Origin of the sequence: Streptomyces sp. NPDC091412 (genome assembly GCF_044756885.1) — a bacterium.
Classification (GTDB): Bacteria; Actinomycetota; Actinomycetes; order Streptomycetales; family Streptomycetaceae; genus Streptomyces.
On sequence record NZ_JBIVTV010000005.1, the window covers coordinates 224246 to 281440 of the forward strand.

46 protein-coding genes and 1 tRNA gene (1 of these 47 running past the window's edge) are annotated in these 57195 nt (G+C 72.5%); 24 read left to right on the plus strand and 23 right to left on the minus strand.

What is annotated here, in order from left to right; translation table 11 throughout:
• Window positions 1-204 precede the first annotated feature (204 nt).
• The 4 genes from ACIQMV_RS15770 to ACIQMV_RS15785 are packed head-to-tail and all read left to right on the plus strand — an operon-like array spanning window position 205 to window position 4251.
• The gene (locus ACIQMV_RS15770) at window positions 205-1017 is read left to right on the plus strand and encodes an SAM-dependent methyltransferase (RefSeq protein WP_402593179.1); all 813 of its coding nucleotides are present in this window, start codon (window positions 205-207) and stop codon (window positions 1015-1017) included.
• Window positions 1018-1071: 54 nt separating this feature from the next.
• Window positions 1072-2475, plus strand: a complete 1404-nt coding sequence (locus tag ACIQMV_RS15775; RefSeq protein WP_402593180.1) for a glutamine synthetase — start codon at window positions 1072-1074, stop codon at window positions 2473-2475.
• Complete coding sequence (locus ACIQMV_RS15780) at window positions 2475-3689, plus strand: amidohydrolase family protein (protein ID WP_401779271.1); 1215 nt, start codon at window positions 2475-2477, stop codon at window positions 3687-3689. The genes ACIQMV_RS15775 and ACIQMV_RS15780 overlap by 1 nt, the downstream gene beginning before the upstream one ends.
• Before the next feature lie 34 nt (window positions 3690-3723).
• Window positions 3724-4251: an NUDIX hydrolase family protein gene (locus ACIQMV_RS15785; RefSeq protein ID WP_172633172.1), complete on the plus strand. Its 528-nt coding sequence runs from the start codon at window positions 3724-3726 to the stop codon at window positions 4249-4251.
• A gap of 58 nt (window positions 4252-4309) precedes the next feature.
• On the opposite strand, the gene ACIQMV_RS15790 is transcribed toward ACIQMV_RS15785, so the two are convergent.
• From ACIQMV_RS15790 to ACIQMV_RS15810, 5 genes are all read right to left on the minus strand, one after another.
• Window positions 4310-5776 (minus strand): sialate:H+ symport family MFS transporter, encoded by a 1467-nt coding sequence (locus ACIQMV_RS15790; RefSeq protein WP_402593518.1) that lies wholly within the window; start codon window positions 5774-5776, stop codon window positions 4310-4312.
• A gap of 60 nt (window positions 5777-5836) precedes the next feature.
• A complete protein-coding gene (locus ACIQMV_RS15795) occupies window positions 5837-6520 on the minus strand; it encodes an N-acetylmannosamine-6-phosphate 2-epimerase (RefSeq protein ID WP_141356157.1) in 684 nt (227 codons plus the stop codon).
• A complete protein-coding gene (locus ACIQMV_RS15800; RefSeq protein ID WP_141356159.1) occupies window positions 6517-7461 on the minus strand; it encodes an ROK family protein in 945 nt (314 codons plus the stop codon). The genes ACIQMV_RS15795 and ACIQMV_RS15800 overlap by 4 nt, the downstream gene beginning before the upstream one ends.
• On the minus strand, window positions 7458-8417 hold the full coding sequence (locus ACIQMV_RS15805; protein ID WP_141356161.1) for a dihydrodipicolinate synthase family protein: 960 nt from the start codon (window positions 8415-8417) through the stop codon (window positions 7458-7460). Before ACIQMV_RS15805 ends, ACIQMV_RS15800 begins: the two co-directional genes overlap by 4 nt.
• A gap of 219 nt (window positions 8418-8636) precedes the next feature.
• Window positions 8637-9410, minus strand: a complete 774-nt coding sequence (locus ACIQMV_RS15810) for a FadR/GntR family transcriptional regulator (protein WP_402593181.1) — start codon at window positions 9408-9410, stop codon at window positions 8637-8639.
• Window positions 9411-9562: 152 nt separating this feature from the next.
• Here ACIQMV_RS15810 and ACIQMV_RS15815 point away from each other — a divergent pair, with 152 nt between their 5' ends.
• The 4 genes from ACIQMV_RS15815 (at window position 9563) to ACIQMV_RS15830 (ending at window position 15433) form a co-directional block, all read left to right on the plus strand.
• Window positions 9563-11137, plus strand: coding sequence for an ABC transporter substrate-binding protein (locus ACIQMV_RS15815; protein WP_402593520.1), 1575 nt, complete (start codon window positions 9563-9565; stop codon window positions 11135-11137).
• 276 nt (window positions 11138-11413) lie between these two features.
• Window positions 11414-12364, plus strand: coding sequence for an ABC transporter permease (locus ACIQMV_RS15820; protein WP_384176452.1), 951 nt, complete (start codon window positions 11414-11416; stop codon window positions 12362-12364).
• A gap of 1 nt (window position 12365) precedes the next feature.
• Complete coding sequence (locus ACIQMV_RS15825; protein WP_402593183.1) at window positions 12366-14465, plus strand: dipeptide/oligopeptide/nickel ABC transporter permease/ATP-binding protein; 2100 nt, start codon at window positions 12366-12368, stop codon at window positions 14463-14465.
• Entirely contained in the window at window positions 14462-15433 is a 972-nt protein-coding gene (locus ACIQMV_RS15830; protein WP_402593185.1) for an oligopeptide/dipeptide ABC transporter ATP-binding protein, read from the plus strand. The genes ACIQMV_RS15825 and ACIQMV_RS15830 overlap by 4 nt, the downstream gene beginning before the upstream one ends.
• 296 nt (window positions 15434-15729) lie before the next feature.
• Here ACIQMV_RS15830 and ACIQMV_RS15835 read toward each other — a convergent pair whose 3' ends face one another.
• The 4 genes from ACIQMV_RS15835 to ACIQMV_RS15850 all read right to left on the minus strand — a co-directional run bounded on the left by ACIQMV_RS15835 (window position 15730) and on the right by ACIQMV_RS15850 (window position 18508).
• Window positions 15730-16095, minus strand: a complete 366-nt coding sequence (locus ACIQMV_RS15835; RefSeq protein ID WP_402593187.1) for a DUF4440 domain-containing protein — start codon at window positions 16093-16095, stop codon at window positions 15730-15732.
• Between the two features lie 130 nt (window positions 16096-16225).
• Window positions 16226-17155 carry a hypothetical protein gene (locus tag ACIQMV_RS15840; RefSeq protein WP_402593188.1) on the minus strand — a complete coding sequence of 310 codons (930 nt, stop codon included), beginning with the start codon at window positions 17153-17155 and terminating at the stop codon, window positions 16226-16228.
• A 146-nt stretch (window positions 17156-17301) separates the two neighbouring features.
• Window positions 17302-17853 carry a hypothetical protein gene (locus ACIQMV_RS15845; protein ID WP_402593190.1) on the minus strand — a complete coding sequence of 184 codons (552 nt, stop codon included), beginning with the start codon at window positions 17851-17853 and terminating at the stop codon, window positions 17302-17304.
• A 581-nt stretch (window positions 17854-18434) separates the two neighbouring features.
• Window positions 18435-18508, minus strand: a tRNA-Pro gene (locus ACIQMV_RS15850).
• A gap of 150 nt (window positions 18509-18658) precedes the next feature.
• Here ACIQMV_RS15850 and ACIQMV_RS15855 point away from each other — a divergent pair.
• A complete protein-coding gene (locus tag ACIQMV_RS15855) occupies window positions 18659-19366 on the plus strand; it encodes a transketolase (RefSeq protein ID WP_402593191.1) in 708 nt (235 codons plus the stop codon).
• Window positions 19367-19470: 104 nt separating this feature from the next.
• Window positions 19471-20424 (plus strand): transketolase family protein, encoded by a 954-nt coding sequence (locus ACIQMV_RS15860; RefSeq protein WP_402593193.1) that lies wholly within the window; start codon window positions 19471-19473, stop codon window positions 20422-20424.
• 73 nt (window positions 20425-20497) lie between these two features.
• On the opposite strand, the gene ACIQMV_RS15865 is transcribed toward ACIQMV_RS15860, so the two are convergent.
• From ACIQMV_RS15865 to ACIQMV_RS15930, 14 genes are all read right to left on the minus strand, one after another.
• Complete coding sequence (locus ACIQMV_RS15865; RefSeq protein WP_402593195.1) at window positions 20498-21919, minus strand: MFS transporter; 1422 nt, start codon at window positions 21917-21919, stop codon at window positions 20498-20500.
• Window positions 21920-22041: 122 nt separating this feature from the next.
• Window positions 22042-22401 (minus strand): MmcQ/YjbR family DNA-binding protein, encoded by a 360-nt coding sequence (locus ACIQMV_RS15870; RefSeq protein ID WP_402593196.1) that lies wholly within the window; start codon window positions 22399-22401, stop codon window positions 22042-22044.
• 62 nt (window positions 22402-22463) lie between these two features.
• Window positions 22464-23366, minus strand: a complete 903-nt coding sequence (locus ACIQMV_RS15875) for a LysR family transcriptional regulator (RefSeq protein ID WP_402593197.1) — start codon at window positions 23364-23366, stop codon at window positions 22464-22466.
• 42 nt (window positions 23367-23408) lie between these two features.
• A complete protein-coding gene (locus ACIQMV_RS15880; RefSeq protein WP_402593199.1) occupies window positions 23409-24608 on the minus strand; it encodes a glycine C-acetyltransferase in 1200 nt (399 codons plus the stop codon).
• A 55-nt stretch (window positions 24609-24663) separates the two neighbouring features.
• Window positions 24664-25692 carry an L-threonine 3-dehydrogenase gene (gene tdh / locus ACIQMV_RS15885; RefSeq protein ID WP_141356185.1) on the minus strand — a complete coding sequence of 343 codons (1029 nt, stop codon included), beginning with the start codon at window positions 25690-25692 and terminating at the stop codon, window positions 24664-24666.
• 198 nt (window positions 25693-25890) lie between these two features.
• Window positions 25891-26484 (minus strand): GAF domain-containing protein, encoded by a 594-nt coding sequence (locus ACIQMV_RS15890; protein ID WP_141356187.1) that lies wholly within the window; start codon window positions 26482-26484, stop codon window positions 25891-25893.
• Between the two features lie 74 nt (window positions 26485-26558).
• On the minus strand, window positions 26559-27179 hold the full coding sequence (locus tag ACIQMV_RS15895; RefSeq protein WP_402593201.1) for a GTP-binding protein: 621 nt from the start codon (window positions 27177-27179) through the stop codon (window positions 26559-26561).
• Window positions 27157-27534: a DUF742 domain-containing protein gene (locus ACIQMV_RS15900; RefSeq protein ID WP_402593202.1), complete on the minus strand. Its 378-nt coding sequence runs from the start codon at window positions 27532-27534 to the stop codon at window positions 27157-27159. Before ACIQMV_RS15900 ends, ACIQMV_RS15895 begins: the two co-directional genes overlap by 23 nt.
• The gene (locus ACIQMV_RS15905) at window positions 27531-27965 is read right to left on the minus strand and encodes a roadblock/LC7 domain-containing protein (protein ID WP_402593204.1); all 435 of its coding nucleotides are present in this window, start codon (window positions 27963-27965) and stop codon (window positions 27531-27533) included. The genes ACIQMV_RS15900 and ACIQMV_RS15905 overlap by 4 nt, the downstream gene beginning before the upstream one ends.
• 77 nt (window positions 27966-28042) lie before the next feature.
• Complete coding sequence (locus ACIQMV_RS15910; protein ID WP_402593205.1) at window positions 28043-30490, minus strand: ATP-binding protein; 2448 nt, start codon at window positions 30488-30490, stop codon at window positions 28043-28045.
• 440 nt (window positions 30491-30930) lie between these two features.
• The gene (locus tag ACIQMV_RS15915) at window positions 30931-31743 is read right to left on the minus strand and encodes a LuxR family transcriptional regulator (protein ID WP_402593207.1); all 813 of its coding nucleotides are present in this window, start codon (window positions 31741-31743) and stop codon (window positions 30931-30933) included.
• A gap of 414 nt (window positions 31744-32157) precedes the next feature.
• Window positions 32158-32352: a ferredoxin gene (locus tag ACIQMV_RS15920; RefSeq protein WP_141356197.1), complete on the minus strand. Its 195-nt coding sequence runs from the start codon at window positions 32350-32352 to the stop codon at window positions 32158-32160.
• A 187-nt stretch (window positions 32353-32539) separates the two neighbouring features.
• On the minus strand, window positions 32540-32764 hold the full coding sequence (locus tag ACIQMV_RS15925) for an MbtH family protein (protein WP_402593209.1): 225 nt from the start codon (window positions 32762-32764) through the stop codon (window positions 32540-32542).
• Window positions 32765-32900: 136 nt separating this feature from the next.
• Window positions 32901-34118 carry a cytochrome P450 gene (locus ACIQMV_RS15930; RefSeq protein ID WP_401779222.1) on the minus strand — a complete coding sequence of 406 codons (1218 nt, stop codon included), beginning with the start codon at window positions 34116-34118 and terminating at the stop codon, window positions 32901-32903.
• A gap of 345 nt (window positions 34119-34463) precedes the next feature.
• On the opposite strand from ACIQMV_RS15930, the gene ACIQMV_RS15935 reads away from it, so the two are divergent.
• The 14 genes from ACIQMV_RS15935 to ACIQMV_RS16000 all read left to right on the plus strand — a co-directional run.
• Window positions 34464-34715: an acyl carrier protein gene (locus ACIQMV_RS15935; RefSeq protein WP_402593211.1), complete on the plus strand. Its 252-nt coding sequence runs from the start codon at window positions 34464-34466 to the stop codon at window positions 34713-34715.
• A 55-nt stretch (window positions 34716-34770) separates the two neighbouring features.
• On the plus strand, window positions 34771-36027 hold the full coding sequence (locus ACIQMV_RS15940; RefSeq protein WP_402593213.1) for a beta-ketoacyl-[acyl-carrier-protein] synthase family protein: 1257 nt from the start codon (window positions 34771-34773) through the stop codon (window positions 36025-36027).
• Window positions 36024-37157, plus strand: a complete 1134-nt coding sequence (locus ACIQMV_RS15945; RefSeq protein ID WP_141356207.1) for a beta-ketoacyl synthase — start codon at window positions 36024-36026, stop codon at window positions 37155-37157. Before ACIQMV_RS15940 ends, ACIQMV_RS15945 begins: the two co-directional genes overlap by 4 nt.
• Window positions 37154-38116: a beta-ketoacyl synthase N-terminal-like domain-containing protein gene (locus tag ACIQMV_RS15950; RefSeq protein WP_402593215.1), complete on the plus strand. Its 963-nt coding sequence runs from the start codon at window positions 37154-37156 to the stop codon at window positions 38114-38116. The genes ACIQMV_RS15945 and ACIQMV_RS15950 overlap by 4 nt, the downstream gene beginning before the upstream one ends.
• Window positions 38113-38961: an alpha/beta fold hydrolase gene (locus ACIQMV_RS15955; RefSeq protein WP_402593217.1), complete on the plus strand. Its 849-nt coding sequence runs from the start codon at window positions 38113-38115 to the stop codon at window positions 38959-38961. The genes ACIQMV_RS15950 and ACIQMV_RS15955 overlap by 4 nt, the downstream gene beginning before the upstream one ends.
• A 21-nt stretch (window positions 38962-38982) precedes the next feature.
• Window positions 38983-40023 carry a thioesterase family protein gene (locus tag ACIQMV_RS15960; RefSeq protein ID WP_401779212.1) on the plus strand — a complete coding sequence of 347 codons (1041 nt, stop codon included), beginning with the start codon at window positions 38983-38985 and terminating at the stop codon, window positions 40021-40023.
• Between the two features lie 27 nt (window positions 40024-40050).
• Window positions 40051-41154 (plus strand): beta-ketoacyl synthase N-terminal-like domain-containing protein, encoded by a 1104-nt coding sequence (locus ACIQMV_RS15965; protein WP_402593220.1) that lies wholly within the window; start codon window positions 40051-40053, stop codon window positions 41152-41154.
• A 69-nt stretch (window positions 41155-41223) separates the two neighbouring features.
• A complete protein-coding gene (locus ACIQMV_RS15970; protein WP_141356218.1) occupies window positions 41224-41487 on the plus strand; it encodes an acyl carrier protein in 264 nt (87 codons plus the stop codon).
• Complete coding sequence (locus ACIQMV_RS15975; protein ID WP_402593221.1) at window positions 41484-41954, plus strand: 3-hydroxyacyl-ACP dehydratase FabZ family protein; 471 nt, start codon at window positions 41484-41486, stop codon at window positions 41952-41954. Before ACIQMV_RS15970 ends, ACIQMV_RS15975 begins: the two co-directional genes overlap by 4 nt.
• Window positions 41951-42436 (plus strand): 3-hydroxyacyl-ACP dehydratase FabZ family protein, encoded by a 486-nt coding sequence (locus tag ACIQMV_RS15980; RefSeq protein ID WP_401779205.1) that lies wholly within the window; start codon window positions 41951-41953, stop codon window positions 42434-42436. Before ACIQMV_RS15975 ends, ACIQMV_RS15980 begins: the two co-directional genes overlap by 4 nt.
• 32 nt (window positions 42437-42468) lie before the next feature.
• A complete protein-coding gene (fabG, locus tag ACIQMV_RS15985; protein ID WP_225079826.1) occupies window positions 42469-43215 on the plus strand; it encodes a 3-oxoacyl-[acyl-carrier-protein] reductase in 747 nt (248 codons plus the stop codon).
• 34 nt (window positions 43216-43249) lie between these two features.
• Window positions 43250-43960: a 2-hydroxychromene-2-carboxylate isomerase gene (locus tag ACIQMV_RS15990; protein ID WP_402593224.1), complete on the plus strand. Its 711-nt coding sequence runs from the start codon at window positions 43250-43252 to the stop codon at window positions 43958-43960.
• 34 nt (window positions 43961-43994) lie between these two features.
• Window positions 43995-45671, plus strand: a complete 1677-nt coding sequence (locus tag ACIQMV_RS15995; RefSeq protein WP_402593226.1) for a phytoene desaturase family protein — start codon at window positions 43995-43997, stop codon at window positions 45669-45671.
• Between the two features lie 223 nt (window positions 45672-45894).
• A protein-coding gene (locus tag ACIQMV_RS16000) for an amino acid adenylation domain-containing protein (RefSeq protein WP_402593228.1) crosses the window boundary here: on the plus strand, window positions 45895-57195 show its 5' portion. 2955 nt of this gene lie beyond the right edge of the window; the window shows 11301 of its 14256 coding nt (coding positions 1-11301); it begins with the start codon at window positions 45895-45897; the stop codon falls past the right edge of the window.

Consider the following 57195-nt stretch of genomic DNA (forward strand, 5'->3'; position numbering starts at 1 on the left):
CGGGGCCGCCCGGCAGGGGTTTTTCCCGACCAGGTCCGGGGCCGCCCGGGGCCCGGGTCCGGCGGTCCTCCCGGCCGGGCAGGTTCGGCCGATTCCCGGACACGGTGATCACCGGGCGGCACAATGGCGGCGTCGGCCGCGGGCAGGGCGCGACCACGGCCACGGCAGTCACGAGACGGCACGCGACGAACCAGGAGTGCAGACGTGAGCGAGAGCCACACCCCGCCGGACGGGTCGCCGAGGCTGAACACCACGGTGGCGCACAACGCGCGCGTGTGGAACCACTGGGTCGGCGGCAAGGACAACTACGAGGTCGACCGGCAGGTCGGCGAGCACGTCGCCGGGATGTTCCCGGTGATCCGGGACGTGGCCCGCGCCGACCGCGAGTTCCTCGGACGGGCGGTCCGCCACCTGACCGCCGAGCGCGGGGTGCGCCAGTTCCTCGACGTCGGCACCGGGCTGCCGACGGTCGACAACACCCACGACATGGCCCAGCGGATCGCCCCGGACGCGCGGATCGTCTACGTCGACAACGACCCGGTCGTCCTCGCGCACGCCCGCACGCTGCTGACCAGCACCCCCGAGGGCGCCACCGCCTACATCGAGGCCGATGTGCACGCCCCGGAGGCCATCGTCGAGCGTGCCTCCGCGACGCTCGACTTCGGCCGGCCCGTCGCGGTGATGATGCTGGGCATCCTGAACTTCGTCCTGGACACCGACGAGGCGCGCGACATCGTCCGCCGCGTCATGGCCGCGGTCCCCTCGGGCAGTTTCCTGGTGCTGACGCACCCCACCTACGACGCCGACCTCGGCGGCGAGGGCAACGTCCCGGCGATGGAGTTCTGGAACGCCAACGCCACACCGCCGATCACCGCCCGCTCCCGTGCCGAGGTGGCCGCCTTCCTCGACGGCCTGGACCTGGTCGAGCCGGGCCTGGTGCCGTGCTCGCGGTGGCGCCCGGACGGCGACTCCCCCGCCGCGGTACCGCAGTTCGGCGCGGTCGCCGTGAAACCCTGACGCGGGCGGTACCCGGCCGCCGGTTCGCCCGAGTCGAGCCCGTCGAGGAGGACTATGACCACCCTTGCCGACCCCGTCCCCGGCGGGCGTCCCGGTGACGTCGAGCGGGCCACCGCGCTCAGCGGCGAACTCGCCGGGCGGGGCGTGCACGGAGTCGTGCTGGCCTACGTCGACACCGCGGGGATCGCCCGGGTCAAGACGGTGCCGACGGCCAAGCTCCCCTCGGCGGCGGCCTGGGGAGCGGGCATGTCCCCGGTGTTCGACACCTTCCTGGCGCACGACTCGATCGTCACCACCGACGTCCTCGGCTCCCCCGACGGCGATCTGCGGCTCTACCCCGACCTCGACCACCTGGTGGTCCTGTCGGGGCAGCCCGGCTGGGCCTGGGCCCCGGTCGACCGGATCACGCAGGAGGGTGAGCGCCATCCCGGGTGCAGCCGTACGTTCCTGCGCCGGATCACCGCCGACGCCGAGCGGCGCCACGGCCTCACCTTCGAGGCGGCCATCGAGGTCGAGTGGGCCGTGGGCCAAGGAAACGCGCCCGGCGGCGAGTTCGAGCCCGCGGTGTCGGGTCCGGCGTACGGGGCCGTCCGGCAGGTGGAGCTGAGCGACTGCGCCGCCGATCTGCTGGCGGCCCTCGCGGCGCAGGGCGTGGACGTGGACCAGTTCCACCCCGAGTACGCGGCCGGGCAGTTCGAGGTGTCCGTCGGCGCGCTGGACCCGGTGGCGGCGGCCGACCGCAGCGTGCTGGTGCGGCAGACCGTACGGGCCGTGGCCCGGCGGCACGGGCTGAAGGTCTCCTTCGCGCCGGCCGTCCTCGCGCGGGGCGTGGGCAACGGCGGCCATGTGCACCTCTCGGCCTGGCGCGACGGGACCAACCTGCACTCCGGGGGCGACGGCCGCCACGGCATGACCGCCGAGGCCGAGTCCTTCACGGCCGGTCTCCTCGCCCACCTGCCCGCGCTGACGGCGGTGACCGCGCCGAGCCCGTCCAGCTATCTCAGGCTCAAGCCCTCCCAGTGGGCCGGGGTGTTCACCGCCTGGGGCCGGGAGACCCGCGAGGCCGCGCTGCGCGTGATCACCGGGACCCGGGGGCAGGGCGCGCGGGCGGCCAACCTGGAGGTCAAACCGGTCGACCTCGCGGCGAACCCGTACCTGGCGCTGGGCTGTCTGATCGCCGCCGGGCTGGACGGGATGGCGTCGTCCGCGTCCCTGCCCGAGGAGATCACCGGGGACCCGGCCCGGTTCGGCGAGGCGGAGGCGGCGGCCCGGGGCGTACGGCGCCTGCCGGTCTCGCTGGCGGAGGCGGTCGCCGCGTTCCGCGGGGACGACCTGCTGCGCACGGCTCTCGGACCAGTGCTCGCCGACGCGGTGACCGCCGTGCGGCAGGGCGAGATCGCGGCCGTCGAGGGACTGGACGACGAGCAGGTCGCGGCGGCGTACCGCTGGACGTACTGATGAGCGCGTCGGCCGGGGCCGGAGCGGTCCACGAGGCGCTGGCGGCGCTGCCGCTCGTGGACCACCACTGCCACGGGGTCGTCACCGCCGACCTGGACCGGACCGGCTTCGAGTCCCTGCTCACCGAGGGCGAGGTGTGGCCCGGCAGCGGCATCACCCCGTTCGACAGCCCGGTCGGTGTGGCCGTGCGCCGGCACTGCGCCCCGGTCCTGGACCTGCCGCGCCACGCGTCCGCCGAGGTGTACCTGGCCCGCCGGGCCGAGTTGGGCGCGGCGGAGGTCAACCGGCGCTTCCTCGGCGCCTGCGGCACGGCCGTCTTCTGCGTCGACACCGGCTTCGCTCCCGAGCCCGGCACCACTGCGCGGGAGCTGGCCGGCGCCGCGGGCGGCGGCGCGGTGGCGTACGAGGTCGTACGGCTGGAGCGCGTCGCGGAGGCAGTGGCGGCCGGGGGCGTCGAGCCCGGCGAGTACGGCGCCGCCTTCCGTGCGGCCGCGCAGGACGCCGTGCGGCGGCCGGGCGTGGTCGCGGTGAAGTCGGTGGCCGCCTACCGCACCGGCTTCGGCCTGGACCCGGCGCGCCCCTCGCGGGAGGAGGTCGCGCGGGCGGCGGCCGGCCTGCTCGCCCGCGCGGGCGACCGTCTCGACGACCCGGTGCTCGTACGGCATCTGCTGTGGACGGCCGTCGACCTCGGTCTGCCCCTGCAGCTGCACACCGGGTTCGGCGACAGCGACATCCGCCTGCACCGTGCGGACCCCGCCCTTCTGACCGACTGGCTGCATCTGACCGCCGGCACGATCCCGGTCCTGCTGCTGCACTGCTGGCCCTACCAGCGCCAGGCCGCCTATCTGGCCGCCGTGTTCGAGGGGGTGTACCTCGACGTCGGTCTGGCACTGCACCACGTGGGTCCCGCCCGGGCCCGGGCGGTCCTGGCCGAGGCCCTGGAGATCACGCCGTTCCGCAAGCTGCTGTACAGCTCCGACGCCTACGGTCTGGCCGAGTTCCACCACCTGGGCGCCGTGGCCTTCCGGCAGGGCCTGGCCGGGCTGCTGCGGGAGCGGGTGGACGCCGACGAGCTGAGCCCGGCGGACGCGCTGCGGATAGCCCGCTGGGCGGGGCGGGACAACGCCCGGCGGGTCTACGGATTCACCGGCCTCACCGACCTCGACGACCCCGCTGACCCCACCGATCTCCCTGCTACCGAACTCCCCCATTGAGCACCACTGAAAGTATGATCAAGCGATGTCTGACATGACCGAAACCACGCCCGGTTGGCTCACCACGGACGAGCTGGAGTCGGCACGCGCCCGCATGCCGATCCTGTACGTCGAGGCGGTGCCGGTGCGCGTCGACGACAGTGGCGAAGTGACCAGTATCGGCCTGCTGCTGCGCATCGGACCGGACGGAACGGTCAGCCGGACCCTGGTCTCCGGCCGGGTGCTGCACCACGAGCGCGTGCGGGACGCCCTGCTGCGCCATCTGGAGAAGGACCTCGGCCCGGTGGCGCTGCCCCGGGTGCCGGCGTCCCTCCAGCCGTTCACCGTCGCCGAGTACTTCCCGACGGCCGGTATCACGCCGTACCACGACCCGCGTCAGCACGCCGTGTCGCTGGCCTACATCGTGCCGGTCGCCGGCGACTGCCGTCCCCGGCAGGACGCGCTGGACCTGGTGTGGTTCAGCCCGCAGGAGGCGGCCTCCGCCGCGCTGCAGAGCGAGATGCCGGGCGGGCACGGGGTGCTGCTCAAGCAGGCGCTGGCCCACGTGGGTCACGCGTACTGACGGGTGCCGCGAAGGGCGCCTCCGGCATCACCGGCGGCGCCCTCCCCGGCATGGCCGGCTATCCGGCGGTCGCACGGGCGGCCGGGGCCGGGCCGCGGTCGTCCTCCGTCACGAGGTGGTCGGCCGGACCGTCCGGATCGAGAAGCCGGCCCAGCCGTCCCGGCACGTCGAAGCCGACGAGGACCACGACGATCATCGTCCCGGCGAAGGTGAGGACGGCCAGCGCGTGGCCCAGGTCCATGCCGGACGCGAGGCGGGCGCCGAGGACGGGGGCCACGGCGCCGCCCAGGGCGCCCACGTTGTAGGTGAAGCCCAGCGCGGCGGCCCGGGTATGGGTCGGGAAGTGACCGCCGATGTACCGGGGCAGCAGGCCGGAGATGCCGAAGCTGGTGGCCTGCAGCGCGAACAGCAGCACGCCGAGCAGCGGCAGGCTGTCGCGCACCGCGAAGACCGGGAAGACGAAGGCCAGTGAGGCCAGCAGGGTGAAGGCGTACGCCTTCCTGGTGCCGATCCAGTCGCCCATGAACCCGGCCAGCCAGCAGCCGGCCATCGTGCCGAAGCCCGCGTAGTAGAGCGCGTCGGTGACCTGGCCGGCGTCGTAGCCCAGGTCGGTCTTCAGATAGGTGGGCAGCAGCGCCTGGATGGGCCAGGAGTACAGGAACGCGAAGAAGATCGTGACGATCATCGACACGTACAGCAGCCAGCCGCGGCGGCCGCCCAGCTGCACGGCGAAGGCGATCAGACAGGCTCCGGCGAGCACGGACAGCACCGGTACGAGACCGTCGCCCAGCGGGGTGAAGACGGCGAAGAGCGAGACGGTGGCCGCCACCGCGAGCACCACGTTGACGGTGGCCCTGGACCGGGTGGTGAACAGCGGGCGGAAGGGGTTGGGCCGCTGCTCCCGCTCGGCGACCGAGGCCTTCCAGTCGGCCGCCTCGGGCAGCGCGCGGCGCATCCACAGCGCGACCAGGACGGGGATCAGGCCGAGGTAGAACATCCAGCGCCAGCCGAGCGTCGGCACGACCCACTTGTAGACCTGGGCGGCCAGCACCGTGCCGACGGAGTAGCCGGAGATCAGGAAGCCGCTGGCCCGGTTGCGCATGTGCACCGGCCAGCTCTCCATGACGTAGGTGGCGCTGGACGAGTACTCGCCGGCCATGCCCATGCCGATGGCGAGCCGGGCGACGAACAGGCTGGTGTAGTCCCAGGCGAATCCGCAGGCGAAGGTGCCCAGCGAGTACAGCAGGATGCTGACCACCATCGACAGCTTCCGCCCGAAGCGGTCACCGAGGGCACCGAGGAGCGCGCCGCCGAGCCACCGCGTGATGAACGCGGCGGAGACCAGGCTCGCCGCCTGGAGGGTGTCGAGGTGGAAGTCGGCGCTGATCTCGGTGAGGACCAGGGTGATCAGGACGAAGTCGAAGCCGTCGAGGACGTAGCCGATCCAGGCGGCGAAGAACGACTTCCACTGACTGCGGCCCACCTGGCGGAACCAGGGCGGCTTGGATGACGCGGTGTGGTGCACGGTTGCTCCAGGATGCCGGACGGACTCGTCGTCGAGCACCGTCGGAAGGTAAAAGCGCCTCTATCGACGTGTGAGGTGCGTCGCGAAGCGGTGGGTGAGGGCGGTCGGGGCGGTGATGGCGGTGCCGACGACCACGCTGTGGGCGCCCCGGGCGAGCGCCTCGGCCGCCTCCTCGGGGGTGCCGATCCGTCCCTCGGCGACGACCGGGGTGCCGGTCGCGCGGGCGAGGGCGGCGACCAGTTCCAGGTCGGGGCCGGACTGGCGCGGGGAGCCGGGCGCGTATCCGGACAGGGTGGTGGAGACGAAGTCGGCGCCCTGCCGGGCGGCGAGCACGCCCTCCTCCAGCGTGGCGACGTCCGCCATGACCAGGGCGCCCGCGGAGTGCACGGCGGTCACGAGGTCGGCGAAGGAGCCGCCGTCCGGGCGCGGGCGCGCCGTGGCGTCCGCGGCGACCACGTGCGCGCCGGCCTCGGCGACGGCGAGGGCGTGGCGCACGGTCGGGGTGATGTAGACGCCGGTGTCGCCGTCCTTCCACAGCCCGATCACGGGCAGGGCGACGGCGGCGGCGACGGCGGCCACCACCTCGGGACCGTTGACGCGGACGGCCGCGGCGCCGCCGGCCTCGGCGGAGCGCGCCAGCCTGACCAGGGTCGCGGTGTCGCGCATCGGGTCGCCCTCGGGAGCCTGGCAGGAGACGATCAGCCGGCCGGCGACGGCGGTTACGGGCGAGGGGATCGTGGTCATCGGGGTCCTTCCGAGGAGTGCGGGGACGGGGTGCGGGCGAGCAGGGCCGCCCCCAGTACGGCCGCGTCGGATCCGAGGCGCGGCGGCACCGGGCGCAGATGGCGCAGGGGGGCCATCAGCTCGGCGCGGAAGGCGTCGGTCAGCGCGGACCAGTACAGGTCGCCGATCCGTGGTACGCCGCCGCCGATCACGACGCGGTGCGGGCCGAGCGCGTTGGCCAGGCCGCCGACGGCGCTTCCCGTGGCCCGCGCCCCGGTGGTGATCGCCTGTCGTGCGGTGGCGTCGCCCGCGGCGGCGCGTTCCGCCACGGTCTGGAGGCGGTCGGCGGTCCGGCCGCTCAGGCGCTCGTACAGTGCGGTGATCGCGGGTCCCGAGGCGATCGCCTCCAGGTGGCCGCTGCCGCCGCAGGTGCAGGGCAGGCCGGTGGCCTCGGGGCTCGGCACATGGCCCAGGTGGCCCGCGATGCCGGCGCTGCCGTGCAGCATCCGGCCGTCCACCGCGACGGCGCCGCCGACTCCGGTGCCCACGGCGACGTAGACGAGGGAGGCGGACGGGTCGCCGGCCTCGGCGAGTTCGGTGGCGGCCGTGGCGCGTACGTCGTTGTCGCAGGCGACCGGCAGCCCCGTACGGTCGGACAGGCCCGCGGCCAGCGCGGTGCCGGCCCATCCGGTGATGGAGTCGGTGGCGCTGGTGACGGTGCCGGTGCGCGGGTCCACGACACCGGCGGCGGCGACTCCGATCGCCCGGGCGCCGTGGTCCACCTCGCGGGCCGCGGCGGCGAGCGCGTCGAGCACGGCCCGCGCGCCCGCCCGCGCCGGTGTCGGGCGGGTGTGCCGGCGCAGCACCGTGCCGTCCGGGCCGACCAGGGCGGCTGCGATCTTGGTGCCGCCGAGGTCGAGTCCGATGACGGGAGCGGTGCCGGGGGCCGGGGGCCGCGTCATCGGACCGGGGTGAGCCCGGCGGCGCGCAGCCGCGCGTCGACCTCGGCGACGGGCGCGGCGCCCAGCTGAATCTGCGGGAAGGCGGTGTCGCCGCAGTCGATGACGCCCAGCAGGCGCAGGGCCGCCTTGAACGCGCCCAGCGCGGAGGAGCTGCGGCCCATCTCGGCCTCGGGGCCCGCGTCGACCATGGCGAACAGGCCGGCGAGCCGCTCCTGCTCCTTGACGGCCAGCGTCCAGTCACCCGTCCGGGCGGCCTCGTAGAGCCGGACGTAGCCGGCGGGGTCGACGTTGCCCAGGCCGGGGACGACGCCGTCGGCGCCGGCCAGCAGCGCCGCGTCGACGGTCAGCTCGGAGCCGGTGAGGACGGAGAAGGCGGGGGCGGGTCCCTCGGCGCGGCCCTGGCGTCCGCCGAGTGCGACGAGCAGGCGGCGCAGGGAGCCCTCGTCGCCGCTGCTGTCCTTGAGGCCGGCCAGGGTGCCGTCGGCGGCCAGTTCGAGGATCAGGGCGGTCGACAACTTGCTGTGCACGGAGACCGGGAGGTCGTAGGCGAACAGCGGCAGGTCCACCGTCTGGCGGATCCGGCGGAAGTGGGCGGCGATCTCCCGGGGGTGGGTGCGGGTGTAGAAGGGCGCGGTGACCACCAGTGCGTCCGCACCGAGCTGGGCCGCCTCGCGGGCGTGGTCGAGGACGCGGGGGGTGGTGGTGTCGATGACGCCCGCGAGGACCGGTACCCGTCCGTCGACCGCGTTGACCACCGTCTCCAGGGCGGTGCCGCGCTGCTCGTCGGTGAGGTAGGCGACCTCGCTGGTCGAGCCGAGGGCGAAGAGTCCGTGGACACCGCCGCCGAGCAGGTGCTCGACCAGCCGGGCCAGGGAGGCCGTGTCGACCTCGCCGTGGGCGTCGAGCGGGGTGCACACGGGCGGGACGACTCCGCGCAGGGGTGCGGTCAGAGGCATGGGGGCTACTCCATGGGCTGGAAGACGGAACTGCTGATCGCGGCCGGCTGCTCCGCGAAAGCGACATCAGATGTCTGACGTCTGAACAATAAGACGCAGCCGCCCGGGTCGGTCAAGAGGGGGATGGCTCACACTCTCGATTCCGACCCGGGCGGCAAGTCCCCGTGAGGGAACGACGTCCGGGGCCCGCGGTCGCGGGCGGGCCGCTCCGGTGACCGGTCAGGCGGTGCGCTCGACCTCGCCCACCGCACCCCGGCCCGCCTGCGCCTGAGCCTCCGTCAGCCGCCGGCGCACCGGCGCGTAGTGGCCGGAGAGGGCCTGCACGAACCCCTCGGCGTCCCCCTGCCTGGCCGCCCGCACGATGGCGCGGTGGTCGGCGATGGTTCCCGCCTCGGCCTCCTCGGAGATCCCCTCCAGTTGCGGCGCGACGATGGCGTAGACGTCCCAGAAGGCCAGCGAGAGCTGGCTGACCAGCTCGTTCTGGAGCGGTTCCATCAGCCGCTCGTGGAAGGCCCGGTCGCATTCCGCGAAGCCGCGGTCGTCGTGGGCGCCGCGACGGTCCATCTCGTCGACGAGGGCGTCGAGAGCGTCGAGATCCTCGGACCCGAGCGTCGCCATGATGCGTGCGGCCATGCCGCGTTCGATCAGCTCGCGCACCTCGATCAGCTCGGACAGGATCCGGAAGTCGTCCTTGGGGCTGAGCAGACCGCGGAAGGCCAGACCCTCCACCAGCGCGGACAGGCTCAGCCGGCCGACATAGGTGCCATGACCGCGCCGCACCTCGACGATGTCCAGCACCGCCAGGGTCTTCACGGCCTCACGGACGCTGGACCGGCTGGCACCGAGGGCGGCACACAGCTCCGTCTCCGACGGCAACGGGTCTCCCGGCTTGAGGTGATTGTCGAGGATGTAGCTCTTGATCGCCTCCGAGACCTCCTGACGCAGTGACGGCCTGGCCGCCGCCCGGACCTCTTGCGGACGCGACGAATTCACCTCTTGACCCCTTCTGCTCAACGAAGCTACCTTCACAGCCTATCAAGGTCGGACATCAGACGTCTGATGGCGCGGCCCCAATTCCTCTACCGTTTCCTGGCTTTGTGCCGCCCCAGGAGGGACCCCACGTGTCGTACAAGACGCCCGTCGGCATGGATCGTCGCAGATTCCTGCGCTACGCGAGCGCCCTCGGGGCCGCCTCGGCCCTGACCGCCTCGATCTCCGCGTGCAGCGGCCCGGCCTCGACCGGCTCGAACACCGGCGCGGGCAGCGGAGGAGGCACGGACACCATCGAGACGGGTATCTCCTACCCGCTCTCGACCGGCTTCGACCCGATGATCGCCTCGGGCGCCACCCCGATCGCGGCCAACCTGCACGTCTTCGAGGGCCTGGTCGATCTGGACCCGGCCACGCTCCAGGCCCGGCCCGGTCTGGCCACCGCGCTGCCCGTCAAGGTGAACGCCACCACCTACCGCGCCACCCTGCGCGAGGGCGCCACCTTCCACGACGGCTCCGACGTCACCTCCGAGGACGTCGTCCACAGCTTCGAGCGGATCCTCGACGAGAAGAACGCCTCCCTGATGGCGCAGTTCCTGCCGTTCCTCGACTCGGTCGAGGCGGTCGACGCCAGGACGGTCGAGTTCAAGCTGAAGTACCCCTTCGCGCTGTTCCCCGGCCGCGTCTCGGTCGCCAAGATCGTTCCGAAGAAGCTGGTGGAGGCGGACCAGAAGGGCTTCGACGCCCTGCCCGTGGGTTCGGGCCCCTACCGGATGGTCTCGGCGACCCGCGAGGACAAGATCGTCTTCGAGGCGTACGACAAGTACAACGGCAGCCACCCGGCCAAGGCCAAGAAGATGGTCTGGCGCCTGGTCTCCGACCCCGCCGCCCGGGTCAGCGCCATGGAGTCGGGCCGGGTGCAGGCCATCGAGGACGTGCCCTACCTGGACGTGGACCGCCTCGCCAGGAAGGCGAAGGTCGAGTCCGTGCAGTCCTTCGGCCTGCTCTTCCTGATGTTCAACTGCAAGCAGAAGCCCTTCGACGACAAGCGGGTGCGCCAGGCGCTCCACTACGCGCTGGACACCGACAAGCTCATCACCACGGCCATGGCCGGCAACGGCTCGGCCGCCCGCAGCTACCTCCAGCCCACCCACCCCGACTTCCAGCAGGCCGCCACGGTCTACGGGCACGACCCGGCCAGGGCCAGGAAGCTGCTCGGCGAGGCCGGCGTCAAGAACCTCAAGGTCACCCTGCTCACCACCGACACCGGCTGGGTCAAGGACGTGGCCCCGCTGGTCAAGGAGAGCTGGGACGCCATCGGCGTGAAGACCACGCTGAGCATCGGCCAGTCCTCCGCCCAGTACGCCAAGGTGGACGCCGGCTCCTACACGGTCCTGCTCGCCCCCGGCGACCCGTCCGTCTTCGGCAACGACGTCGACCTGCTGATGCGCTGGTACTACTCCGGGCTGTGGCCCGAGAGCCGCTACGGCTGGGGCGGGACCGCCGCGTACAAGAAGGTCAACTCCCTGCTGGACAAGGCCGCCCAGGCCACCGACGAGGCCACGCGCAAGGACCTGTGGGGCCAGGCCGTCGACCTGGTCGCGGACGAGGCCGCCCTCTACCCCGTCCTGCACCGCAAGCTGCCCACGGCCTGGAACGACAAGGCGCTGAAGGGCTTCGAGCCGCTGCCGACCACGGGCCTGTCCCTCCTGGACGTCAGCCGCGCCTGACCCGCGTCTGACCCCGGAGCCGCGGGGGGCGGCCCCCCCCCCCCCCCCCCGGCCCCCCCCCCCCCCGGCCCCCCCCCCCCCCCGCCCCCCCCCCCCGCCCCCCCCCCCCCCCCCCGCGGGGCCGGCGGCCGGGCGCCCCGCCCCCCCGCGGGCCCGACCCCGGGCCGCGGCGCGGCCCCCCCCCCGGCGGGGCCCCCGGGCGGGGGGCCCCCCCCCCCCCCCCGGGGGGGGCCCCCCCCCCCGCCCCGGTGCCCTCCCCTTCCCTAGGAACCCACGATGGTCACATTCCTCCGGCTCGCGCTGCGCCGTCTGGCGATCATGCCGGTGATGATCCTCGGCATCACGCTGCTCGTCTTCGTGGTGCTTCAGTTCTCGCCGGTCGACCCCGCCTACAACGCCCTGGGCGACGGCGCCTCGGCCGCGGCCCGTGCCGCCTTCGCCGAGGCCAACGGCCTCAACGACCCACTGCCGGTGCGCTACGTCCACTTCCTCGGCCAGTTGCTGAGCGGCGACCTCGGCTCCACCGTGCCGCCCAGCCAGCCGGTGCTCGACCGGATCTCCGTCGCGCTGCCCCTCACCATCCAGCTCACCGCCCTGGGCCTGGTGATCGCGATCGTCCTCGCCCTCGTGCTCGGCGTGACCGGCGCGGTCTTCCGGGACCGGTGGCCCGACCAGCTCACCCGTGTGCTGTCGATCGCGGGCGTCGCGGTCCCGTCGTTCTGGCTCGGGGTGCTGCTCATCCAGCAGTTCGCCCTGAACAGCCCGGTGTTCCCCACCGGCGGCTACGTCAACCCGGCCGACTCCTTCAGCGGCTGGCTCAGGTCCATGGCCCTGCCGGCCTTCGCCCTCGCTGTCCCCGTGGCGGCCTCGCTGGCCCGTCTGGTGCGGACCTCCATGGTGGCCGAGCTGGACCGCGACTACGTACGCACCGCCACCGGCAACGGACTGCCCCGCCACGTCGTCGTCCGGGGCGTGCTCCGCAACGCGCTCATCACTCCGCTGACCGTGCTCGGCGTACGGGTGGGCTACCTGCTCAGCGGCGCGGTCGTGATCGAGACGATCTTCGACCTGCCCGGCATGGGCAAGCTGATCCTCGAGGGGGTCACCGGCGGCGACGTCGCCCTCGTCCAGGGCACCGTGCTCACCATCGCCGTCGCCTTCCTGGTCGTCAACGTCGTCGTCGACCTGCTGTACCTGCTGGTCAACCCGCGTATCAGGACGGTGTGACATGTTCCCCAGAAGCGGTCTCGTCACGAGACTGTCCCGCCCCGGCATCCGGTTCCGGGCACTTCCCCTGTCCTCGCGCCTCGCCCTGGGCGTGCTGGGGATCGTGGTCCTCGCCGCCGTGTTCGCGCCGCTGATCGCCGCCGATCCGCTCGCCACCGGCACCCCCGTCCAGGCACCCGGCGGCGCCCACTGGTTCGGCACCGACCGGGTCGGCCGGGACGTCTTCGCCCGTGTCGTCTACGGCGCCCGGTACTCCCTGGTCATCGGCCTGGGCTCGACCGCCGCCGCCCTCGTGCTGGGCGCGGTCCTCGGCTCGCTCGCCGCCACCTCGCGCAAACTGGGCGACGAGTCGGTGATGCGCACGCTCGACATCGTCATGGCCTTCCCGCCGATCGCGCTGGCGGCCGTGCTGGTCACCGTCTTCGGCACCAGCCTGCCGGTGCTCATCCTGTGCATCGCCTTCGTCTACATGCCCTCGCTCGCCCGCGTGGTGCGCGCCAACGTCATGGCGCAGTACGGCGAGGACTACGTGGCCGCCGAGAAGGTGATCGGCGCCCGCCGCGCGTACATCGTCGTCCGCCACGTGGCCGTCAACTGCGCCGCGCCCGTCATGGTGTTCGCCACGGTGCTGGTCGCCGACGCCATCATCTTCGAGGCCAGCCTGTCCTTCATCGGCGCCGGTGTGCAGGACCCCGACCCCAGCTGGGGCAACGTCCTGTCCTACGGCCGGCAGATCCTGCTGTCGGGCGGCTGGTGGGCCACCCTGCTGCCCGGACTGGTGCTGCTGGCGACCGTGCTCGCCCTGAACATCCTGTCCGAGGGCCTCACCGACGCGGCGGCGGCACCGTCCGACGCGCGCGCCGACGACGGGGATCCGCGGTCCGGGGCGTCTTCCGCGACGGGGTCCGCGACGTCCTCCGTGAGCGGGTCCGCCACGTCCGCCGACGGCGGTTCCGGCGAGTCCGCCGGTGCCGCCGGTGCCGTTGATCCCGCCGGTTCCGCCCAGTCCGACGGCGGTGCGCGGCCGGTCGTCACCCCGGTCGATCCGGTCGCCGCGGCGGACGTCGACGCCGCGCTCGCCCGGCTGTCGGCGCGTGTGCTGAGCGGCCCGCCCGCGGTCACGCCGGTCGCCGGCGACGCGGCCGAACTCCTGGCCGTGAAGGACCTGACCATCCGTTTCCCCGACCGCTACGGCGACACCCGGGTCGTGGACGGCATCTCCTTCTCGGTCCGCGAGGGCGAGACCCTCGGCCTGGTCGGCGAGTCGGGCTGCGGCAAGAGCATCACCAGCCTGGCCGTCATGGGCCTGCTGGCCCGCAACGCCGAGGTCGGCGGGCGCGTCGAGTACCGCGGCCGGAACCTCCTGGAGCTCGGCCCCCGGCAGCGCCGGGCCCTCAACGGCCCGGAGATCGCCATGGTCTACCAGGACGCGCTCTCCTCGCTGAACCCCTCGGTGCTCGTCGGCCGGCAGCTGAAGCAGCTCACCAGCCGCGGCGGTACGCAGACCCCCGCCGAACTCCTCGAACTGGTCGGCCTCGATCCCCGGCGGACCCTGCGCAGCTACCCGCACGAACTCTCCGGCGGCCAGCGTCAGCGTGTGCTGATCGCCATGGCGCTCTCGCGCAGCCCCCGCCTCCTGATCGCGGACGAACCGACCACCGCGCTCGACGTCACGGTCCAGGCCCAGGTGGTGGAGCTGCTCGAACGGCTCCGCGACGAGCTCGGCTTCGCGATGATCCTCGTCTCCCACGACCTGGCGCTCGTCGGCGATCTGTCACACCGGATCGCGGTGATGTACGCCGGCCAGGTCGCGGAGGTCGCCGAGACCCGGTCGCTGCTTTCCGCGCCCGCCCACCCCTACACCCGCGGGCTGCTCGGCTCGGTGGTGTCGCTGGAGGCGGGCGCCGAGCGGCTGCACCAGATCCCCGGCATCGTTCCGGCGCCCCGACGCTTCGGGGACGGCTGCCGGTTCGCCTCGCGCTGCGCCGCGGCGACCGATCTGTGCCGCACCACCCCGCCCCTGCCCGGCGGCGGGCCCGACCACAGCACCGCGTGCCACCACCCCGTGCCGGCCGCCCTGCTTCAGGAGAGCACCCGATGATCCGGCTCGACCACGTACACGTACGCCACAAGGCCCGCGGCGGCGGCCTGTTCGACCGGAGCCACGTGCACGCCCTGACCGACGCCTCGCTGGAGGTCGGGCGCGGGGAGATCGTCGGCCTGGTCGGCGAGTCCGGCTGCGGCAAGTCGACCCTGGCCCGGGTGCTCACCGGTCTGCAACGGCCCACCGAGGGCACGGTCACCTTCCACGGCGAGGACCTGTGGGCGATGCCCGGTGCCCGGCGGCGCGACGAGTTCGGCTCCTCCGTCGGCGTCGTCTTCCAGGACCCGTCGACCGCCCTGAATCCCCGGCTGCCGGTGGGCCGGATCCTGCGCGACCCGCTGGACGTGCACCGGCGGGGCGACGACAAGGCACGCGACGCGCGGGTCGAGGAGCTGCTGGACCTGGTCGGCCTGCCCGCGCACACCCTGCGGGCCCTGCCGGGACAGCTCTCGGGCGGGCAGCGCCAGCGCGTCGCCATCGCCCGCGCGCTCGCCCTGGAACCGGAGTTGATCGTCGCCGACGAGCCGACCAGCGCACTCGACGTGTCGGTACGCGCGCAGGTCCTGAACCTGCTGGTGGACCTGCGGGACCGGCTGAACCTCGGCATGGTGTTCATCTCGCACGACATCCAGACCGTGCGGCACCTCGCCGACCGGCTCGCCGTGCTCTACCTCGGCCGGATCGTGGAGGAGGGTCCGGCGGGGCGCGTCGCCGCCTCCCCCGCGCACCCGTACACCCAGGCCCTGCTGTCGGCCACCCCGAGCCTGATGGAACGCAGCGAACGCATCGTGCTGCACGGCCCGGTGCCGTCGGCGGTCAACCCGTCGCCCGGCTGCCCCTTCAGCACCCGCTGCTGGAAGGCCGACGACGCCTGCGCGACCGCCTTCCCCGCGGCCGGGTCCGGCCCCGGCGAGTCCCACCGGTGGCACTGCGTCCATCCGCAGACCGAGGACGACCGGTCGTAGGGACGACTTCGCGTACGGGCCCTCTCCTCCACCTTTCCTTTCCGAGGTGGGCGGGAGGGCCCGTGTCCTTTCCGAGGTGGGCGGGAGGGCCCGTGTCCTTTCCGAGGTGGACGGGAGGGCCCGTGCGCGGGCCGGGTTCACGCTCCGCCGCTGACGTCCCGTTCGCGATGTCTCCTACGAGGGCTGGATGAGCGCCGAGCCCGAAGGGGCGGAAGCCATGCGGTGGACCATGACGTATCGGGCGGCCCTGGTGACACCCCAGGCCCACCGCCCTTGCGGGCGGTGGTTCTACCCGCTCAAGCGGTCAAAGTGCCCTGGTGGAAATACATCCGCCAGCCCGTCCCCGTCAGACGCCACACAGAGCTCCGCCATGCCCGACGGCCCTGGTCGTCGGCGAAGTACGTCAGATGAACGACACCCGGAGCAAGAACGACTCCAGACATTTCGCTGACCTTGACCGGAGACTCCGGGGGCACCGAGCCGCCACTCGTCACCGTGAGGATCGACTCGACATCCCACCGGCGTCCGGAAGCCCCGATCTCGGTGAACTCCGGATCCAGAAGCTCCAGGACACGGGACGGCGAAGCACGCACCTCGGGATCGAGAAGCCGCATCTCCCCATCGATGGCCGCTCGCACGGCCCCCTCACTCTCATCCGTCATGCAGGAACCCTAAGAGCCCTGCTCGCCAAGGCACAGCGAATCGAAGGCGAACCGGTTCAGCCGCCTCTGGTCCGTGTACTGGGGCGCCGGCACCGCCCGCTGACCTCTCGCAGCGAAGCTTGAGCGATTCTCAGCGAAGGCTGTGATCGATCTTCTTTTCCCGCATCAGCTTCTCCAGCTCTGTGTCCGACAGTGGGTGCAGAGTGTTCAGGAGATGGCGTAGCCCGGGTTCGTCCAGGGTCTGGCTGGTGACCTCGGCCTCCGCGTTCCGGTGGCGGCGGGTGAGGGCGACGGCGCGGCCGCCTCCGGGGAAGTCGCGAACCGTGAGCATCTCGCCGTGCGCGTCCACTGTGCAGGTCACGCCCTTCTCCGCGGGCTCTGGGCATCGGGGAGCCGGCGTGAGCGGCGGGCGTACCGTGAGGCCCACGTACCCCACCTCGTAGCCCTCCCGGACGGGGCGGTAGTCGACGCCGAAGGAGGCAGGGCCGACCTCGGCATGGGACACCTGCATGCCCGGCGGCGCAGCGCCCAGGTACAGCAGCTCCGGATGCTCCCGGTACCGCGCGACCTCCGCCTCGTCCTGGCGCTGCTGCGCCTGCGCCGGGCCGACGAAGCCCCCATAGGCCACCCCGGCCACCAGCACGGCCAGCGCCCCCAGCCGCACCCACCGGCTCGGCACGAAGAACGCCGCGGCCACGGCGTACGGCACCCCCGTCAGCACAATCCGGGTACTGGCGCTCCCCAGATCGACGCTTTCGCCGTAGACGGCCAGACCTGCCAGGACGCCGAGCGTACCGAGGGCGAAGACCAGTACCGCCCAGCCCAGCCGCCGCGGCACGGAGCCGCACAGCGGCACCACGGTCCGCACCGGTATGCCCGCCGTGACCAGCAGGCCCACCATCAGCGGTACACCCAACGCGAGGACCGGTACCGTCGCACCGGCCCCCTCACCCCAGGCCGATACCACCAGCCCGAAACCGAGCGCCGGCGCCACGGCCGCCATCGTCGCCCAGACCAGGAAGAGATGCAGGGCCGTCAGCGCCCCTCTGCCGCTCGTCATAGCGCGGAGCCTGTCAGCCGGCGTCCTGGCGCACATGAGTACGCGTACTCAGCGCAGAACCCCGCCGCCTGGGTCCGGCTGCGGGTTGCACAGGCGTAGGACGGCTGCCGCAGCCAGGCCATGCGTGCTCAACCATCGGTTTCCGCCTACCGTTTCAGCCGCCCGCGGATCGCCAGTACACCGAGCCCGAGGAGGGCCGGCTCGACCAGGCGAGACGCCATCTCGGTGTAAGTACCGGCGGTGGTCAGCTGCTGATCGGAGGAACGGAAGATCACCGAGTTGACGACCGCCCGCAGGGACTTCTCGAACCGCCCGGTCGTCAAACGCTCGTCATACGGACCGTCCGGGTTGACCGGGCCGGGTATGTCGGTGGTCATCGTGAAACTGCGGTCGGCTACCGTGCCGGTGCTCTTCGGCTTCGGGTCGTTCTGCGGCAGGCCCCACAGCATCATCGCCAGCACAGTGGCGGTCACGGCCACCATGAGCCAGCCCAGGGCTCGCGAGGCTCGCAGCCCGTAGCCGGACAGCGCCCAGTACACGGTGAGCAGGCTCCGCTCGGTCCAGGGGATGTCGTCGGCGTGGCGGCGCATCTCCATCTCGCCGTAATAGAAGTCAGCGGCACCCGGTTCGTGCTTACCTTCTTCGAAGGCCTTGCGCAGTTGTCGGTACACCGGCGCCAGCGCTGCCGGTTCCTGCACCTCTTCCCCTCGTGGCGCGGGCATCCAACCATCGGCGCCCCAGCCGCGGGCGGCACGCCAGTGGCGCTGGTGGCGGCGATGTGCGGGCGTCGAGCGCCGAGTTGGAGGAACGCCGGCGCGTAGAGCCTGTGACCGAGGACGGTGTCGAGGTGGAAGAAGTCGACGGCGATGACGCCTTCGGCCCGACTGGTGAGCAACTCCCTTCACGTCGGGCCGGCGCGGCGTGGGGCCGGGTCGATGCCCACCGCGTGGCGGATCTCCCCTCCTGCGAACTGCGGGATCAGCTTCTTCGGTGCCGTCTTGGTCGGTGGCCGTCCGGTTCGGGCGCGCCGGGCGCCGTCAGTCTCACTTCGCGGCCATGAACCTGCGGTGCCAGGCCAGCAGGGTCCCGGGCGTGACGGGGAAGGCCTCGTGTCAGCGGCGGCGGGGCATCTCACGGTCAACATCGATGGACACCGATGACCACGGTTGGGAGCGAGGGGACCACGGGGAGCGGAAGTGGGCTCCCGGATTGCTCCCGCTCACGAAACAGGGGCCCTCAGAAGAGAGCCCCTTGCCTGCGGAAACGTCCGACATCACTGTCGGGACGACAGGATTTGAACCTGCGACCCCTTGACCCCCAGTCAAGTGCGCTACCAAGCTGCGCCACGTCCCGGTGCCCGTCTGACCTGGGGTTTCCCCTGGCTGAACGTGCAGGAAAACAATACCGCACTCAGGTCGGTGGTCGCGCACGGGTTTTGGTCCGGGCGGTGTCGGGGCGACCGGACTTGACCTCAAGTTTGGTTGAGGTCGCACCATCGTCGGCATGACGATCACCGAGGAGACCGAACGCGCCCACGGTTACGCCGACCTGCCCCGGCTGATGGGGCTCATGACGGGCGACGAGAAGCACGGACCGGCGGCCACGTCCACGCTGGACGTGCTCTGGGTGCTCTACGACCGGGTGCTCAGGGTCCGCCCGGAGGAGCGGGACGACCCGCAGCGGGACCGGTTCCTGCTGTCGAAGGGGCACGGCCCGATGGCGTACTACGCGGTGCTCGCCGCGAAGGGCTTCGTGCCCGTCGGCTGGCTGCCGGACTTCGGCGCCTACGACTCCCCGCTCGGCCACCATCCGGACCGCACGCTGGTGCCGGGCGTCGAGATCGGCAGCGGGTCCCTCGGGCACGGACTGCCCATCGCCGTCGGCACGGCCCTGGGGCTGCGCGCCCAGGGGCTGAACCGGCCCCGGGTGTGGGTGCTGACCGGGGACGCCGAGCTGGACGAGGGCAGCAACCACGAGGCCATCGCGTTCGCCGGGCCCGCGGGACTCGAACAGCTGCACACCGTCGTCGTCGACAACGCCTCCGCCGGCCATGCCCGTCCCGGCGGCATCGCGGCCCGTTTCGAGGCGGCGGGCTGGTCGACGGCGAGCGTCGACGGCCGCGACCACGAAGCGCTGTACGCCGCGTTCACCGCGCCGCATCCGGGCCGCCCGCATGTGGTGGTGGCCCGGGTCGAGCCGAAGAACCCCTGATCCGGAACCGCTGAGCAGACCCCTGACTTCCCCTGTTTTCCCCTGGCTTTCCCCGGCTTCCACTGACTTCCCCCGGCTTCCCGACACAGAAGGGCTCGACCTCCATGGACACCATGCGTGACCGTCTCGCACCGGCCGTCTCGCGCCTGCTCGACGAGGATCCGCGGGTGGCGGTCGTCATCGCCGAGATCGGCAAGGACGGTTTCGCCGACGCGCGGCGCCGGCATCCCGACCGGGTGATCAACGTCGGCATCCGCGAGCAGCTCCTCGTCGGAGCAGGCGCCGGGCTGGCGCTGACCGGTATGCGACCGGTGCTGCACACCTTCGCGAGCTTCCTCGTCGAGCGCCCCTTCGAGCAGGTCAAACTGGATCTCGGGCACCAGGGGGCGGGCGCGGTGCTGGTCAGCGCCGCCGCCTCCTTCGACTGGCCCGCGGGCGGCTACACCCACATGGCCCCCGGCGACGTGGCGCTGCTCGACACCCTGGACGGCTGGACCGTTCATGTACCCGGGCACCCGGACGAGGCCGAGACACTCCTGCGGCACGCGGTCGCCGCGGGCGACGACAAGGTCTACGTACGGCTGTCCGTGCAGTCGAACGCGCACCGCCGCCCGGTCGACGGCGAGCACTTCGTGACGGTCCGCGAGGGCCGCTCGGGTGTGGTGGTCGCCGTCGGGCCCCTGCTCGACACGGTGCTCACCGCGACGGAGGGCCTGGACGTCACCGTCCTGTACGCGACGACCGTACGGCCCTTCGACGCGGCCGCGCTGCGCCGGGCCACTAGGGCGGCCGCTACGGACGTCGTCCTGGTGGAGCCGTACCTCGCGGGCACGTCGACCTCAGCGGCGAACGACGCGCTCCGCGACGTCCCGCACCGCGTCCTGGGGCTGGGTGTGGGCCGCGCCGAGCTGCGGCGCTACGGGACCGCGGAGGAGCACACCGCCGCGCACGGGCTCGACGCCCGGTCGCTGCGGGAACGGATCTCGGCGTTCCTGGGGACCCGGGCCGGGGCGGGCACCTCGGGCACCTCGGGCGCCGCGGACACCTCGGGCGCCTGAAGGCATCCGCGCGGAGGCCGTGCGGAGGCCGTGCGGAGCCCGTGCGGCGGTGGCCGGGCCGGAGTCGCCGTCGTCAGTGCCGCTCGGGGTGTGTCCGCGCGGGGGCCGCGTCCGCGGTCCCGTCCTGCGCGTGCGGGCGGTGGGTGCCGCGCGCGTCGGCCCGTATGAGGCCGCGAATCGCGGGCACCGCCAACAGGACCGTCGGTACGACGAGGCTCATCGCGGCGGACACCAGCAGCACATGGTCCGCGCCCAGGGCGGTGGCGGCCGGGCCGGCCAGGGTCTGGCCCACGGGCATCATGGCGAGGGAGCCCGCCACGTCGTAGGCGTGGATGCGGTTGAGGACGTCGGACGGGACCTGGGTCTGGACGCTGGTCGCCCACATCACGCCCCAGAACGACATGCCCGCCCCGGCGACGGCGGCGCCCGCCGCCATGGCCGGCACGCCGAAGCCGGCCCCGACCGTCGCCGGGAAGCCGACGAAGGCGAACAGCGCGAACGCGCCGGCGCGCAGCATACGGCGGGGACGCAGCCGCAGGGCGAGGAAGCCGCCGACGACGGTGCCGGCGCCGAGGGCGGAGTTGATCAGGCCGTAGGCGCGCGGGCCGTGCTGCTGCACCACTTCGGTGGCCACCAGCGGGACGGTCGGGCCCCAGACGGCGATCATGTAGAGGCACCACACGGCGATGACGCCCCAGAGCCACGTTCTGGCCCTGAACTCCCGCCATCCTTCGACCAGGTCCGCCCTGAAGGCACCGGTCGCGGTGCCGTCCGGGGTGCGGACCGGGGCGCCGGTCCGGATGAGCGGGGGCAGCCGGAGCAGGAGCAGGCACAGGGCACTGACCCCGTAGGTGGCGGCGTGCGCCGCGAACACCCCGCCGGGTGAGGCGAAGCCGACGAGCAGGCCCGCGGCGGCGGGGCCCGCGAGCTGGGCCGCGGACTCCGCGATCCGTATGGCGCCGTTGGCCACCTGGACGTCGGAGGCGAGCCTGGGCACCGTACTGGCCACGCCGGGCTGGAACACGGCGCCCCCCACGCCGTTGACGAGGCCGATCACGCAGATCTCCCAGAGCACCACGTGCCCGGAGTAGAACAGCACGGCGGCCAGGGCCTGGGTGCCGAGCCGCACCAGGTCGGCGCCGATCATCAGCTTGCGGGTGCTGAACCGGTCGGCGATGACGCCGCCGAAGACCACGAGCCCGGCGAAGGCGGCGGCCGTCGAGGCCATGGCGAGGCCGACCGCGCCCGCGCCGTACCCGTGCTGGAGCAGGCCCGCGGCGAGGGCGACCGGCAGCATGGTGTCGCCGAGCCGGGCGACGGCCCGCGCGACGAAGAACAGCGCGAAGTCCCGCGACCACACCGGCCGCGCTTCACCGCCGTCGTCCACTCCGGCCGCGGCCCCGGCTTCACCTCGAATCCCGGCTCCGGCTCCGGCAACGAGGTCATCCCGCCCCGCCGCCTCCCCCGGCGACGACTGCGACGACGTCCCGGTCATCCTTTCGACGCTCCCCTCCCCGACCGATCCCCCGCTCCCCGGCCGACCGCGGCCCCTCCCGCATCGGCCGGCCCACTGCCTCCGGATCATGCCACGGCCCACTGACAACGCCCGAGGGATTTTCAGCGGGTGGTGGGCAGTCCCATCCCGGGATGGGCCTCCAGCAGCCGCGGCGGAGCCGCCTGGCGCCAGGAGTCGGCGAGGATGTCACGCAGCTCGTCCTCGTCCTCCAGCGCCGCGAGCCGGACCCGTACCCAGGCGAACTGCGCCTCGTGGCCGGCGATCCAGAACTTCTCCGGCTCGGCCAGGACCAGTTCGTCGCGCTCTTCCTTGGGACAGCGCACGGCGATGGAGGTCTCCTCCTCCGGGAGTGTGGCGAACATCTTCCCCGCGACCCGGAACGTGGGCATGCTCCAGGCGATCTTCTCCGTGGTGTCCGGCAGGGACAGGGCGATACGGCGTACGTCATGGGCATCCGGCATGCCCCGCACGCTAACCCCTCGCACTGACAGCCACCCGCAAGGAAGCCTGGTGCAGCCGGGCGCTACGCCTGCGCCGCCTCGTCCAGGGCCTGGAGCACCGGGCGGATCAGCGGGTGTCCCTCGGCTCCCCGGCGCACCGCCGCGAAGACCCGGCGGGTGGGCGCCACTCCGTCCACGGGACGGACGACCACGCCCGTGAGGTCCATGCCGCGCAGCGCGGAGCGCGGCACGAGGGCCACGCCCGCGTCGGCCGAGGCGAGGGCCACGACGGCGCGGAAGTCGTCGGAGGAGTGTTCCAGGCGGGGCTGGAAGCCAGCGCTCTCGCAGGCCAGGACGACCACGTCGTGGCAGGGATTGCCGGGATACGGGCCGATCCAGGTGTCCTTGGCCAACTCGGCGAGCGGCACCTCGGCGGCGCCGGCCAGCCGGTGGGCCACCGGGACGACCGCGTCGAACGGCTCGGCGTACAGAGGTACGTGGGTCAGCCGGGGGTCGTCGGCGGGCGGCGCGCCCCGGTACTCGACGGCGACCGCCACGTCGACCTGCCGGTCCAGCACCATCGGCAGGCTGGCGTCGCCCTCCGCGTCCTGCACGCGGATGCGGATGCCGGGCGCCGTCCCCGCCAGTCGGGCCACCGCGGGCGCCACCACCTGCGCGATGCCGGTGGCGAAGGCGGCGACCGTCACCGTGCCGGCCTCGCCGGAGCCGTAGGCGGCGAGTTCGGCCTCCGCCCGCTCCAGCTGGGCGAGGACCGCGTTGGTGTGGCTGAGCAGGATCTCCCCGGCCGGGGTCAGCCGTACTCCCTTGGCGCCGCGCTCGACCAGCCGGTGACCGGTCTCCTGCTCCAGAGCCGTGAGCTGCTGCGAGACGGCCGACGGCGTGAGGTAGAGCGCGGCGGCAGCGGCTGTCACCGTGCGGTGGTCGGCCACCGCACGGAGGATGTGCAACCGCCGCGCTTCGATCATGCGAACGATTATCGCAAGACCTGCGACCGGTCGGCCTCCGGCTCAGCCCTCCAGCTCGGCACGCGCCGCGACGAACGCGTCCACCGCGCGGTTCACGTCCTCGGTGGAGTGCGCCGCGGACAGCTGCACGCGGATGCGGGCCTGGCCCTGCGGCACGACCGGGTAGGAGAAGCCGATCACGTACACGCCGCGCTCGAGGAGCAGCTCCGCCATGCTGCCCGCCCGTGCCGCGTCACCGATCATCACCGGGGCGATGGCGTGGTCGCCGGGGAGGATGTCGAAGCCCTCCTCGGTCATCCGGCGGCGGAACAGCGCCGTGTTCTCGGCGAGCCGGACCCGCAGGTCGTCCGCGGACTCCAGCAGGTCCAGCACCTTCAGGGAGGCCGCCGCGATCACCGGGGCGAGCGTGTTGGAGAACAGGTACGGCCGGGAGCGCTGGCGCAGCAGCGCGACGATCTCGGCGCGGGCGGCGACGTAGCCGCCGGAGGCGCCGCCGAGCGCCTTGCCGAGGGTGCCGGTGATGATGTCCACGCGGTCCATGACGCCGTGCAGTTCGGGGGTGCCGCGGCCGCCGGGGCCGACGAAGCCGACGGCGTGGGAGTCGTCGACCATGACCATGGCGTCGTAGCGGTCGGCCAGGTCGCAGATCTCGCGCAGCGGCGCCACATAGCCGTCCATCGAGAACACGCCGTCGGTGACGACCAGCTTGCGGCGCGCCCCGCCCTCGGTGGCCTCCTTCAACTGCCGCTCCAGGTCCGCGAGATCGCGGTTGGCGTAGCGGAAGCGGCGGGCCTTGGACAGCCGGATGCCGTCGATGATCGAGGCGTGGTTGAGGGCGTCGGAGATGACCGCGTCCTCCGGGCCGAGCAGCGTCTCGAACACGCCGCCGTTGGCGTCGAAGCAGGAGGAGTACAGGATCGTGTCCTCCTGGCCGAGGAACGCCGACAGCCGGGCCTCCAGCTCCTTGTGCACCTCCTGGGTGCCGCAGATGAAGCGCACGGAGGCCATGCCGTAGCCCCAGCGGTCCAGGGCCTCGTGGGCGGCGGCGACGACCTCGGGGTGGTCGGCGAGGCCGAGGTAGTTGTTGGCGCAGAAGTTGAGGACCTCGCCGGGACGGCCGCCCGCGGTGACCTCGACGGTCGCGGACTGCGGGGTGCCGATGACACGCTCGGGCTTGTGCAGCCCGGCGGCGCGGATCTCGTCGAGGGTGACGCGCAGGTCGTCGCGCACGGAGTCGAACATCAGGGTGCTCCTTGAAGGTGCCGGCAGAAGAGCGGCGGAAGAAGGGGGTACGCGGTCACACGGTCCAGTCGAGGATGATCTTTCCGCCCTTGCCGCTCGCGGCGTCGGCGAAGGCCGCCTCGAAGTCCTCGTAGCCGTACCGGCCGGTGACGACGGGGGCGAGGTCGAGGCCGCCCTCCAGCAGCACCGACATGGCGTACCAGGTCTCGAACATCTCCCGGCCGTAGATGCCCTTGATGGTGATCATCGAGGTGACGACGCGGGCCCAGTCGACGGGGAACTCCTGGGCGGGCAGGCCGAGCATGGCGATCTTGCCGCCGTTCGTCATGTTCGCGATCATGTCACGCATCGCCTCGGGGCGGCCGGACATCTCCAGGCCGACGTCGAAGCCCTCGCGCAGGCCCAGCGTGCGCTGCCCCTCGGCGATCGTGTCCCGGGAGACGTCGAGGGCGAGGCTCACGCCGATCTTGCGGGCCAGCTCCAGCCGCTCCTCGCTCACGTCGGTGATGACGACGTTGCGCGCGCCCGCGTGCCGCGCGACGGCCGCCGCCATCAGGCCGATCGGGCCGGCGCCGGTGATCAGGACGTCCTCGCCGACCAGCGGGAAGGACAGCGCGGTGTGCACGGCGTTGCCGAACGGGTCGAAGATCGCGGCGATGTCGAGGTCGACGGGGACGCGGTGCACCCAGACGTTGGCGGCGGGCAGGGCGACGTACTCGGCGAACGCGCCGTCGCGTCCCACACCGAGTCCGACGGTGGCCCGGCACAGGTGGCGGCGTCCGGCCAGGCAGTTGCGGCACTTGCCGCACACCAGGTGGCCCTCGCCGCTGACCCGGTCGCCGGGCTTGATGTCGGCGACGCCGGAACCGGTCTCGACGACCTCGCCGACGAACTCGTGCCCGACCACGAGCGGGGTGCGGATCGCCTGCTGGGCCCAGCCGTCCCAGGCCCGGATGTGGAGGTCGGTGCCGCAGATGCCGGTCCGCAGGACCTTGATCAGTACATCGCCGGGTCCGATGGCGGGCTCGGGGACGTCCGCGAGCCACAACCCGGGCTCAGCCTTCTGCTTGACCAGCGCCTTCAACGCTACCGCTCCTGTGGTTCCGGCCCCGGGGCCGGGCATGCCGGGGCAGCCCGCGTCCGGGGAGAGGGGTGGATTCCGGTAGCAATCTGCCGTACGGCGGCACGCTGGTCCATCGAGGATTTCTTAAGCGCGGCCACAGCTCCGCTTCACGCCGTCCGCGAGCGCGCTCACGCGCGGTGCGAGGCCTTCGCCCGGCCGTCAGAACAGGAAGCCCTCGGTATCCCGGCGCTCCAGCCGCGGGGCGAGTTCCGCCGCGGCCGCCTTGATGGTCCGAAGCCCCTCCCTGCCCCACGGCCGCGGCTCGACGTCGACGACGCACACCGTGCCCAGCACCATCTGCGTACTGTCGATGAGCGGGGCCCCCAGATAGGAGCGGATGCCGAACTCGTCCACGATCGGGTTGCCCGCGAACCGCGGGTAGTCGCTGACGTCCTCCAGCACCAGCGCCTTGCGCCGCACCACGACATGCGGGCAGAAACCGTGGTCGCGGGCCAGACGGCGGCCCACCTCACGCCGGCTTCCGTCGCCGCCGGTTTCGACGCTGTCGACGGTCAGGACGTCGCGCTCGGGCCGGTGCAGTCCGGCGAAGAACTGCCCTTCCTCGTCGAGGAAGTTGACCATCGCGTACGGCGCCCGGGTGAACGCGGCGAGGCGGTCGGCGAAGGCGTCCAGGGCCGGCTCGGGCCGCTCCCCCAGACCCAGCCGCCGCAGTCGCTCGGTGCGCGCGGGGGCGTCCTTGTCCTCGGGGGTCAGCAGCAGGCGACCGGCCGGGCGGGGCGGGTCGTAGCTCATGGCCGGGCTCCGTCGCTGTCGGCGTATGTCATGTACGGGCTCCGTGACGGTGTACGGGGGTCAGTGTGCCGGGGTCACCTGCGCGCGCCCTGGCTCTGTGCGGGGACGGCGGGTGCGTGGGCGATGAGATGCCGGACGAGGGTCAGCAGGGTCTGGATGCCCGAGCTGGAGATACGGGCGTCGCAGGGGACCACGGGGGTCCTCGGGTCGAGGTCGAGGGCCGCCCGCACCTCCTCGGGGTCGTAGCGGTGGGCGCCGTCGAACTCGTTGACGCCGACGACGAAGGCGAGGCCGCGCCGTTCGAAGAAGTCGACGGCGGCGAAGCACTCCTCCAGCCTGCGGGTGTCGGCGAGGATCACCGCGCCCAGGGCGCCCTCGCACAGCTCGTCCCACATGAACCAGAACCGTTCCTGGCCGGGCGTGCCGAACAGGTAGAGCACGTGCCGCGGGTCCAGGGTGATGCGGCCGAAGTCCATCGCGACGGTCGTCTCGACCTTGTTCTCCACGCCGTCGAGGTTGTCCGTGGCCGCGCTGACCGTGGTGAGCAACTCCTCCGTGCTCAGCGGCGCGATCTCGCTGACCGCGCCCACGAAGGTGGTCTTGCCCACCCCGAACCCTCCCGCCACCAGGATCTTCAGGGCGGTGGGGAAGGGATCGAGGCCGCCGTCGTAGTCAGAGCTGTCGTCGTAGTCCATCGAGCACTGCCTCCAGAAGAGCCCGGTCGGTGGGGTGGTGTTGGTACGCGGGGGGCCTGGTGGTCAGCGCCCCGCAGTCGACGAGGTCGGACAGCAGCACCTTGGTCACCACGGCCGGCAGCCTCAGATGGGCGGCGACCTCGGCCACCGGGAGGGGGGCACGGCACAGGTCGAGTGCCTGGCCGTGCTCCGGGCCGAGGTAGGCCAGCGGTGTCGCTCCGGTGGTCATCACCTGCGACATGAGGTCGAGCGCGATGCTGGGCCGGGTGCGGCCGTCGCTGACGGTGAAGGGGCGCACCAGCCGTCCGGCCGCGTCGTCGAGCCAGGGCCTGTCGCCGGCCGCCGCCGCGCTCAAGGCCGCAGCGCCCGGGATTCGACGGAATGCTGCCGTGGCGCGGTCTCGAGGTAGGGGCGGACGCTCTTGACCAGCATCGCCATCTCGTAGCCCAGCACGGCCGCGTCGGCCTCCCGGCCGGCGAGCACGGCGAGGCAGGTGCCGGTACCGGCGGTGGTGACGAACAGCAGCGTCGAGTCCAGTTCGACGACGACCTGCCGCACCTCGCCGCCGTCGCCGAAGCGGACGCCGGCGCTGCGGCCGAGGGAGTACAGGCCGGAGCCCAGGGCGGCCATGTGGTCGGCGCTGTCGTGGTCGAGGCCGTGCACGGACTTCACCAGCCCGTCGCAGGACAGCAGCACCGCGCTGGTGGTGTGCGGTACGCGCTGCACGAGGCCGCTCATCAGCCAGTCGAGGTCGGAGACACGGCCGGTCGACGCATCGCTCGCCATGGTGGATCGACTCCTTGGGGTCCGAAGGTCTGCGCAAGCGCTGGGGTCGGGAGTGGTGGCGGGGCTGGGCGGGCTGGTCATCCGGCCGGCTCACTCCCGTCGCGCCGGAGGGTGAGGTGCTGTCCTGGCAGGAGCACGGGCCGTGCCTCCGTCGCCCCGGACGCGTCCTGGGGGTGGGCGCCGCCCGGGGGGTGCGGGTCGTGCGGAGGGTGCGGGTCGTGCGGGCGGGCCGGCTCCGCGGCGGCCGGCTCCCGGCGCTGCTCCGACTCGGCGAGTCCCGTCCCGCGCCGGAAGGCCGCCATCAGCCCGGGGTCGTGGCCGGCGACGCACTCGGATTCCTGGCGCGGCAGCGGGCCACCGCGCAGTTGCGGCACGAGGTGTTCCTGGGCGCGCCGCCGGGGCAGTCGGGGCCTCTCCATGGTTCCGCGCACCACTCCGGCGCGCGGAACGGGCGGCGCACCGGCGTCGGCCTCCATGGTGGCCCGCTCGGCGGGCCGGATGCCCGGCACGGCCTCCGCGGGAGTGTCCTGCCCTTCGCGCGCCGTTCGCCGCGGCAGGGGATCGAGGTGGTCGCCGTCGGCGGGCTCGACGGACCGCGCATCGTCACCGGGCGAGGCGGGGGCGGGGGTGGACAGTAGATCGCCGCCGGGGCCGGGGGTGGGCGTGTCGCCCCCGGGCATCGGCATGGGCATGGGCGTGTCGCCCCTGGGAGCGGGCACGGGTGCGGACATGGGCGTGCCGTCACCGGACATGGGCGCAGGAACGGACACAGGCATGTCGCCACCAGACATCGCCCCAGGCACAGACATGGGCGTGTCGCCCCCGGACATCGGCGCGGGTACCGATACAGGCATGTCTCCATCAGACATCGCCCCAGGCACAGACATGGGCGTGTCGCCCCCGGACGCAGGTGTGACGGGTCCGGGGGCGCCGTTCATACGGGGTACGGCGCGCGGCGGCAGAACGCCTCCGTGTGCGCCGGGGACGCGGCGCGCGTCGAGGGCGTCGGCGCCCGCCACGGGATGCATCCCGCCGTCGCGTCGGCGCGTGTCGCCGGGGCGGGCGGGGCCGCCGAGCAGGCCGGTGACGGGGCTCGGCGCGCGTCGTACGCCGGTGCCGTGCACGCCTCGCACGGGCTCCCCGCGACCGCCGGACACGGCCGGCGCACGGTGGGCGCCGCCGCCGTTCAGGGCCGGCGGGACAGCGTGCCCGTGTCCGCCGTCCGGGAGCGACGGCACGGCGCCCGGCGGGTACGGCGCCGGGGCCGGGGGCCGCATGCCGGTGCCCAGCGCTCCGAATGACGTGCCGGAGGCTCCCGTTGACGTTCCCAGGAGTGCCTGCGGTACGAGGACGACCGCCTGCACACCGCCGTAGATGTTGGTCTGCAGGCGGACGGTGATGCCGTGCCGCCTGGCGAGCTGGGACACCACGTACAGCCCGATGCGGCCGTCGGCGAGCAGGCTCGCGACATTGACCTGGTCGGGGTCGGCCAGCAGGGTGTTCATCCGGACCTGCTCGCCGACCGGCATGCCCAGGCCCCGGTCCTCGACCTCGACCGCGAGTCCGGAGGTGACGAGGTTGGCGCGCAGCAGGACCTGGGTCTGCGGGGCGGAGAACAACGTGGCGTTCTCGACGAGTTCGGCCAGCAGGTGGATCACGTCGGCGACGGCGTGGCCGCGCAGCCGCCCCTCGATCGGCGGGGCGAGTTTGACCCGCGAGTACTGCTCGACCTCGGCGATGGACGAGCGCAGCACCTCCGTCATGCAGACCGGGTTGCTCCACTGCCGGCGGGAGACGGCGCCGCCGAGGACGGCGAGGTTCTCGGCGTGCCGGCGGACCCGGGTGGCGAGGTGGTCGACATGGAAGATGCCCTTGAGCAGGTCGGGGTCCTCGATGTCGTTCTCCAGCTCGTCGAGGGTGGAGATCTCCCGGTGCACGAGGGACTGGAGACGCCGGGCGAGATTGACGAAGACCTCCAGTTTCTGTTCGCTGCCCGTCTGGCTGGACAGCTGGGCGGCCTGCACGACGGCGGCGACGGCCCCGTCGTGGGCGCGCGACAGGTCGGCCGCGAGCAGGTCGACCTCGTCGGCGCCCTCCGGCGGGCCGCCGCGTGGCTTGCGCAGCGGCGGGGCCTCGCCCTGGCGCAGGGCGTCGACGAGGGCGCGCAGTTCGGCCTCGCGGCGCGCGGTGCCGCGGCGCAGGACGCCGATCCGGTCGTGCACCGAACGAGCGGCCCGGCCGGCGGCGACGGCGGCGATCGCGATGCCCGCGAGCGTGACCGCGAACGCTCCGGCGAGCACGGCCCACAGGACGAGACCGGGGCGTGCGCCGGTGGAGCGCACGGTGAAGAGCACGGCCGCTCCGGCGCCGAGCGCGACCGAGGTCGGCGGCAGCACCGCCAGGCGCAGCAGCTGAGGCCGTAGTCGGGTCTCGGGCAGCGAGGGGACGGTGCGGATGACCGGGCGCCCGTGCCGCCCGCCCTCACGGCGGTCTGCGCGGGCGGCCGGTGCACGGAGGTGAGACATCTTTTCCTCGTACGGGTCCGTCGGGCCTGTGTACTCGCGCCCGGGGCGCGAGCGGGCATGCTCCATCGCTGTGCCGGTCGACAGCGGCGCGTGTACGGCGCCGCGTCGCCCCACGGACACTCACAGTAGCCACCAACGCACCAAGCGAGAGGGAAGGTTGACGAAATCCCCCAGGAAGCGTCCCGCTCTGGTATGAGCGTTCGCACGACAGAGCGAGCACCCGCGCCGCCACACACCAGCGAACCGAAATACATCGATCCCGCCTGGTCGGAACCGGTCATGAACGGACTGCGGGGCCGGAGAGGCATCTCCTCTCCGGCCCCGCCGTCCATGCGGTCTCGGTCCGGTCTCGTCCGGTCTCGTCCGGCCGGACCGATCTCGGCTCCTCCCCTGCCCCGACCAGCGCACTCGGCGCCGTGACCCGCCGTGTCGGTCCGTGCTCAGGCGACCGGGGAGTAGCCGCCGCGAGGTGGTGGTGTCCCGCCGCCCGCCGCCCATCCCGCCGGCGGACACCCGCGAGGCGGTTCCGCCCCCGGGCGGACGCGGGTGAGCAGCCCGAGTTCCGCGGCGCGCACTCCCGCCTGGAAACGGGACCTGGCGTCGAGGAGTTCCATGATGGTGGCGATGTGCCGACGATAGGTGCGCACGGAGATGGACAGCTCACGGGAGGCGGCCTCGTCGGTGGCCCCGGTGTGGAGGTAGTGGAGTATCTGCTGGACGAGTTCGACACGGGAATGGGCGCCGAAGCCCAGCCAGGCGGTGGCGTCGACCGCGTGACTCCAGACGGTGTCGAAGAGGGTCTGGCCGCACTGGGTCACGGAGGACGCCCGCAGGACGGACGCCTGGCGCTCGCCGGACATCTCAGTGCACACCAGCGCCGTCCGGCCGTCGGCGATCAGGGCCGTCATCAGCGGAATGCGGGCGATGCGGACGGCCTTGCGCCCCCTGCGGGCGAACTCCCGCACCCGGTCGTGGTCGAGCGTGGCGCGGGTGCACAGGATCCGGACCCGCAAGTCGCCGCGTCTCAGCAGCAGTTCACGCAGCATCGCGTAGACGGCCTCCGCGTGGGCGGGTAAGGCGACCACGGCGTCGACGGTACGTCCGGCCCCTTCCGCCAATTCCACGGCGGCGGCCACGATCTCGGGGTCGACCGGGTTCAGCCCGGTGGCGAGCGGTGCCCGGGACATCCCGTCCCGGTGCTTGGCCACCGTGGAGAGGATCACCGAATGCACGTCCAGGAGGGCCTTGTCCATGTCGTGCCGGACCGCCCCCTCCCCGTCGGCTCCCCCGTGTTCGTGCGACCTTCCCCCGAACTGGTTCCGCATTCCTCACCCCGTCTGGCCGAATCTGACTGCACCTGAGTGCTCGACCGTATGGCGATGGGCATGCCCGGTGAAGGCCGCGCCCGCGCCCCGATCGCGCACTGCCGGCCGCCGGGCTGCGCGATTCGGACTGGCAGGCGCCGGCGGTTTGGGCGCGAGTCCCCCGCCCTCATGGGGCGTGGGGGCCCACCTGGGACACGTATGATGTTCTTGAACGGATGGGACGCTAGTTCGGCAACATGTTCCACGTCAACGGCCCCTGGAACAAAGAAAGTTCTGCCGGGAAGTAAACCTCCGGAGACCGGCCGGAACCCCCGACGGCTTCCCCGTGCGCGCCGTCCGCCGTCACTCCTCCAGCCGGATGGCCCGGGCAGGGCAGACCGCGGCTGCGTGCCGGACGTCGTCGGCGCGGTCGGCGGGCGGGTTGTCGTCGAGCAGCACGGCGGTGCCGTCCTCGTCCCGCTGGTCGAAGACGTCGGCCGCGGTCAGCACGCACTGGCCGGAGGCGACACACGCGTCCTGGTCGATGAGTACCTTCATGACTTCCTCCTCGGAGAAGTGGCGCGACCTGACCGGACCGAAGGCCGGGCCCCGACCGCCCGGAACACCTGGAACACCTGGAACACCCGGAACACTCAAGACGCGAGAAGAGCTGATCCGTGCGGGCGTCGCGTCACCGCCCCGCGGCCGTCACCACCCCGCGCACAGATCAGCCCGCCGCCACCGGCTACTTGCCGGCCGCCGCCTCCATCTCGCGCACCAGGCTCAGCGGCCGCATGTCGGTCCAGTTCTCGTTGACGTACTCCAGGCACGCCTCCCGGCCGTCCCGGCCGTGCGCGACCGTCCAGCCCGCCGGCACCTCCGCGAAGGCCGGCCACAGCGAGTGCTGTCCCTCGTCATTGACCAGCACGTAGTAGTCGGCGTCGTTGTCCTCGAAAGGATTGGTGCTCATATGCCCTTCTCCATCCTGCGATGCGGTCCGCCTGAACCGGGTTGTGTCCACAAGAGATTGCGGGAAATCTTTCGTATCGGTGTTTTCGATCCTCCCGGACGGTTGGATTTCGAGCGGGGTAAGCGGCCGAGGAATGTCAGAGCCTGACGGGGAGGGCGGCCGGTGCCCTGACGAGCAGGGCGGGCTGATAACGCAGTTCCGACGGGTGCACGGCGAGACGGACGTCCGGGAATCGCTCGTAGACGCGCCGGATCGATATCTCCGCCTGGGCCCGGGCCAGATGCGTTCCGATGCAGTAGTGGATGCCGTGGCCGAAGGTGAGGTGCGCCGGCTTCGGCCGGTCGATGTCCAGTTCGTCCGGCCGGTCGGGGAAGGCCGCCGGATCGTGGTTCGCGCTGGCCGGGGAGAGCATCACGATCTCGCCCGCCGGAATCGTGGTGCCCGCGATCTCGACGTCCTCCAGGGTCAGCCGCTGAAGGGTGTACATCATGGGTCCGGCGAAACGGATCAACTCGTCGACCACCTGGGGGATCCGGTCGAGGTCGGCCTTGAGCCGCGCGGCCTGCCCGGGGTGGGTCAGCAGCCCGACGAAGCAGCCGGTCACCAGCGCGGTGGTCGTCTCGTTGCCGCCGGTCATCAGCGCGAACGCGGTGGAGAGGATCTCCTTCGGGGTCAGCAGCTTGTCGCCCTCGGCGTGCACCATCGCGGAGACGAGGTCGTCGCTCGGGTGGCGCTCCTTCTCCGCGATCAGATCGGCCATGTACGCGGACAGTTGCCTGGTGTGCTCGGCGAGGACGCCGGTCGGATCGGCCGCGTCGGTGGAGCGCATCGTGTTCGACCAGACCTTGAACTGCCGCCAGTCGGACGCCGGAACGCCCAGCAACTGGGCGATCGCGATGATCGGCAGAGGCTCGGTGAGACCGGCCAGCAGGTCCGGCCGCGGCTGCCCGGCCAGCTCGTCGAGCAGCTCGTCGACGACCTTCTCCAGGCTGGGGCGCATGTTCGCGACCCGTTTGGGGGTGAAGGCGAACACCAGCGCCTTGCGCAGCCGGGTGTGCCTCGGCGGGTCGGAGTTGGCCAGGTGATGCGTGATCTCGTCGGCAGGCGTCAGCTCCTTGCCGATCTGCCGGCCGAGCGCCCTGTACAGGCTCCCGATGTCCCGGCTCATCCGGGGGTCGGCCAGTGCGTTGCGGACGTCCTCGTGCCGGGTGACCACCCAGGCCCGCGCTCCGTCGGGCGTCCGCACCATGGTCACCGGCTGTTCGGCGCGCAGCACGGCGAAGGTCGGATACGGGTTCTGGGTGTAGTCGTCACTGAACATCCAGTGCTTCGAAAGCGCTCCGCCGGCTGCCATCGATGCTCTCCCTGCGGTCGTCCGGTGCCTCCGCACTGATCGCGGGGCACGTCCGGCCCACCAGCCTGGCCCCGCCGGGCGCGGCCGTCAGCGCTGATGTGGAATCTTCGATGTGCCGCTCCGGGACGGACCGCAGATGGCTGATTCGAATTCTTCGTACCGGTCTGGTGAACGCAGGTTCACCCCGGCTACGTTCGCCGAGGCGTGTGAGTGATGCGCCGAATTCCACCGGGAATTGCCGGTACGGCGTCGGGAACTTCCGTACCGGCCTTGGTGATCGAACTCGTCCATTCCATGCGCGGCTCGTCCGGGCCGGCGTCACCATCACGAGGGAGCAGGAGCGATATGACGACCTCTGCGGAGAACACGTCCGTGAAAATCAAGGAAATCGTCTGCGACATTCTCGAGCTCGAGGAGGACGAGGTCACCGAGAGCAGCCTGTTCAAGGAGGACCACGGCGCCGACTCGCTGCGCGCCATCGAGATCCTCGCCGCCCTGGAGAAGCACTTCCACGTCGTCATCGACCAGGCCGAACTGGGCCGCATGGTCAACCTCAAGGGCGTGGAAGAGGTCGTCGCGGAAGCCGCCGGCAAGTAGCCCCGAGCGAGCGGTACCACCGCGGCACCGCCGATCGAAACCGGACGGAGAGACCATGCGTGCAACTGCAACCAGCAACGGGTCGGCACCACCAGCGCATCGCGTGGTCCTGACCGGCTTCGGAGTCTTCTCGAGCATCGGTGTGGGCGCGGTCGAGTTCGCCGAGGGGCTGCGGGCCGGGCTCAGCGGCGCCAAGCCGATCACCAGGTTCGCGACCGAGGGTTTCGCCCACGCCAACGGCTGCGAACTGGTCGGCTTCGAGCCACGCCAGTGGATCCGCACCCTGGACGTCGACGAACTCGGCCCCGCCACCCGCTTCTCGGTGGCCGCGGCCCGGATGGCCGTGGCCCACGCCGGACTGAGCGAGGACGTCCTGCGTGGACAGCGCGGCCTGATCTCCATCGGGTCCACCGACGGGGAGTCGCACGACCTCGACCGCCTGGTCGAGACCGAGATCGAGCACGGACCCGAGAAGATGGACCCGAAGGTGGTCCGACGGGTCCCGGCGAGCCGGCTGGCCACGGCCGTCGCGCACGAACTGGGCCTGGAGGACGTCGAGGCGGTCACCATTCCCACCGCCTGCGCCGCGGGCAACTACGCCATCGGCTACGGCTTCGACGCGGTGCGTACCGGCGAGGTCGAGTTCGCGCTGTGCGGCGGCGCGGACGCGATGTGCCGCAAGACCTTCGCCGGCTTCTACCGGCTGGGCACGATCGCTCCGGACTGCTGCCGGCCGTTCGACAAGGACCGCAAGGGCATCCTGACCGGTGAGGGCGCCGGCGTACTGGTCCTGGAGTCCCTGGAGTCGGCACAGCGCCGCGGTGCCACCATCCACGCCGAGGTCCTGGGGTACGGGCTGAACTGCGATGCCGACCACCCGGTCGCGCCCAACCAGGGCAGCATCGCCCGGTGCATGGAACTGGCCCTGAACAACGCCGGGGTGAAGCCGTCCGAGGTCGATCTGATCTCCGCGCACGGAACCGGCACCAAGGCGAACGACGTCACCGAGACCCGCGCGGTCCGCGACGTCTACGGCGAGGCGCCGCCGCGCACCGTCTCGCTGAAGTCGATGCTCGGCCACACCATGGGCGCCGCCAGCGCGCTCGCCGCGATCGCCTGCGCCCTGGCCGTCGAGGGCGGGTTCATCCCGCCCACCATCAACCACCGGGAGACCGACCCCGAATGCGAGGTCGACTGCGTGCCCAACCATGCCGTCGACGCCGAGCTGAGGATCGTGCAGAACAACGGGATGGCCTTCGGCGGCAACAACGCCGTGGTGATCCTCGCCAAGTACGAGGAGCAGGCCTCATGAGCCGGCCCGTCGTCGGAATCGGCGCGGTCGCGAGCATCGGCCGCGACCCGTCCGAGCTGTTCGAGAGCCTGTGCGCCGGACGGAGCGGGCTGGCTCCGCTGCGCGGCTTCGACCGGTCGAAGTTCAAGGCGGGCCATCTCTTCGAGATCGACGACCGGCCCGCGCCGGGCGTGGACGTGCCGGGCCGGGCGACCGGGTTCCTGCTCGACGCGGTGGGCCAGGCGGCCCGTGACGCCGGCCTCGGTGAGGACCTCCGCGAGGTGCCGATCCTGGTCGGCACCGGACTGCGGGAACTGCGGTCGCTGGAGCTGTGGTGGCGCGACGGCGCCGCGTTCGCGGCGGAGCGGATGCACTTCGGCACCGCCCTTCGGGAACGTTTCGGCGCGGTCGACACACACACCTTCTCCAACGCCTGCTCCGCCTCGCTGTACGCGCTGGCACTCGCCGTCGACCAGCTGGAGACCGGCGCGGTGGAGCACGTGATCGTGGCCGGCACCGACTCGATCACGGAGAGCATGTTCGGGCTGACCGACGCCTTCCAGCTGGAGCCGCCCGGCCGGCTCAGACCCTTCGACGTCGACCGCAAGGGCACCATCCTCGGCGAGGGAGCCGGCGCGATCGTGCTGGCCCGCGAGCCGGACCACCGCCGGATCCACGGCAGGGTGCGCTCGGTCGGCGTGAACTGCGACGCCCACCACACCACCGCGCCCCTCCAGGCCGGGGTCGCCGCCGCGATCAGGCAGGCGCACCAACGGGCCGGGGTGAAACCGGAGAACGTGGACCTGGTCATGCTGCACGGCACCGGTACCCCGCTCAACGACGAGGTGGAGGTACGGGCCCTGCGCGAGGTCTTCGGCGAGCACGAGCGCGTGCCGCTGGTGACCGCCGTCAAGTCGATGACCGGGCACACCGCCGGCTCGGCCGGGGTGCTGAGCCTCATCACGGCCCTGCGGGCCATGTCGACCGGGCGGATCCCGCCGGTGACCGAACTCGACGAACCCACCGAGGACGTGAGCGCGTTGCGGCTGGTGCACACCACCGAGGCCACCGGTCGCGTCGATGTGGCGCAGGTCAACGGCTTCGGCTTCGGCGGACTGAACGCGGTGGCCATCGTGGAGGCGGCCCGATGAACGAGTTCCCGCGGATCGTGGTCAGCGGTGTGGGTCCTGCCCTGCCCGGAGTGGCCGGTACCGAGGACCTGGCGACCGGACCGGGCTTCCCCGCGGAGCCGGTGGACCCGGCCGCCCAGCTTGGCAAGAAAGGCCTGAAGTACAAGGACCGCGCCACCCGGCTCGGTCTGTGCGCGGCCTTCGCCGGACTGTGCGACGCCGGACTGCGGGACGCGGACGGCCCGCTGGTCGAGGGCGGCGGTGTCGGTGTCGTGGTGGCGTCCAACTACGGGAACGCGGACACCGTCTGCCGGGTGGTCACGACCATCGCGGCCGAGACGACCCGGGGCACGAGCCCGATGGACAGCCCCAACGCCTCCAGCAACATCGTCGCCTCCGAGATCGCGATCCGGTTCAAGCTGGGCGGCCCGAACCTGACCGTCTGCAACGGCGACGCCTCGGGTCTCGACGCCCTGCGCTGGGCCGCGGGCCTGCTGCGGTCCGGACGGGCCGAGCACGTGCTGGTCGTCGGGGTCGAACCGGACAACGAGGTGGTGCGCAAGCTGGTCGGCGCGGACCGGATCGTGGACGGGGCCGTCGCGGTGGTCCTGGAGCGTGCCGAGACCGCGCGGGCGCGCGGCGTACGACCGAGGGCCCGCCTGGGCGGCTTCGTGCGCACCGGCGGGGTCGAGGAGTGCGTCGGACGGCTCGCCGCGCTCGGCTCGGGCACCCCGGCCGGCTGGTACCCGCCGGAGACCGCCGACGACGACGCACCGCCCGCGGCGCTGCTCGCCGGGGTCCCCCGGTACCGGATGCCCGACGGCTGGGGCGCGCTCTCCGGTGCGCTGGGCCTGGTGCAGTGCGCCGCCGCCACCGGCCGGTTCGACGCGGGCGAGCCCGGCCCCCTCTACGCGCTCGCCGGCCGCGGCAACGACGGTGTGGCCGGAGTCCTCCTGCTCGCCCCCGGAGACGCCCGGTGAGCCGTGACCGGCCGCAGGCGCCGGGCCGGCCCGGTAACGCGGCGTGCACGGTGCACCGCAAGCGGCCCACGGGCGGTACCCCTGCCCTCCTGCTGCACGGACTGGCCAACAGCTCCTCCGTGTGGGACGAGTTGGCCGGGAGCGAGGCCGGCGGCCTGGATCTGTGGGCCGCCGAACTGCCCTGGGGCGGCGGGCAGTCACCGGCCTGGGCCTACGGTCAGGACGCCTCCCGGGCGGTCGCGGACGCGCTCGGACAGGTCCCCGGCGGCGCCGGCGTCGTGGTGGCCCACTCCTTCTCCACCGTGCTGCTGCTGGACCTGCTCGGCGAGGAACTCGCCCGGGGCGGTGACCCGTTCGCACGCCACGGCATCGAGGGCCTGGTGCTCGTGTCGCCGTTCTACCGCCGCGATCCGGAGAGCTTCGAGTACGGCGTCGTCGGCGACATGCTGGAGAACTTCCGCCGCACCATGGAAGAGGGCATCCGGGTGATGGCCGGGCCCCGGCTCGACCCCGCGCTGCGCCGCGACATGGCGCAGCGGGTCTGCGAACGGGTCGGCCCGTACGGCTACCTGAGCTTCTTCCGCAGCTATCTGCGCACGCCCTGGCTGCGCACCGACCTGGTCACGGTGCCCTCGCTGGTGATCGGCGGGGAGGAGGACTTCACCGCCGTACCCGCCGAGAGCACGGCGCTGGCCGCCGATCTCCCCGACGCACGCTGCCGGTTCCTCCCCGGGGCCGGCCACTTCCCGATGGTGGAACAGGTGGACGCCTTCTCCGCCGCCCTCGGTGAGTTCGTCGACTCGATCGGCCGTCCCGTGCCCGCGGTCGTCGACCAACCCGCTTGACAGACAAGGAGCCTGAGCAGCATGACGTCCCCCATCAGCAGCGTTCCCGAGCCGACCGAGCAGACGTTGAACGACTTCTTCGACGCCGCCGGCCACTTCTCGCTGCGGCCGTCCTACGAGGGCGGCAACATCAGCACGACCATCGGTTTCAAGCACGTCCACTACCTGCTCGAGGCCGCCGTGCTCGAGCACTTCCGCGCCGCTGGTCTGGGCGCCACGACCCTCTACGTCGAGTACGGTGCCGGCTTCGACGTCGTCTCCGTGAACACCCGGCTGCACACGGTGCTCACCCTGGACGACACGGTCGACGTCGAGGTCAAGCCGGTCACCAAGGACTCCGACACCCGGCTGCGTTTCGCGGTCACCGGGACCGTGGAGCGGGACGGGGCGCCGCGCAAGGCGGTGACCAGCAAGTTCGAGGTCGCCCTTCGGGCCATCGAGCATGTGCCGGACCCCAGGCCGCTGCCCGAGCGCCTGACCCGCTTCGTGGTGCCGCGGCTGGGCCGGGCGACGCCGAGGGAACTCACCGCCGTCCCGGTGGACAACATCGACCTGTCCGCGCAGCGCGGCGTCACCACGCGCTCCGGCGACCCGGTGCTGGCCGAGATCATCGGCGACGACAACGCCTTCGGCTGGAAGTGGCGAGTGCCCTACTTCTACTGCCACTTCACCAGTCACATGCAGATGTCCGGCTTCCTGCGGCAGATGGAGGAGGTGCTGCACCTGTTCGTCGCCGACCGGGGCATCGCCATCCAGCGCCTGCTGGACGAGCGCAACTGGATCCCGGTGGTGACCAAGTGCGACATCGAACTCACCGACGAGGTGCGGATCGAGGACGAGCTGTACACCGTCTTCACCGTCGAGGACGTCTTCAAGGCCGTCCTGTTCACCGCCCGGATGGACTGCTACGTGGTGCGTGACGGCGCGCTGGTGCGGGTCGCCACCGGACACATCACGCACGGCTACGTCACCAAGGAGTCGCCGGAGCGCGACTGGTCCCTGGTCACCTTCGACGACGAGGTGCTGGCCGCGCTCGGCGGCAAGACCCCCGCCGCCGGCTGACCGGACCTGTCAAAAGGAGCTGTTGCCATGAGCAGCGACACCATGGGCGCCGCCCGCAGACCGGTGATCACCGCCTGGTCGGCCGTGTCCCCGTTCGGGATGGGGCGTGCGGCGTTCGTCGAGGGGATGCACGAGGGCGGTGAGACCGCCGTCCGGATCGACCGCGAGCAGTGGCAGGTGCCCGACGAGCGGGCCAGGCTGGTGCCCGGGTTCAGTCCGCGCGCGGCACTGGGCCGCAAGGGCACCCGGTCGATGGACCGGGTGACGGGACTCGCGGTCAGCGCCGTGGGCGCGCTGCTCGACGACGCCGAGCGCAACCGCGAGGTCGCCACCGGCGACCGCGGGGCCGTCGTGCTCGGCACCACCACCGGCAGCGCGCAGAGCATGATGGACTTCACCCGGGACTCGCTGACCGGTGAGCAGCCGTACTTCGTCGACCCGGCGCAGATGCCCAACACGGTGATGAACTGCGCGGCCGGCCAGTGTGCGATCCGGCACCGGATCAAGGGCCCGAACGCCACCATCGCCGGAGGCCGGCTGGCCGGGCTGCTCGCGCTGAACTACGCGCGCAGACTGCTCGGCGCGGGCCGGGCCGAGGCGGTGCTGTGCGGCTCCGCCGAGGAGTACTCCAACGAGCGGGCCTGGCTGGAGTGGCACACCAGGGGCGACGAGGAGAAGCCGGCGCTGCTCGGCGAAGGCGCCGGCATGCTGCTGCTGGAACCCGAGGAGTCCGTCGCCGCCGAACATGTGCTGGCCGAGGTGCTGGCCGTGGAGAGCGGTGTGTTCGCCGAAGGCCGGCTGCCAATGGTGCTCGGCTCCTGTCTGCGCCGCGCCATGGACCGCGCCGGGGTCGACCCGTCGCAGGTGTGGGCGGCCGTCCCGTGCGGCGCCGGCGACGTGCTCGGCGATCGGGAACGGGGTGTGCTGGCCGAGGTGTTCGGCACCGCGGCACTCGAACGGGTGCGGAACACCGAGCTGTTCGGGGACGCCTCGGCGGCGTCGGTGAGTCTGCAGATCGCCTCCGTGCTCGCGGTCGCCGAGCGGACGCCCGACGTCGCCGGGCGGGTGGCGGTGGTCACCGCGGTGGAACGCGACGGCGGGACCGGCTGCGCCCTGCTGCGGCTGCGCTGAGCACCCGGCCGTACCCGGAGACGACCGGGCCGTACCCGGAAACCAATCGAGCGGAGGAGAGCGGTAGTCATGGCGGCACAGCCCTTCGAGAAGCTGGACAAGGAAGAACTGCGGCGGACCCTGGCCGATGTGATCGACGTCGACGCCACCGAGATCGAGGAGGCCACCGACTTCGTGGAGGAGTTGCAGGTCGACTCGCTGCTCCTGCTGGAACTGGTCGTGGTGCTGGAGAAGAAGTACCAGGTCAAGTTCACCGAGCAGGAGATGCGGACGGCCCGCACCTTCAGTCAGGCGCGCGCGCTGCTTGAGCGCAAGCTGGCGGTGTCGGCGTGACCGCCACCGCGCCGGAGGCGCCCGCCGGGGCGGTCGCCCGGGCGTCCTTCGCGCCGAGGCCCTCCCCGGTGGACGCCGGGATCGAGGTGACGTCGGTGGCGCGGTCCGGGGTGGCCGGAGGGGCCGGCCGCGTGCTCAGCGCGGTGGCCACCGTCGCGATCGACCGGACGGAGCCGGTCTTCGCCGGCCACTACCCCGACTTCCCGATCTTCCCCGGCGTGTGCATCGTCGAATGCGTCCAGCGCGGCGCGCTCGCGGTGGCCGAGCGGTCCGGGATGTCCGAACCCCGGCTGCTCGCGGTGGAGTCCACGCGTTTCCTCGGCGCCGTCTATCCCGGTGACCTGCTCACGGTGCACCTGGAGCTGCGCGATCACGAGGGCGGTGTGCGCTGCCGGGCCACGGCGCGCACCGAGCGGGGCGATGCCGCGTCGGTGCGGCTGCGGCTGTCCGGTGAGGTCGGCGTATGAACACCGTCCAGGTCGAACGCCTGCTTCCGCACCGGTTCCCCATGCTCCTCGTGGACCGGGTCCTCGACCTGGTTCCGGGTGAGAGCGTCACCGCGGCCAAGGCGATCACCCGCAACGAGCCGTGCTACCGGAGAGTCGGCGCGCACACGGCCGGCGCCTGTCTGGAGTACCCGCAGACGCTCCTGATCGAGTCGTGGGGCCAGGCCGCCGGCATCCTGGCGACCTGGCGCTCCCCCGACGAGCGGACCGACCCGCGGGAGGCCGACCGGGTCATGCTGCTCGGCGGTCTCTCCGGGGTCGTGTTCCACCGGCCGGTGCTGCCGGGGGACGTGCTCCTGCATCGGGCCCGGCTCTCCCGCGCCCTGTCCGACACCGCGATTTTCGAGGGCGAGACCTCGTGCGACGGCGAGGTGGTGATGTCGGTCGAGCGGATGGTGATGGCCTTCCGCCCCGCCGGCCGGCTGCTGCCGTCCGCCGGTTGAGCCGATCTTTAGCCGACATGGAGGAACGCCTGATGACACCGGACACCAAACCGGTCGCGCTGGTCAGCGGTGGCTCGCGCGGCATCGGCCGGGCCGTGGTGAAGCGGCTCGCGGCCGACGGCCACGACGTCAGCTTCTGCTACCAGTCCAACGACGAGGCCGCGACCGCCCTGGAGAAGGAACTCGGCGGACTCGACGTCCGGGTGCTGGCCCGGAAGGTCGACGTGGCCTCGCCGGAGTCGGTACGCGAGTGGGTGGCCGAGACCCAGGAGACCCTGGGCACGGTGGACGTCGCGGTCACCGCCGCGGGCATCACCCGTGACAACCCGCTGCTGATGATGACCGACCAGCAGTGGAAGGACGTGCTCGCGGTCAACCTCGACGGCACGTACAACGTCTGCCGCTCGGTGGTGTTCGAGATGATGAAGCGCCGCTCCGGCTCACTGGTGCTGATCTCCTCGGTGGCCGGGGTCCACGGCCACGCCACCCAGTCCAACTACGCGGCGACCAAGGCCGGGATCATCGGCTTCGCCAAGTCGCTGGCCAAGGAGGTCGGCCGCTACGGCATCCGGTCCAACGTGGTCGCCCCCGGATTCATCGAGACCGACATGACCGCGGTGCTCAGCGACAAGGTCCGCGAGCAGATGCTGGCCTCGATCCCCCTGAACCGCTTCGGCGGTGCCGACGAGGTCGCCGACCTGGTGTCCTTCCTGGCCTCCGAGCGCGCCGGCTACATCACCGGCTCCGTCTTCCAGGTCGACGGCGGCATCACCATCTGAGCCCCACCCCGACTCCCCACCGAAGGACGCCGCCATGGCCAAGAAGCCGCCCCGCTGGTACTTCTCCCTGCGCAGCCCCTACTCCTGGTTCGCCCACCACGACCTGAAGAAGCACCACCCCAACGTCCTGGACAGCGTGCGGTGGATCCCGTTCTGGGAGCCGGACGCCCGCAGCGAGGAACAGCTCGCGCAGGCCGGGGTCGAGCTGCCGCTGGTACCGATGGCGCGGGAGAAGAACTTCTACATCCTCCAGGACGCCCGGCGGCTGGCCGAGGACCGCGGGCTCGACGTCACCTGGCCGATCGACCGGGAACCGGTCTGGGAGGTCGCGCACCTGGCCTATCTGGTGGCCGAGGACGCCGGGAAGGGCAGGGAGTTCGTCGACCGGGTCTACCGCGCCCGCTGGCAGGAGGCGAAGGACATCTCCGACCCCGCCGTGATCGGCTCGATCGCCGGTGAACTCGGACTGGACGCGGACCGGGCCGCCGGCGCGGCCGACGACCCGGACCTGCGCGCCCGGGGCGTGGAGATCCTGGCCGCCTCGGTGAAGGACGGCCTGTTCGGCGTGCCGTTCTTCGTCCACGGCCACGAGAAGTTCTGGGGCGTCGACCGGGTGGCCGGGTTCGTCGCCGCGCTGCGCGGTGTCCCGCGCGCCTCCGTCGCCGTGCCGGACGCGGAGGCGGCAGCGCTGCCGGAGATGGCGGTGGCGGGCGCGGACGCCGGTCACGCCGGCGGCTGCGGTTGAGCCGCCTCCACCGAGACGATCCCGAGGGGGCGCGATGAGCGACGAGCACCGGCTCGCGGGCGACTGGGACGCGATCGTGGTCGGCAGCGGCATGGGCGGTCTGACCTGCGCCGCCTACCTGGCGGTGGCCGGCCATCGGGTGCTGGTGCTCGAACAGGCCGGGGTGCTGGGCGGCAACAGCCATGTCTTCCGGCGCCGTTCGGCCTACGAGTTCGACGCCGGAGTGCACTACATCGGCGACTGCGGGCCCGACGGCGTACTGCCGTCGATCCTGCGGGGACTGGGGCTCGGCGACCGTGTCGCCTTCCGGGAGATGGACCCGGACGGATTCGACGAGATCGTCCTGCCCGGGCTGCGGATGTCCGTACCCGTCGGCTGGGACCGCTACCTCGACCGGCTCGTCGAGGTACTGCCGGCGGACAAGGACGGCCTGCGGGAGTTCGTGACGGTGTGCTCGGCGGTCGGCGCGGAGATGCGCTGGACCCTGCTGTCCGCGGTCGGCGCGGGCCCGGCCGAGGTGCTGCGCCGTACCCCCACCGCGGTGGCCTGGGGCCGCCGCTCGCTGCACGAACTGTTCGAGCACTGCGGCCTGTCCGCCGCCGCGCGCACGGTGCTGGCCGCCCAGGCGCTCAACTACGGGATCGGCCCGGAGGAGGCCACGGTCGGCATGCACGCGAGCGTGACCGACCACTATCTGCGGGGCGCCGCCTATCCGGTCGGCGGCGGTCAGCTGCCGGCGGCGTCGCTGACCGAGGCGATCACCGGTCACGGCGGCACGGTCAGGACCGGGCACCGGGTGGATCGGGTGCTGGTCGAGCAGGGCCGGGCGTGCGGTGTCGTGCTGGACTGCGGGCGGGAGCTGCGCGCGCCGGTCGTGGTGTCCAACGCCGACTATGTGCGCACCGTCCGGGAGCTCGTCGGCGAGGAGCACTTCCCGGCGTCGATCGGGAAGCGGGCCCGGAGCGCGGTGATGGGCTTCCCCCTGGTGGTGCTCTACGTGGGGCTCGACCGGGAACTGCCGGGCAGGACCGGGGCGAACCTGTGGTGGCACGGGAACGCCGACGTCGAGGAGGCGTTCCGCGGGCTGGCCGAGGGGCGGTTCGACGCGCCGCCGTCGGTGTTCATCTCGTTCGCCTCCCGCAAGGACCCGCACACCGCGGCCATCCGGCCGCCCGGCCACGCCAACTTCCAGGTGATGGCCCTGTGCCCGCGGTCCCTGGAGGCGTGGGGCGCGGCGGCGGCATCCGAGAGCGGCGGGCCGTACCGCCGCGACCCGGTCTACCGGGCGGAGAAGGAGCGGGTCACCGAGGCGATGCTGGCCACCGCGGAACGCGCGCTCGGCCCCTTCCGCCGGTACGTGACCCACCTGGAGCTGGCCACGCCGGCCACGCAGCGCCGCTACACCCGGTCGACCGGCGGATCGCCGTTCGGGCTGGCCCGCTGGGGCGGCACGGGCGCCAGGCCGGACACCCGGACCAGTGTGGCCGGCCTGTACGTGGTGGGGCAGAGCACCCGATACGGCAGCGGGATCACCGGTGCCGCCGTCAGCGGTATCTCCTGCGCCGGGCAGATCCTCGGCCGCCCGCTGCTGCCGGAGGTGCACGCGGGCAGGGTGCTGGGAGACCCGCGGCGGCTTCCCGCGCGCGGTGCGGACTGGGACCCGCTGCGCCTGTGCGGCGGCCGGGCCCGCCGCGGCACCCACCCCGGCTGACCCCGGAGTTCCCGGCCCGGCGCCTTTTCCAGTAATTGCTCGGGCGACCAGCGGCGATGGTTTATCGAGGCTTCTTATAAGGCCGTTCCCGTGCGCCGGGCGCGCGGTAACGTCCCAAGCGCGGGGCGAGATCTGCTCGCCCGCCCGGCCCGGATGCGCCCGATCGGTGTGGCCCGCGGGGGCTGTCTCCACCAGTTTTCCGATTCAAGGGGAGTGAGTAGTCGTGCCACAATCCGGTGAGATCCGACTCCCTCTGACGCCCGCTCAATCGGGTATTTGGCTCGCGCAACGGATCGATTCCGGCAACACGGTCTACAACATCGCCGAGTATCTGGACATTCACGGGCCGGTCGATCCGGGCTGCTTCGAGACCGCGCTCCGCCGGGTGGTCGGCGAGACCGACGCACTGCGCGTGCGGTTCGCCGAGCACGGTGACATCCCCGAGCAACTGATCCTTCCCGCGGTCGATTTCCCGTTCCCCGTCCTGGACCTGTCCCAAGAGGCCGACCCGGAGGCCGCCGCGCGGACGTGGATGGACGAGGACCGTGCCCGCCCGATCGACCTGTTCGGCGACTCGCTGTTCGCCTTCGCCCTGTTCAGGATCGCCGCGGACCGCTGGTGGTGGTACCACCGCGTCCACCACATCGTGCTGGACGGCGCCGGCGTGGCCATGTTCGCGCCGAGGGTGGCCGAGGTCTACTCCGCGCTGATGGCCGACACCCCCGTGCCGGCCAGTCCTTTCCCGCCGCTGCGCGGCCTGGTGGACGCCGCCCTGGCCTACACCGATTCCGCGGACCACGCCCGTGACGCCGCCCACTGGACCGAGCGGCTGACCGGCGCGCAGCCCCCGGTCAGCCTCTCCGGCGGTCGGCAGCACCTGCCCAGCGGGGTGATCCGCCGCAGTGAGACGCTCGGCGCCGCGCGGACCGAGGCGATCCGCGGACTCGCGCGCGAGGCCGGTACCGGCTGGCCGACCGTGGTGGTCGCCGCGCTCGCCCTCTACGTGCAGCGCCTCACCGGCACCGACGAGGTGGTCGTCGGCCTGCCGGTCGCCGCGCGTCAGGGCCCGGGCCTGCGCAGCGTCCCCGGCAGCGTGTCCAACCTGGTCCCGCTGCGGCTGCGCGCCGCACCGGACACCTCGGTGGGTGACCTGCTCACCGCCGTCTCCGCCGAGATGCGGCAGGCCGTGCGCCACCAGCGGTACCGGCACGAGGACATGCGGCGCGATCTGCGGCTCGGCCCCGAGCAGCACCTGATCGGGCCGCACGTCAACCTGGTCCTGTTCGACTACGACCTGGACTTCGCCGGGCACGGCGCGAGCGTGCACAACCTGCCGGGCGGCCCGATCACGGACCTCGCGATCGTGTTGGACACCCGCTCCACCGACGGCGCGCTGCGCTTCGACTTCGACGCCAACTCCGCGCTGTACGACGAGGAATCACTCGCCGCGCACCAGCGCCGCTTCCTCGACCTGCTCTCCCGGCTGTGCGCCTGCGACCCCGAGACGCCGGTCGGGCGGCTGGACACCGCCACCGCCGAGGAACGCGCGCGGGTGCTCACCCGACCAGCCCCCGTCGGCTCCCCCGCCGCCGCGACGCTGCCGGAGCTGTTCGAGCGGGTCGCCGCCGAGCACCCCGAGCGCACGGCCGTGGTGAGCGACGGGGTGGGCCACAGCTACCGGGAGATCAACGCCCGGGCCAACCAGCTGGCCAGGACGCTGATCGACCGGGGCGCCGGCCCGGAGCGGTTCGTCGCGCTCGCGCTGCCGCGTTCGGTGGAGATGGTGGTCGCGCTGCTGGCCGTCCTCAAGGCCGGCGCCGCCTACCTGCCGCTGGACCCGGCCTATCCGGCCGAGCGGATCGCGTTCATGCTCGCGGACGCCGCACCGGACCTGGTACTGACCGACTCCGCGCACGCGCGGCGCCTGCCGGACACCGAAGGCGTCGCGCTGCTGACTCTGGACGACGCCCGCGCCGGCGCGGAACCCGCCGACCGGGCCACCGATGACGTCACCGACGCGGAGCGGTCCGCACCGCTCGACCCGCGGCATCCGGCGTACATGATCTACACCTCCGGGTCCACCGGCCGGCCCAAGGGCGTGGTCGTCCCCCACCACAACGTGCTGCGGCTGTTCACCGCCACCGAGCAGTGGTTCGGCTTCGGGCCCGAGGACGTGTGGACGCTGTTCCACTCCTACGCCTTCGACTTCTCCGTGTGGGAGATCTGGGGTCCGCTTCTGCACGGCGGCAGGCTGGTCGTCGTCCCGCACGAGGTGAGCCGTTCGCCGGTGGAGTTCCTGCGGCTGCTGGCCGACGAGCGCGTCACGGTCCTCAACCAGACTCCGTCCGCCTTCTACCAGCTCATGCAGGCCGATCAGGAGGACCCCGGGGCCGGCGTCGGTCCCGCGCTGCGGTTCGTGATCTTCGGCGGCGAGGCGCTGGACCTGCGGCGGCTGGAGCGCTGGTACGCCCGGCACCCGGACGACGCGCCGGTCCTGGTGAACATGTACGGCATCACCGAGACCACGGTGCACGTCAGCCATGCGGCGCTGGACCGCCGTACCGTGGGCGCGCGGCGGGGCAGCGTGATCGGCTCCCCCATACCCGACCTCGGGATCCACCTGCTGGACGACGCCCTGCGGCCGGTGCCGCCCGGCGTCGCGGCGGAGATGTACGTCTCCGGCGACGGGCTCGCGCGCGGCTACCACGGGCGCCCCGGCCTGACCTCGCACCGGTTCGTCGCCGACCCGTTCGGCCCGCCCGGCACCCGGATGTACCGCACCGGCGACGTGGCGCGCTGGACGGCGGACGGCGAACTGGAGTTCGTCGGCCGGGCCGACCAGCAGGTGAAGATCCGTGGTTTCCGGATCGAGCCGGGCGAGATCGAAGCCGTGGTGGAGAGCGCGGCCGGGGTCGGGCGGGCTGCGGTGATCGTCCGGGAGGACCAGCCGGGCGACAGGCGGCTGGTCGCCTATGTCACGCCGGCCGGCGAGCGCGGCGGCCTCGACCCCGGCGTGCTGCGCGAGACGGTGGCCGCAGCGCTGCCGGACCACATGGTGCCGTCGGCTTTCGTGGTGCTGCCGCGGCTGCCGATCACCGCCAACGGCAAGCTGGACCGCCAGGCGCTGCCGGAACCGGAGTCCGTGGCCGGCTCGGCCGGGCGTGCCCCGCGCACCCCGGTCGAGGAGGTGCTGTGCGGGCTGTTCGCCGAGGTCCTGGGCCTGCCGGGCGTCACCATCGACGACAACTTCTTCGACGTGGGCGGCCACTCCCTGCTGGCCACCCGGCTGGTCAGCAGGATCCGTTCGGTGTTCGGAGTGGAGCTCCAGATCCGGACGCTGTTCGAGGCGCCGACGGTGGCCGCCGTGGCGGACCGCGTCACCTGCGCCGACAACGCCCGCTCCGGCATCTCCCCGATGCCTCGCCCGGCGGAGATCCCGCTGTCCTACGCGCAGAACCGGCTGTGGTTCGTCGACCGCCTCGAGGGCCCCAACTCGGCCTACAACATCCCGCTGGTGCTGCGCCTGTCCGGGCCGCTGGAGCGGGGCGCGCTGCTCGCCGCGTTCGGGGACCTCCTGGCCCGGCACGAGAGCCTGCGCACCGTCTTCCCCGATGTGAAGGGCGTCCCGAGCCAGGTCGTGCTCGACCCGGAGACGGCCGTGATCGAGCTGCCCGTCTCGGCGATCAGCGCCGAGGACCTGCCCGCGGCGCTCGCCAGCTGTGCGGCCGGGGCGTTCGACCTGGCCACCGAACTTCCCTTGCACGTCGACCTGTTCTCGCTCGGCGAGGAGGAGCACGTACTGTCCGTCGTGGTGCACCACATCGCGGCGGACGGATGGTCGCTCGGGGTGCTGGCACGCGACCTGTCCACGGCGTACGCCGCGCGGCGGGGCGGAGCGCGACCGGACTGGCGGCCGCTGCCGGTGCAGTACGCCGACTACACGCTGTGGCAGCGTGACGTACTCGGCGACGACCGTGACCCCTACAGCACCATGGCACGGCAGATCGCCTTCTGGCGCTCGGAGTTGGCCGGTCTGCCGGACGAGATCACGCTGCCCGCCGACCGGCCGCGGCCGGCCGAGGCCGACTACCGGTCCGACGTGGTCGAACTGCGGTTGCCTGCCGAGCTGCACCGGGGCCTCGCCGACCTCGCCCGGCAGACCGGCAGCACGCTGTTCATGACGCTCCAGGCGGGGCTGGCCTCGCTGCTGTCGGTGCTGGGCGCCGGCCCCGACGTGGTGCTGGGCAGCCCGGTGGCGGGCCGCACCGACGACGCCCTGGACGACCTGGTCGGCTTCTTCGTGAACACGCTGGTGCTGCGCACCGACGTCTCCGGCGACCCGACGTTCCGGGAACTGCTGGGCCGGGTCAGGGAGTCGGACCTGGCGGCCTACGCCCATCAGGACGTCCCGTTCGAGCGTCTCGTCGAGGTGCTGAACCCGGAGCGTTCACTGTCCCGCCACCCGCTGTGCCAGGTGCTGTTCTCCCTCCAGAAGAAACTCGACACCGCGTTGGAATTCCCCGGTCTGACGGCGGTCGCCGAACCGGGCGTGCGCACGATGGCCAAGTTCGACCTGTCCTTCGAATTCGGTGAACGCCTCGGCGACACGGGAACACCCGACGGTATCGACGGGGTCGTCGAATTCCGGACGGATCTCTTCGACCGTTCCAGTGTGGAAATGCTCTGCGACCGTCTGGTGCGTTTCCTCCGGGCACTCGTCGCCGAACCGGACGCTCCGGTGCGCGCGCTGGACATGTTGTCGCTGCCCGAACGCCGGCGACTGCTGCACGAATGGAACGACACGGAATGCGACGTCCCGGCGGGGACACTGGTCGACCTGCTGGAACGCACGGCGGCGGAGCATCCGGACGCGCTCGCGGTGTGCGACGGGACCCGGTCGATGACGTACCGCTCCCTGCACGAGGCCGCCAACCGGCTGGCACGGGAGCTGATCGCCCGGGGCGCGGGTCCCGAGCGCGTGGTGGCGCTGGGCATGCCGCGTTCGGCGGAGCTGATCGTCGCGCTGCTCGCGGTGCTCAAGTCCGGTGCGGCGTATCTGCCGGTCGACCCCGGCCATCCCGTCGAACGTGTCTCGCTGCTGCTGTCCGACGCCGCTCCGGCGCTGCTGCTCACCACCGAGGGCGTACTGGCCGGTTGGCCGCAAAAGGCGCTGGCCGAGGTGCCGACGCTGGCGCTGGACGCCCCCGGGACGGTGGAGGCGGTCACGGCCCGCCCCGGGACGAACCCGGTCGACGAGGACCGTGGGGCGCCGCTGCGGGCGGACAACGCCGCCTACGTCATCCACACCTCCGGCTCGACCGGGACGCCCAAGGGCGTCGTGGTGGAGCACCGCAACGTGGTCAACCTGGTCGCCTGGGCGGCGCGGGAGATCGGCGCCGCCGCCCTGTCCCGGCCGCTCGCGTCGACGTCGCTCAGCTTCGACGTGTCGGTCTTCGAGATCTTCGGTCCGCTGACCGCCGGCGGGCGCATCGACGTGGTGCGCGACCTGCTGGCGCTGGCCGAGCGGGAGGACGGCTGGTCGGGCAGCATGATCAGCGCGGTGCCGTCGGCGCTGGCCGAGCTGATCGGCCAGGACAACGTCTCCGCCTCGGCCGGGCTTGTGGTGCTCGCCGGCGAGGCGCTCACCGGCCGGGCGGTGGCGGACATCCGCGCCGTCATGCCGCAGGCCCGTATCGCCAACATCTACGGACCGACCGAGGCCACGGTGTACGCGACCGCGTGGTACTCCGACGGCGGGCCCGGAGAGCCGCTGATCGGCCGGCCGGTCGCCAACACCCGGGTGTATGTGCTGGACCCCTGGCTCCGTCCGGTTCCCGCCGGGGTCGCGGGTGAGCTGTACCTGGCGGGCGCGGGCCTGGCCCGCGGCTACCTGGACCGGCCGGCCCTGACCGCGCAGCGGTTCGTGGCCAGCCCGTTCGGCCCGCCGGGCGCCCGTCTGTACCGGACCGGCGACGTGGTGCGGTGGACCGCGGACGGCGAGCTGGCCTACCTGGGGCGCAGCGACGAGCAGGTGAAGGTGCGCGGTTTCCGCATCGAGACCGGAGAGATCGAGTCGGTGATCGCGTCGGACCCCGCCGTGGCGCAGGTGGTGGTGGTCGCCCAGGAGGACCAGCACCGCCACAAGCAGCTGGTCGCCTACGTCGTGCCCGCCTCCGGGTCCGAGGCCGACACCGCACGCCTGCGCGAGCTGGTGGCGACCACCCTGCCCGGCTACATGGTGCCGGCGGCCTTCGTCACCCTGCGCAGGCTGCCGCTCAACGCCAACGGCAAGCTCGACCGCGGCGCCCTGCCCGCGCCGCGGTTCGCCGGCGGCCGAGGCGGCCGGCAGCCCCGTACCCCGCGGGAGCAGGTGCTCTGCGGTCTGTTCGCGGAGATCCTGGAGCTGTCCTCGGTCGGCGTCGACGACAGCTTCTTCGACCTCGGCGGGCATTCGCTGATCGCCAACCGGCTGATCATCAGGATCCAGTCGGTGCTCGGCGTCGATCTCGCGGTGCGCGACCTGTTCGAGGCGCCCACCGTGGCCCAGCTGGCGGAACTGGTCGAGCGGGCCGGGACGGCCAGGCCCCGCGTGGTCCCGATGCGGCGCCCGGCCCGGCTGCCGGTGTCGTTCACGCAGCAGCGGCTGTGGTTCCTCAACCGTCTGGAGGGTCCGAGCCCGACCTACAACCTCGGTGTCTCCCTGCGCTTCACCGGCCGGATCGACCGCGACGCCCTCCACGAGGCCCTGCACGACGTCATGGTCCGGCACGAGAGCCTGCGCACGGTCTTCCGCGACCACGACGGGGTACCGGTCCAGTGCGTCGTGCCGGAGCGGGAGGCCCGCCTGCGGATCCCGGTGACCGAGCTCACCGAGCCGGAGCTGGACGCGGCGCTGACCGCGGCCGCCCGCCGTGGTTTCGACCTGGAGAACGAACTGCCGGTCCGGGCGGAGCTGTTCGTGCTCAGCCCCACCGAGCAGGTGTTCCTGGTCCTGGTGCACCACATCGTGGCCGACGGCTGGTCGTTCGCGTCGCTGGTGAGCGACCTGTCCACGGCCTACGCCGAGCGGCGCTCGGCGCACGCCCCCCAGTGGGCGCCACTGCCCGTGCAGTACGCCGACTACACGCTGTGGCAGCGGGACGTCCTCGGCGACCTCGCGGACCCCGACAGCGTGCTGACGCGGCAGATCGGCTACTGGAAGGACACACTGGCCGGCCTGCCGGACCAGCTGGACCTCCCGGCCGACCGGCCCCGCCCGGCGGTCCCCAGCCACGACGGCGGATTCGTGCCGATCACCGTCGGACCCGAGGTGCACGCGCGGCTGCTGGAGATCGCCCGCGGCAGCGGCGCCAGCCTGTTCATGGTGATGCAGGCCGCGCTGGCCGCCCTGCTGAACCGGCTGGGCGGCGGCGTGGACATCCCGATCGGCACCTCGGTCGCCGGGCGCAACGACGAGTCGCTGGTCGACCTGATCGGCTTCTTCGTCAACACCCTGGTCCTGCGCAACGACGTGAGCGGCGACCCGACCTTCCGGCAGCTGCTCGGCCGGGTGCGCGAGGCGGACCTGTCCGCGTACGCCCACCAGGAGGTGCCGTTCGAGCTGCTGGTCGAGACGCTGAAGCCGGAGCGCTCGCTCTCCCGGCACCCGCTGTTCCAGGTACTGCTGAACTTCGAGAACACCCCCGAGATGGAGCTGGGCTTCCCCGGGGTGCGCACCCGCCTGCACCCGGTGAACACCGAGGTCGCCAAGTTCGACCTGTCGTTCTCCGTGCGCGACCGGTACGCCGACGACGGCACGCCGGCCGGGATCACCGGTCTGCTCAACTACAGCAGCGACCTGTACGACCGGGGCACCGCCGAGGACATCTCCGCCCGGCTGAGCCGCCTGCTGGAGTCGGTCGCGGCCGACCCGGCGCACAGGGTCAGCGAGTTGGACCTGCTGGGCGAGGCCGACCGCCACCGCATCCTCGCCCTCGGGGTCGGCGAGATCCGCGAGGAGGTTCCGCCGACGTTCGTCGACCGCTTCCAGCGGCAGGTCGCGGCGACCCCGGACGCCGTCGCCCTGGTCTGCCGGGACGAGCAGGTGACCTACCGCGAACTCAACGAACGCGCCAACCGGTTGGCCCACCACCTGATCGCGCGCGGCGTGGGGGCCGAGGACTGGGTCGCGGTCGCCCTGCCGCGCGCACCGCAGTTGGTGGTCGCCCTGGTGGCGGTCCTGAAGGCGGGCGCCGCCTACCTCCCGCTCGACCCGGACTACCCGCCGGAACGCGTCGAGTTCATGATCGAGGACGCCTCGGCCATGCTGCTGCTCACCGACGGCGCCATCGGCGCGGGCCTCCCGCACTCCGACGACCTGCCGCGGCTGCTGCTGGACGAGCCGGAGACGGTCGAGGCCGTGGCCGGGCGCCCGGAGACGGATCCGGGCGACGCCGACCGGCTGTACCCGGTCCACCCGCACCACTCCGCGTACGTCATCTACACCTCCGGTTCCACCGGGCGCCCCAAGGGCGTACTCACCGAACAGCACTGCCTGAGCGACTACCTGCGCTGGAGCACGTCGGGCTACCCGAGCACCACGGGAGCCGCCGTGCTGCACAGCCCGATCTCCTTCGACCTGACGGTGACCGCGCTCTACACCACGCTGTCCGTCGGCGGCACGGTGATCCTGGCCACCCTGGACGACGGCGAGCCGTGGACCCTGGCGGCCCTGGAGCGGACGCCGTGCACGTTCCTCAAAGCCACCCCGAGCCATCTGCCGCTGCTGGAGGCACTGCCGGACGCGTTCTCCCCCAGCCGCGAACTGATGCTGGGCGGCGAGCTGCTGCTCGGCGAGACCCTGACCGAGTGGCGCTCGCGCCACCCCGAGGCGCACATCTACAACGGCTACGGACCCACCGAGACCACGGTCAACTGCACCCAGCACGTGATCAGAGCCGGCGAACCCGTCGGCAGCGGCCCGCTGCCGATCGGCCGCCCCATGCCCAACACCTGGCTGTACGTGCTGGACGCGTCCCTGCGGCCGGTGCCCATGGGCGTAGCCGGTGAGCTGTACGTGGCGGGCGAGGGGATCGCGCGCGGCTATCTGCACCGGCCGACGCTGACCGCCGAGCGGTTCGCTCCCAACCCGTTCGGACCGCCCGGCTCCCGCATGTACCGCACCGGCGACATCGTGAAGTGGACCCCGGACGGCGAGCTGTACTTCCTGCGGCGCGTCGACGACCAGGTCAAGATCCGCGGTTTCCGGGTGGAGATCGGCGAGATCGAGAACGCGCTGCTGCGCCGGGCGGGCGTCGCCCAGGCCGCCGTCGTACTGCGGGAGGACCTGCCGGGCGACCAGCGCCTCGTCGCCTACCTGGTGCCGGACGGCCCGCTGGACCAGGCCGAGGTCGCCCGCGAGGTGGCCGCGGACCTGCCGGACTACATGGTGCCCGCGGCCTTCGTGGTCATGGACGAGCTGCCGCTCAGCCCCAACGGCAAGGTCGACCGGCGGGCCCTGCCGGCGCCGGACCACTCCCCCGCCGCCACCACCGGCCGCGCGCCGCGCACACCGCAGGAAGAGCTGTTGTGCGCTCTGTTCGCGCAGATCCTGAACGTGCCCGCGGTCGGGGTCGACGACAACTTCTTCGACCTGGGCGGCCACTCCCTGCTGGCCACCCGGCTGGTCAGCAGGATCCGTTCGGCCTTCGGCACGGAACTGCCCATCCGCGCGCTGTTCGAGAGCCCGACCGTCGCCGCCCTGGCCGGATCGCTGCGCGGGGCGCCGCAGGGCCGGCGGGCGCTGCGCGCCGCCCCGCGGCCGGCGCGCCTGCCGCTGTCCCACGGCCAGCGGCGGCTGTGGTTCCTGAACCGCCTGGAGGGCCACAGCGCCACCTACAACCTGCCGATCGCGCTGGACCTCGACGGTCCGGTGGACGTCTCCGCGCTGCGCTCCGCGCTCACCGACGTGATCGGCCGCCACGAGTCGCTGCGCACGATCTTCCCCGAGCGGGACGGCAGTCCGTACCAGGTGGTACTCGATCCGTCGGTCGCCGCACCGGAGTTCACCGTGCTCGACGTCCCGGCGCGGGAGCTGGACGGGGAGTTGCGGCGCATCGCCGGCCAGGGCTTCGACCTGACGGTCGAACTGCCGCTGCGAGCCGCGCTGTTGCGGGTCGGCGAGCGGCAGTCGGTGTTCGTGGTGGTGATGCACCACATCGTCGTCGACGGCTGGTCGACCGGGCCGTTCGGCCGGGACCTCGCCACCGCCTACGGCGCCCGGTGCGCCGGCGCGGCCCCGCGGTGGACGCCGCTGCCGGTGCAGTACCCGGACTACATGCTCTGGCAGCACGCGATGCTGGGCGGCGAGGACGACCCGGACAGCGTGGCCGCACGGCAGTCGGCGTACTGGCGCGAGGCGCTGGCCGGACTGCCGGACGAGCTGAGCCTGCCGGTGGACCGACCGCGCCCGGCGACCCCCTCGTACCGCGGCGGCTGGGTCACCTTCGGGCTGGAGCCGCGGCTGCACCGGGACCTGGCGGCCCTCGCCCGCCGCCGCGGGGTCAGCATGTTCATGGTGGTCCAGGCGGGGCTGTCGGTGCTGCTGCACCGCCTGGGCGCGGGCACCGACATCCCCCTGGGCACCCCGATCGCGGGCCGTACGGACGAGGCCCTGGACGATCTGGTGGGGTTCTTCGTCAACACGCTGGTGCTGCGCACCGACCTGTCCGGCGAGCCCACCTTCACCGAACTCCTCGACCGGGTACGGGAGACCGACCTGGCCGCGTACGCACACCAGGACGTGCCCTTCGAGCGGCTGGTCGACGTGCTGAACCCCGAGCGGGTCATGGCCCGTCACCCGCTCTTCCAGGTGATGGTCAGCCTGCACAACAACCCGGAGGCCGACTACGACCTGCCCGGGGTGTCCGCGCGGCGCCGCATGCTCGACCTGAACACGGCCAAGTTCGACCTCAACGTCAATCTGCGCGAGCTGTTCGACGACGGCCGGACGCCCGCCGGGATCGAGGCGGTCGCCGAGTACAGCACGGACCTGTTCGACCACGACACCGTGGTGGGGCTGGCCGAGCGGTTCACTCACCTGATGGAACGGCTGTGCGCCGAACCCGACCGGCCCGTCGGCGACGTGGACGTTCTGACTCCGGCCGAGCGCACCCGGCTGCTGCGCGACTGGAACGCCACGAGCGCCGACTTCGGCCCGCACTCACTGGTCGAGGCGGTCGAGGCGGCGGCCGCCCGCACCCCGGACCACGTCGCGGTCGTCGCCGCCGCCGACGGCGGGAGCACCTGCGCCGAGATCACCTACGCCGGCCTGAACGCCAGGGCGAACCGGCTGGCGCGGTACCTGGCCGGCCGCGGCGCCGGGCCGGAGGTCCGGGTGGCGGTGAGCCTGCCGCGCGGGCTGGATCTGGTGGTGGCGCTGCTGGCGGTGCTCAAGTCCGGCGCGGCCTACATACCGCTCGACCCGGCCTATCCGGCCGAGCGGGTGCGGCACATCCTCACGGACGGCTCGCCCGCGCTGGTGCTG

What these genes read in the sequence shown, in the direction of transcription:
- ACIQMV_RS15910 (WP_402593205.1), bottom strand. Translation starts at nt 30,490, where the DNA reads ATGTCTCACCTCCGTGCACCGGCCGCCCGCGCAGACCGCCGTGAGGGC.
- ACIQMV_RS15970 (WP_141356218.1), top strand. Translation starts at nt 41,224, where the DNA reads ATGGCGGCACAGCCCTTCGAGAAGCTGGACAAGGAAGAACTGCGGCGG.
- ACIQMV_RS15895 (WP_402593201.1), bottom strand. Translation starts at nt 27,179, where the DNA reads ATGGACTACGACGACAGCTCTGACTACGACGGCGGCCTCGATCCCTTC.
- ACIQMV_RS15855 (WP_402593191.1), top strand. Translation starts at nt 18,659, where the DNA reads ATGACGATCACCGAGGAGACCGAACGCGCCCACGGTTACGCCGACCTG.
- ACIQMV_RS15805 (WP_141356161.1), bottom strand. Translation starts at nt 8,417, where the DNA reads ATGCCTCTGACCGCACCCCTGCGCGGAGTCGTCCCGCCCGTGTGCACC.
- ACIQMV_RS15840 (WP_402593188.1), bottom strand. Translation starts at nt 17,155, where the DNA reads ATGACGAGCGGCAGAGGGGCGCTGACGGCCCTGCATCTCTTCCTGGTC.
- ACIQMV_RS15965 (WP_402593220.1), top strand. Translation starts at nt 40,051, where the DNA reads ATGAGCAGCGACACCATGGGCGCCGCCCGCAGACCGGTGATCACCGCC.
- ACIQMV_RS15915 (WP_402593207.1), bottom strand. Translation starts at nt 31,743, where the DNA reads ATGGACAAGGCCCTCCTGGACGTGCATTCGGTGATCCTCTCCACGGTG.
- ACIQMV_RS15945 (WP_141356207.1), top strand. Translation starts at nt 36,024, where the DNA reads ATGAGCCGGCCCGTCGTCGGAATCGGCGCGGTCGCGAGCATCGGCCGC.
- ACIQMV_RS15775 (WP_402593180.1), top strand. Translation starts at nt 1,072, where the DNA reads ATGACCACCCTTGCCGACCCCGTCCCCGGCGGGCGTCCCGGTGACGTC.
- ACIQMV_RS15930 (WP_401779222.1), bottom strand. Translation starts at nt 34,118, where the DNA reads ATGGCAGCCGGCGGAGCGCTTTCGAAGCACTGGATGTTCAGTGACGAC.
- ACIQMV_RS15800 (WP_141356159.1), bottom strand. Translation starts at nt 7,461, where the DNA reads ATGACGCGGCCCCCGGCCCCCGGCACCGCTCCCGTCATCGGACTCGAC.
- ACIQMV_RS15890 (WP_141356187.1), bottom strand. Translation starts at nt 26,484, where the DNA reads ATGAGCTACGACCCGCCCCGCCCGGCCGGTCGCCTGCTGCTGACCCCC.
- ACIQMV_RS15995 (WP_402593226.1), top strand. Translation starts at nt 43,995, where the DNA reads ATGAGCGACGAGCACCGGCTCGCGGGCGACTGGGACGCGATCGTGGTC.
- ACIQMV_RS15820 (WP_384176452.1), top strand. Translation starts at nt 11,414, where the DNA reads ATGGTCACATTCCTCCGGCTCGCGCTGCGCCGTCTGGCGATCATGCCG.
- ACIQMV_RS15795 (WP_141356157.1), bottom strand. Translation starts at nt 6,520, where the DNA reads ATGACCACGATCCCCTCGCCCGTAACCGCCGTCGCCGGCCGGCTGATC.
- ACIQMV_RS15815 (WP_402593520.1), top strand. Translation starts at nt 9,563, where the DNA reads ATGGATCGTCGCAGATTCCTGCGCTACGCGAGCGCCCTCGGGGCCGCC.
- ACIQMV_RS15990 (WP_402593224.1), top strand. Translation starts at nt 43,250, where the DNA reads ATGGCCAAGAAGCCGCCCCGCTGGTACTTCTCCCTGCGCAGCCCCTAC.
- ACIQMV_RS15825 (WP_402593183.1), top strand. Translation starts at nt 12,366, where the DNA reads ATGTTCCCCAGAAGCGGTCTCGTCACGAGACTGTCCCGCCCCGGCATC.
- ACIQMV_RS15935 (WP_402593211.1), top strand. Translation starts at nt 34,464, where the DNA reads ATGACGACCTCTGCGGAGAACACGTCCGTGAAAATCAAGGAAATCGTC.
- ACIQMV_RS15880 (WP_402593199.1), bottom strand. Translation starts at nt 24,608, where the DNA reads ATGTTCGACTCCGTGCGCGACGACCTGCGCGTCACCCTCGACGAGATC.
- ACIQMV_RS15925 (WP_402593209.1), bottom strand. Translation starts at nt 32,764, where the DNA reads ATGAGCACCAATCCTTTCGAGGACAACGACGCCGACTACTACGTGCTG.
- ACIQMV_RS15940 (WP_402593213.1), top strand. Translation starts at nt 34,771, where the DNA reads ATGCGTGCAACTGCAACCAGCAACGGGTCGGCACCACCAGCGCATCGC.
- ACIQMV_RS15785 (WP_172633172.1), top strand. Translation starts at nt 3,724, where the DNA reads ATGACCGAAACCACGCCCGGTTGGCTCACCACGGACGAGCTGGAGTCG.
- ACIQMV_RS15875 (WP_402593197.1), bottom strand. Translation starts at nt 23,366, where the DNA reads ATGATCGAAGCGCGGCGGTTGCACATCCTCCGTGCGGTGGCCGACCAC.
- ACIQMV_RS15980 (WP_401779205.1), top strand. Translation starts at nt 41,951, where the DNA reads ATGAACACCGTCCAGGTCGAACGCCTGCTTCCGCACCGGTTCCCCATG.
- ACIQMV_RS15865 (WP_402593195.1), bottom strand. Translation starts at nt 21,919, where the DNA reads ATGACCGGGACGTCGTCGCAGTCGTCGCCGGGGGAGGCGGCGGGGCGG.
- ACIQMV_RS15960 (WP_401779212.1), top strand. Translation starts at nt 38,983, where the DNA reads ATGACGTCCCCCATCAGCAGCGTTCCCGAGCCGACCGAGCAGACGTTG.
- ACIQMV_RS15835 (WP_402593187.1), bottom strand. Translation starts at nt 16,095, where the DNA reads ATGACGGATGAGAGTGAGGGGGCCGTGCGAGCGGCCATCGATGGGGAG.
- fabG (WP_225079826.1), top strand. Translation starts at nt 42,469, where the DNA reads ATGACACCGGACACCAAACCGGTCGCGCTGGTCAGCGGTGGCTCGCGC.
- ACIQMV_RS15870 (WP_402593196.1), bottom strand. Translation starts at nt 22,401, where the DNA reads ATGCCGGATGCCCATGACGTACGCCGTATCGCCCTGTCCCTGCCGGAC.
- ACIQMV_RS15780 (WP_401779271.1), top strand. Translation starts at nt 2,475, where the DNA reads ATGAGCGCGTCGGCCGGGGCCGGAGCGGTCCACGAGGCGCTGGCGGCG.
- ACIQMV_RS15860 (WP_402593193.1), top strand. Translation starts at nt 19,471, where the DNA reads ATGGACACCATGCGTGACCGTCTCGCACCGGCCGTCTCGCGCCTGCTC.
- ACIQMV_RS15920 (WP_141356197.1), bottom strand. Translation starts at nt 32,352, where the DNA reads ATGAAGGTACTCATCGACCAGGACGCGTGTGTCGCCTCCGGCCAGTGC.
- ACIQMV_RS15905 (WP_402593204.1), bottom strand. Translation starts at nt 27,965, where the DNA reads ATGGCGAGCGATGCGTCGACCGGCCGTGTCTCCGACCTCGACTGGCTG.
- ACIQMV_RS15830 (WP_402593185.1), top strand. Translation starts at nt 14,462, where the DNA reads ATGATCCGGCTCGACCACGTACACGTACGCCACAAGGCCCGCGGCGGC.
- ACIQMV_RS15950 (WP_402593215.1), top strand. Translation starts at nt 37,154, where the DNA reads ATGAACGAGTTCCCGCGGATCGTGGTCAGCGGTGTGGGTCCTGCCCTG.